Origin of the sequence: Olsenella sp. An270, assembly GCF_002159735.1 — a bacterium.
Classification (GTDB): Bacteria; Actinomycetota; Coriobacteriia; order Coriobacteriales; family Atopobiaceae; genus Thermophilibacter.
Map to the genome: position 1 here is coordinate 1 of NZ_NFJF01000008.1, position 57,367 is coordinate 57,367.

45 protein-coding genes, 6 tRNA genes and 1 pseudogene (1 of these 52 cut by a window edge) are annotated in these 57,367 nt (G+C 68.0%); 39 read left to right on the forward strand and 13 right to left on the reverse strand.

The genetic code is table 11. The features are described from left to right. The 17 genes and pseudogenes from B5F73_RS08300 to B5F73_RS08375 all read left to right on the forward strand — a co-directional run. A pseudogene (locus B5F73_RS08300) lies at positions 1-903 on the forward strand (M28 family peptidase); the annotation flags it as partial. A 493-nt stretch (positions 904-1,396) separates the two neighbouring features. Next, positions 1,397-1,471, forward strand: a tRNA-Gly gene (locus tag B5F73_RS08305). A gap of 92 nt (positions 1,472-1,563) precedes the next feature. Continuing rightward, positions 1,564-2,829, forward strand: a complete 1,266-nt coding sequence (locus B5F73_RS08310) for an aminopeptidase (protein WP_087227833.1) — start codon at positions 1,564-1,566, stop codon at positions 2,827-2,829. Between the two features lie 37 nt (positions 2,830-2,866). Then, positions 2,867-2,942, forward strand: a tRNA-Lys gene (locus B5F73_RS08315). Positions 2,943-3,323: 381 nt separating this feature from the next. Next, positions 3,324-4,553: an argininosuccinate synthase gene (locus tag B5F73_RS08320; RefSeq protein ID WP_087227783.1), complete on the forward strand. Its 1,230-nt coding sequence runs from the start codon at positions 3,324-3,326 to the stop codon at positions 4,551-4,553. A gap of 312 nt (positions 4,554-4,865) precedes the next feature. Beyond that, positions 4,866-6,257, forward strand: a complete 1,392-nt coding sequence (argH, locus tag B5F73_RS08325; RefSeq protein WP_087227784.1) for an argininosuccinate lyase — start codon at positions 4,866-4,868, stop codon at positions 6,255-6,257. A 293-nt stretch (positions 6,258-6,550) separates the two neighbouring features. Further along, positions 6,551-7,897, forward strand: a complete 1,347-nt coding sequence (purB, locus tag B5F73_RS08330) for an adenylosuccinate lyase (protein WP_087227785.1) — start codon at positions 6,551-6,553, stop codon at positions 7,895-7,897. A gap of 67 nt (positions 7,898-7,964) precedes the next feature. After that, positions 7,965-8,228, forward strand: coding sequence for a TIGR03905 family TSCPD domain-containing protein (locus tag B5F73_RS08335; RefSeq protein ID WP_087227786.1), 264 nt, complete (start codon positions 7,965-7,967; stop codon positions 8,226-8,228). Positions 8,229-8,230: 2 nt separating this feature from the next. Further along, entirely contained in the window at positions 8,231-9,436 is a 1,206-nt protein-coding gene (locus B5F73_RS08340; RefSeq protein ID WP_087227787.1) for a Tat pathway signal protein, read from the forward strand. 85 nt (positions 9,437-9,521) lie between these two features. Next, positions 9,522-10,232, forward strand: coding sequence for a response regulator transcription factor (locus B5F73_RS08345; protein ID WP_087227788.1), 711 nt, complete (start codon positions 9,522-9,524; stop codon positions 10,230-10,232). Between the two features lie 9 nt (positions 10,233-10,241). After that, complete coding sequence (locus B5F73_RS08350; protein WP_087227789.1) at positions 10,242-11,765, forward strand: HAMP domain-containing sensor histidine kinase; 1,524 nt, start codon at positions 10,242-10,244, stop codon at positions 11,763-11,765. A gap of 126 nt (positions 11,766-11,891) precedes the next feature. Beyond that, positions 11,892-13,070 carry a hypothetical protein gene (locus B5F73_RS08355; protein ID WP_087227790.1) on the forward strand — a complete coding sequence of 393 codons (1,179 nt, stop codon included), beginning with the start codon at positions 11,892-11,894 and terminating at the stop codon, positions 13,068-13,070. Positions 13,071-13,308: 238 nt separating this feature from the next. Then, on the forward strand, positions 13,309-14,364 hold the full coding sequence (locus B5F73_RS09315) for a DNA adenine methylase (RefSeq protein WP_158094790.1): 1,056 nt from the start codon (positions 13,309-13,311) through the stop codon (positions 14,362-14,364). 50 nt (positions 14,365-14,414) lie between these two features. Further along, positions 14,415-15,488 (forward strand): site-specific DNA-methyltransferase, encoded by a 1,074-nt coding sequence (locus B5F73_RS08360; protein WP_204206301.1) that lies wholly within the window; start codon positions 14,415-14,417, stop codon positions 15,486-15,488. 79 nt (positions 15,489-15,567) lie between these two features. Continuing rightward, positions 15,568-16,452, forward strand: a complete 885-nt coding sequence (locus B5F73_RS08365; RefSeq protein ID WP_204206302.1) for a phosphoribosylaminoimidazolesuccinocarboxamide synthase — start codon at positions 15,568-15,570, stop codon at positions 16,450-16,452. 32 nt (positions 16,453-16,484) lie between these two features. Then, positions 16,485-17,126 carry a hypothetical protein gene (locus B5F73_RS08370; protein WP_087227792.1) on the forward strand — a complete coding sequence of 214 codons (642 nt, stop codon included), beginning with the start codon at positions 16,485-16,487 and terminating at the stop codon, positions 17,124-17,126. A gap of 41 nt (positions 17,127-17,167) precedes the next feature. Continuing rightward, positions 17,168-17,243, forward strand: a tRNA-Arg gene (locus tag B5F73_RS08375). 345 nt (positions 17,244-17,588) lie between these two features. Here B5F73_RS08375 and pknB read toward each other — a convergent pair. Genes pknB through B5F73_RS08405 form a run of 6 tightly spaced genes read right to left on the reverse strand, consistent with a single transcriptional unit; the run spans position 17,589 to position 27,058 of the window. Beyond that, complete coding sequence (pknB, locus tag B5F73_RS08380; protein WP_087227793.1) at positions 17,589-19,562, reverse strand: Stk1 family PASTA domain-containing Ser/Thr kinase; 1,974 nt, start codon at positions 19,560-19,562, stop codon at positions 17,589-17,591. A gap of 58 nt (positions 19,563-19,620) precedes the next feature. Then, complete coding sequence (locus tag B5F73_RS08385; RefSeq protein ID WP_087227835.1) at positions 19,621-22,533, reverse strand: FtsW/RodA/SpoVE family cell cycle protein; 2,913 nt, start codon at positions 22,531-22,533, stop codon at positions 19,621-19,623. A gap of 53 nt (positions 22,534-22,586) precedes the next feature. Beyond that, positions 22,587-23,828: a Stp1/IreP family PP2C-type Ser/Thr phosphatase gene (locus B5F73_RS08390; RefSeq protein WP_087227794.1), complete on the reverse strand. Its 1,242-nt coding sequence runs from the start codon at positions 23,826-23,828 to the stop codon at positions 22,587-22,589. Then, positions 23,825-24,238: an FHA domain-containing protein gene (locus B5F73_RS08395; protein WP_087227795.1), complete on the reverse strand. Its 414-nt coding sequence runs from the start codon at positions 24,236-24,238 to the stop codon at positions 23,825-23,827. The genes B5F73_RS08390 and B5F73_RS08395 overlap by 4 nt, the downstream gene beginning before the upstream one ends. Further along, entirely contained in the window at positions 24,235-25,305 is a 1,071-nt protein-coding gene (locus tag B5F73_RS08400) for a DUF3662 and FHA domain-containing protein (protein ID WP_087227796.1), read from the reverse strand. The genes B5F73_RS08395 and B5F73_RS08400 overlap by 4 nt, the downstream gene beginning before the upstream one ends. Next, entirely contained in the window at positions 25,289-27,058 is a 1,770-nt protein-coding gene (locus B5F73_RS08405; protein ID WP_239379849.1) for a serine/threonine-protein kinase, read from the reverse strand. Before B5F73_RS08405 ends, B5F73_RS08400 begins: the two co-directional genes overlap by 17 nt. A 449-nt stretch (positions 27,059-27,507) precedes the next feature. On the opposite strand from B5F73_RS08405, the gene B5F73_RS08410 reads away from it, so the two are divergent. Continuing rightward, positions 27,508-27,594, forward strand: a tRNA-Leu gene (locus tag B5F73_RS08410). A gap of 65 nt (positions 27,595-27,659) precedes the next feature. Here the strand turns inward: B5F73_RS08410 and B5F73_RS08415 are convergent. Continuing rightward, on the reverse strand, positions 27,660-27,851 hold the full coding sequence (locus B5F73_RS08415) for a DUF6724 family protein (RefSeq protein ID WP_087227797.1): 192 nt from the start codon (positions 27,849-27,851) through the stop codon (positions 27,660-27,662). 100 nt (positions 27,852-27,951) lie between these two features. Between B5F73_RS08415 and serS the strand changes: the two genes are divergently transcribed. The 3 genes from serS (at position 27,952) to deoC (ending at position 30,408) form a co-directional block, all read left to right on the forward strand. Beyond that, complete coding sequence (gene serS / locus B5F73_RS08420) at positions 27,952-29,235, forward strand: serine--tRNA ligase (RefSeq protein ID WP_087227798.1); 1,284 nt, start codon at positions 27,952-27,954, stop codon at positions 29,233-29,235. Between the two features lie 105 nt (positions 29,236-29,340). Then, positions 29,341-29,691: a hypothetical protein gene (locus B5F73_RS08425; RefSeq protein WP_087227799.1), complete on the forward strand. Its 351-nt coding sequence runs from the start codon at positions 29,341-29,343 to the stop codon at positions 29,689-29,691. 9 nt (positions 29,692-29,700) lie between these two features. Continuing rightward, positions 29,701-30,408 (forward strand): deoxyribose-phosphate aldolase, encoded by a 708-nt coding sequence (gene deoC, locus B5F73_RS08430; protein ID WP_087227800.1) that lies wholly within the window; start codon positions 29,701-29,703, stop codon positions 30,406-30,408. 67 nt (positions 30,409-30,475) lie between these two features. Here the strand turns inward: deoC and B5F73_RS08435 are convergent. Continuing rightward, positions 30,476-30,552: transfer RNA gene (locus tag B5F73_RS08435), tRNA-Arg, on the reverse strand. 204 nt (positions 30,553-30,756) lie between these two features. Between B5F73_RS08435 and B5F73_RS08440 the strand changes: the two genes are divergently transcribed. From B5F73_RS08440 to B5F73_RS08485, 10 genes are all read left to right on the forward strand, one after another. Next, complete coding sequence (locus tag B5F73_RS08440) at positions 30,757-31,689, forward strand: aldo/keto reductase (protein ID WP_087227801.1); 933 nt, start codon at positions 30,757-30,759, stop codon at positions 31,687-31,689. Positions 31,690-31,865: 176 nt separating this feature from the next. After that, complete coding sequence (locus tag B5F73_RS08445; RefSeq protein ID WP_087227802.1) at positions 31,866-32,714, forward strand: creatininase family protein; 849 nt, start codon at positions 31,866-31,868, stop codon at positions 32,712-32,714. 39 nt (positions 32,715-32,753) lie between these two features. Beyond that, on the forward strand, positions 32,754-33,638 hold the full coding sequence (locus B5F73_RS08450; RefSeq protein WP_087227803.1) for a creatininase family protein: 885 nt from the start codon (positions 32,754-32,756) through the stop codon (positions 33,636-33,638). A 51-nt stretch (positions 33,639-33,689) separates the two neighbouring features. Beyond that, positions 33,690-34,463 carry a creatininase family protein gene (locus tag B5F73_RS08455; protein ID WP_087227804.1) on the forward strand — a complete coding sequence of 258 codons (774 nt, stop codon included), beginning with the start codon at positions 33,690-33,692 and terminating at the stop codon, positions 34,461-34,463. A gap of 84 nt (positions 34,464-34,547) precedes the next feature. Further along, the gene (locus B5F73_RS08460) at positions 34,548-35,627 is read left to right on the forward strand and encodes a M20/M25/M40 family metallo-hydrolase (RefSeq protein WP_087227805.1); all 1,080 of its coding nucleotides are present in this window, start codon (positions 34,548-34,550) and stop codon (positions 35,625-35,627) included. Positions 35,628-35,846: 219 nt separating this feature from the next. After that, the gene (locus B5F73_RS08465) at positions 35,847-37,439 is read left to right on the forward strand and encodes an ABC transporter substrate-binding protein (RefSeq protein WP_087227837.1); all 1,593 of its coding nucleotides are present in this window, start codon (positions 35,847-35,849) and stop codon (positions 37,437-37,439) included. Between the two features lie 147 nt (positions 37,440-37,586). Then, positions 37,587-38,540, forward strand: coding sequence for an ABC transporter permease (locus tag B5F73_RS08470; RefSeq protein ID WP_087227806.1), 954 nt, complete (start codon positions 37,587-37,589; stop codon positions 38,538-38,540). Then, complete coding sequence (locus B5F73_RS08475) at positions 38,537-39,418, forward strand: ABC transporter permease (protein WP_204206303.1); 882 nt, start codon at positions 38,537-38,539, stop codon at positions 39,416-39,418. Before B5F73_RS08470 ends, B5F73_RS08475 begins: the two co-directional genes overlap by 4 nt. A gap of 11 nt (positions 39,419-39,429) precedes the next feature. After that, complete coding sequence (locus tag B5F73_RS08480) at positions 39,430-40,479, forward strand: ABC transporter ATP-binding protein (protein ID WP_087227807.1); 1,050 nt, start codon at positions 39,430-39,432, stop codon at positions 40,477-40,479. Continuing rightward, entirely contained in the window at positions 40,476-41,537 is a 1,062-nt protein-coding gene (locus tag B5F73_RS08485; RefSeq protein WP_087227808.1) for an ABC transporter ATP-binding protein, read from the forward strand. Before B5F73_RS08480 ends, B5F73_RS08485 begins: the two co-directional genes overlap by 4 nt. 44 nt (positions 41,538-41,581) lie before the next feature. Here B5F73_RS08485 and B5F73_RS08490 read toward each other — a convergent pair whose 3' ends face one another. The 4 genes from B5F73_RS08490 to B5F73_RS08505 form a co-directional block, all read right to left on the reverse strand. Next, positions 41,582-41,917, reverse strand: coding sequence for a hypothetical protein (locus B5F73_RS08490; protein WP_087227809.1), 336 nt, complete (start codon positions 41,915-41,917; stop codon positions 41,582-41,584). Positions 41,918-42,081: 164 nt separating this feature from the next. Beyond that, positions 42,082-42,173, reverse strand: a tRNA-Ser gene (locus B5F73_RS08495). 49 nt (positions 42,174-42,222) lie between these two features. After that, entirely contained in the window at positions 42,223-43,173 is a 951-nt protein-coding gene (gluQRS, locus tag B5F73_RS08500) for a tRNA glutamyl-Q(34) synthetase GluQRS (protein ID WP_255376246.1), read from the reverse strand. Then, positions 43,173-43,823 (reverse strand): GNAT family N-acetyltransferase, encoded by a 651-nt coding sequence (locus B5F73_RS08505; protein WP_087227811.1) that lies wholly within the window; start codon positions 43,821-43,823, stop codon positions 43,173-43,175. Before B5F73_RS08505 ends, gluQRS begins: the two co-directional genes overlap by 1 nt. A 69-nt stretch (positions 43,824-43,892) precedes the next feature. On the opposite strand from B5F73_RS08505, the gene purH reads away from it, so the two are divergent. The 4 genes from purH to nifJ all read left to right on the forward strand — a co-directional run bounded on the left by purH (position 43,893) and on the right by nifJ (position 50,983). Further along, positions 43,893-45,530: a bifunctional phosphoribosylaminoimidazolecarboxamide formyltransferase/IMP cyclohydrolase gene (purH, locus tag B5F73_RS08510; protein ID WP_087227812.1), complete on the forward strand. Its 1,638-nt coding sequence runs from the start codon at positions 43,893-43,895 to the stop codon at positions 45,528-45,530. 322 nt (positions 45,531-45,852) lie between these two features. After that, positions 45,853-46,551: a hypothetical protein gene (locus B5F73_RS08515; protein ID WP_087227813.1), complete on the forward strand. Its 699-nt coding sequence runs from the start codon at positions 45,853-45,855 to the stop codon at positions 46,549-46,551. A 52-nt stretch (positions 46,552-46,603) separates the two neighbouring features. Then, complete coding sequence (locus B5F73_RS08520; protein ID WP_087227814.1) at positions 46,604-47,266, forward strand: hypothetical protein; 663 nt, start codon at positions 46,604-46,606, stop codon at positions 47,264-47,266. 180 nt (positions 47,267-47,446) lie between these two features. Beyond that, complete coding sequence (gene nifJ / locus B5F73_RS08525; RefSeq protein WP_087227815.1) at positions 47,447-50,983, forward strand: pyruvate:ferredoxin (flavodoxin) oxidoreductase; 3,537 nt, start codon at positions 47,447-47,449, stop codon at positions 50,981-50,983. A gap of 223 nt (positions 50,984-51,206) precedes the next feature. Here nifJ and B5F73_RS08530 read toward each other — a convergent pair whose 3' ends face one another. Next, positions 51,207-53,357, reverse strand: a complete 2,151-nt coding sequence (locus B5F73_RS08530; RefSeq protein WP_087227816.1) for a MurT ligase domain-containing protein — start codon at positions 53,355-53,357, stop codon at positions 51,207-51,209. Between the two features lie 221 nt (positions 53,358-53,578). Between B5F73_RS08530 and B5F73_RS08535 the strand changes: the two genes are divergently transcribed. The 4 genes in view from B5F73_RS08535 to B5F73_RS08550 are tightly spaced (at most 51 nt apart) and all read left to right on the forward strand, a layout consistent with a single transcriptional unit that may run on beyond the window. Continuing rightward, entirely contained in the window at positions 53,579-54,217 is a 639-nt protein-coding gene (locus tag B5F73_RS08535) for a QueT transporter family protein (RefSeq protein WP_239379851.1), read from the forward strand. A gap of 3 nt (positions 54,218-54,220) precedes the next feature. Continuing rightward, entirely contained in the window at positions 54,221-55,516 is a 1,296-nt protein-coding gene (locus tag B5F73_RS08540) for a hypothetical protein (protein WP_204206304.1), read from the forward strand. Continuing rightward, a complete protein-coding gene (locus B5F73_RS08545) occupies positions 55,516-56,871 on the forward strand; it encodes a histidine kinase (protein ID WP_087227817.1) in 1,356 nt (451 codons plus the stop codon). Before B5F73_RS08540 ends, B5F73_RS08545 begins: the two co-directional genes overlap by 1 nt. 51 nt (positions 56,872-56,922) lie before the next feature. Then, positions 56,923-57,367, forward strand: partial view of a LytTR family DNA-binding domain-containing protein gene (locus B5F73_RS08550; protein WP_087227818.1) — the 5' portion only. 272 nt of this gene lie beyond the right edge of the window; 445 of the gene's 717 nt are visible here — the first part of the coding sequence; it begins with the start codon at positions 56,923-56,925; its stop codon lies off the right edge, out of view.

Consider the following 57,367-nt stretch of genomic DNA (forward strand, 5'->3'; position numbering starts at 1 on the left):
GCCCCGAGCGACCCCGAGTGGGGCAAGACCAGCTATCGGCCGCAGCTCTCGAGCGTCGCGCGCCGCGCCTCGCTCTTCGACCTCCCCGATCCCTCGGCCAACGAGGTCGACCCGTTCGCGACCGACCCCAACGCGACGCGCGTCCAGGCTCCCGCCGCCGACGATTCCGCGGACGCCCCCGTCATGGCCGAGCCGCTCGAGACGATCGGCGCGGAGGACCTCGAGGCCGCCGGCCGCGGCGCGAAGAAGGCGGGCGGCTTCGTCAGCTCGCTCCTCGGCCGCCTTCGCGGCAAGGCCCCCGAGACACAGGACGAGCCCGAGAAGGACGAGCCCTCCGACGACGACCGCACCTGGCGCGGTGGCGCCACGACGCGCGGCGGCCTGCGCCTCGTCGAGGATGACGAGCAGCCGAGCGAGGAGGAGCTGCGCGAGGCGGCCCTCTCCCTGGGCGACGACGCCCTGGTCTCCCATGACATCTGGTTCGTCGCTCTCGGCGGCTCCGCGCTCGACCACGCCGGCATGCGCGCGTTCCTCGCGCGTCACCGCTCCGAGATCAGGGGCTGCTTCCTGGTCAACCTCGACTGCATCGGCGCCGGCCACCTCGCCACCCTCAAGAACGAGGGCCTGGAGGGGACGCGCCGCGCGGACCGCAGGATGACGCGCCTGCTCTCCGGCGCCGCGTCGGACCTGCACGTCGAGCTGGGCCAGGAGGAGCACGACTGGGCCGACACCGACGCGACCCCCGCCATGCGCTCGTCGCTGCGCGCCGTGACCATCATGGGCCTCGACGGCAACGGCCTCCCCGCGCTCTCCCGCACGCCCGATGACGTGATCGAGAACGTGAGCGGCGACCAGGCGGCCAAGGTCACCGAGGTCGTCACGGAGATGATCCGTCGCTCCTAGGCCGTATTCGGTTGTTCTCTAGAGGAGCTGCGACCTCCCGGCATGACCCACTGCCGGGGGTCTGCCCCCGCCGGGCACGTCACCTCCCCTCGGTCGCGAGCGCGGCGCGCCCGTCCTTCTCGGCCTTCTGGCCCTTGGCTGCGCGCGAGCGCCCTCGGCTCCCTCCGACGTCTTTCTCACCCTTGTGACCTCCTGTCCTCGACGATGGGAGGCCACATGCTATCCGGGCAAGCTTTCACCAGAATGTCGCTGGCGGACCCGAGGCTGCCGCCCAGCTGACCGCAGGCTGCGCCACCTGCCGGAGCACCAGCTCACGGCCCTCGCCGACGTCCTTCTCGCCCGCGCCATCCGTTCCCGGCGCCGCGCACGAGAACGACCGCGTCCACAGACCCTCCATCCCCTCGCCGCGACCCCTCCATGTGAATCGCGGCGCCTTGCCACCCCTTGCCGGGGCGGGGTATACTTCTCACTGCGCCGAACAGGCGCCACAGTCGCGGGCATCGCCAAGTGGTAAGGCATCAGCTTCCCAAGCTGACACTCGCGGGTTCGAGTCCCGTTGCCCGCTCCAGAACAAGCGGGGCCCCATCCGGGGCCCTTTTTGCTGCCGCTCGCCGCCCCCGGGCGAGCCCGATGAAAGGAACCAGGGTGGCAGACATCCCCATGACCGACGAAGAGTGCCGCGTCGCGACCGACCGCCTCTCCGAGCAGCTCGACCTCTACGCCAGCCTCCTGGTGCGCAAGGGCGTCGCGCTGCGCCCCGGCCAGGAGCTCGTGCTCCAGGCCCCCGTCGAGCGCGCCGACTTCGTCCGCCGCGTGGTGCGCGCGGCCTACCGCTGCGACGCCGGCCACGTGACCGTGATCTGGGCGGACGACGAGGTCAGCCGCCTCACCTACGAGAACTGCCCGCTCGAGTTCTTCGAGCACACCCCCTCCTGGCAGGTCGAGCAGCTCAACTCGCTCGCCGAGGCCGGCGCGGCGTTTCTGTTCCTCGAGGGCCAGGACCCCACCATCCTGCGCGGCATCGACCCGGCCAAGCCCGCCGCGGCCTCCCGCGCCCGCAACACCGAGTGTCGCTCGTTCCGCGACGGCATGGACTTTGGCCACAACGCCTGGTGCATCGCCGGCGTTCCGGTCGAGGCCTGGGCCCGTGAGGTCTTCCCCGAGCTCTCACCGGCCGAGGCCCTCTACCGCCTCTGGGTCCTCATCCTCGAGGTCTCGCGCGCCGACGGCGAGGACCCCGAGAGCGCCTGGGAGACCCACAACGCCTCGTTCGAGAAGACCAAGCGCTTCCTCAACGACCACGCCTTCGACGCCCTGCGCTACGAGGCCTCCAACGGCACCGACCTCACCGTCGGCCTGCCCGCCGGCCACGTCTGGGACGGCGGCGCGGGGCGCACGCAGGACGGCGTGACCTTCTTCCCCAACATCCCCACCGAGGAGGTCTTCACCTCCCCCGACCGCCTGCGCGCCGACGGCGTGGTGCGCTCCGCCCTGCCGCTCGTCCACGCCGGCCAGGTCGTGCGCGACTTCTGGCTGCGCTTCGAGGGCGGCCGGGTCGTGGACTTTGGCGCCGAGCAGGGCCACGAGGCGCTGCGCCACATCCTCGAGACCGACGAGGGCGCCCGTCGCCTCGGCGAGGTCGCGCTCGTCTCCAAGAACACCCCGATCCGCCAGAGCGACACCCTCTTCTACGACACCCTCTACGACGAGAACGCGAGCTGCCACCTGGCGCTGGGCATGGGGTTCCCCGAGTGCGTCGCCGGCGGAACCAAGCTCAGCAAGGACGCCCTGCTCGAGCACGGCGTCAACCAGAGTGCCACGCACGTGGACTTCATGGTGGGCACCGACGACATGAACATCTACGGCCTCGACGCCGACGGCACCGAGACGCCGATCTTCGTGAACGGCCAGTGGGCCTGGGAGTAGCCGCCCCACGCGCCCCGCGTGGTAGAATCGACCCCACGCGCCCTTAGCTCAGCTGGCAGAGCAGGGGACTTTTAATCCCAAGGCCCAGGGTTCGAACCCCTGAGGGCGCACCATCGCAGCATGTGGGCCGGACGCCTCCCCGGGCGCCCGGCCCTTCTCGTAGCCCCCAAAGGGCCGGCGGCCCCGCCCCAATGTTTCAAGACGGAGTCTCTTCTCGCCGCCTTCCGCGGACGGCCCTACACTCAGCACGTCAGACAGCCGCGGGCCAATAGCCCGCGCCCGCTCAACTACTGAGGAGGCCAACGTTGATGAACGTTCACAGCGCACCCGCGTGCGCCGCCCTCCTCGCATCCCGACGCCAGAACCGACGAATCACGCCCTAGATGTCGCGCGTCGCTCCAGCATGCAGGTTTCTATCGCCAGCCCAGCTCAAGCGCCCCGCGACGTCGGGGCTTTTCTGTGAGACGTAGACCAACCCAAGGAAGGGAATCATCATGGCAGAGAAGGAAAAGGTCGTCCTCGCGTACTCCGGCGGACTGGACACGTCCGTCATCGTCAAGTGGCTGCAGGTCGAGAAGAACCTCGACGTCATCGCCATCTGCGGCAACGTGGGACAGGACGAGAAGGACCTCTCCTGGATCAAGCAGAAGGCCCTCGACATGGGCGCCATCGCCTCCGAGGCCATCGACATGCGCGCCGAGTACGCCGACAAGATCCTCTCCAAGGCGATCTGGGCCAATGGCAAGTACGAGGGCGTCTACCCGCTGCTCTCCGCGCTGTCCCGCCCGCTGATCTCCAAGCACCTCGTGGACATCGCTCACCAGTACGGCGCCAAGTACATCGCCCACGGCTGCACCGGCAAGGGCAACGACCAGGTCCGCTTTGAGACCTGCATCCGCGCGCTCGACCCCGAGCTTGAGATCATCGCGCCCGTGCGCGTGTGGGATCTCACCACGCGCGACTCCGAGATGGAGTGGGCCGAGGCCAACGGCGTGCCCGTGCCCACCACCAAGAAGAAGCCCTACTCCATCGACGACAACCTCTGGGGCCGCGCGATCGAGTGCGGCGTGCTCGAGGACACCTGGAACAAGCCGCCCGCGGACATCTGGACGATGACCAACAACCTCGAGGACTGCCCCGCCGAGCCGGAGGAGGTCGTGATCTCCTTCGAGGAGGGCATCCCCACCGCCATCAACGGCGAGAAGATGGACCTGCTCAGCCTCATCATCAAGGCCAACGAGATCGCCGGCCGCAACGGCTTTGGCCGCATCGACATGATCGAGGACCGCGTCGTGGGCATCAAGAGCCGCGAGTGCTACGAGTGCCCCGCCGCGCTGCTGCTCATCCAGGCGCACCAGACCCTCGAGCAGCTCTGCCTCGACGCCGAGACGCTCAAGCAGAAGGCCAAGATGGACGTCGAGTGGGCCTCGACCGTGTACCGCGGCCTGTGGTTCAGCCAGAACCGCATGGCGATCGACGCCTACAACGCCTACACGCAGAAGTTCGTCACCGGCGACGTCCGCATCATCCTGTGCAAGGGCGGCCTGTTTGTCGACGGCGTGCGCTCCGCGTACAGCCTCTATGACTACAACCTGGCCACCTACGACGAGGGCGACTCGTTCGACCACACCGCCGCCCGCGGCTTCATCGAGCTCCACGGCCTGCAGTCCAAGACCTGGTCCAAGGTCCAGGGTCCCGGCTCCGGCCTCCAGCCCGTGCACTAGGCGCAGTACGTTTCACGAGAAACGGCCGGCCGGGAGAGCTCCCGGTCGGCCGTCACGCTAAGCGGGGGGCAAATCCGAGCTGACCTGCCTTGAAAACCGACTTCTGAACACTTTTGTACCGTGAAGGGCCCAAGACCACCTTTTGTGGATAGCGTTTGCGCAGGTGGCCTGAGGCACGAAAGCTCGACGGCGGTATGCGCGAGCGGAAAACTATTCATAAGTCGGTTTTCAAGGCAGGCTCTTTCGTTCTGGCCGACCCGCGATGCCGTGCGATAAGCTTTATCGAGAGAGATCTGCGAGGAAGGAGCCACGATGGCGCTGTGGGGCGGCAGGTTCGAGAAGGGCGTGGATCAGTTCACGCAGGAGTTTGGCGCGAGCCTCGAGGTCGACAAGAACATGGCGGCCCACGACATCGCCGGCAGCCGCGCGCACGCGCGCATGCTCGCCGAGCAGGGCATCATCTCCGCCGAGGACCAGGCCGCGATCGACGCGGGCCTCGCCGACATCGCCTCCCAGATCGAGGAGGGCACCTTCGCCTGGGACGTCAACGACGAGGACGTCCACATGGCGGTCGAGGGCGCCCTCACCCGCGCGATCGGCGCGGCGGGCGGCCGCCTGCACACCGGCCGTTCCCGCAACGACCAGGTCGCCACCGACATCCGCCTGCTCGCCAAGGACCTCTGCGAGGAGCTCCTCGCCGGCAACGTCGAGCTGCGCCGCGTCCTGCTCGACGCGGCCGACAAGAACCTCGACGTCGTGATGCCCGGCTACACGCACCTCCAGCACGCGCAGCCCGTGCTGCTCTCCCACCACCTGCTCGCGTACTTCTGGATGTTCACGCGCGACTTCACGCGCCTCGCTGCCGCCCGCGACGCCGCCGACGCCAACCCGCTCGGCGCGGCCGCGCTGGCAGGTACCACCTACCCGCTGAACCGCGCGCGCACCACGGAGCTCCTGGGCTTCTCGCGCGCGATCCCCAACTCGCTCGACGCCGTCTCCGACCGCGACTACCTGCTCGACCTCGAGTACGCCTGCGCCGTGAGCATGATGCACCTCTCGCGCCTCTGCGAGGAGATCGTGCTGTGGAGCTCCACCGAGTTTGGCTTCATCACGCTCTCGGACGAGTACTCCACCGGCTCCTCGATCATGCCGCAGAAGAAGAACCCCGACTTCGCCGAGCTCACGCGCGGCAAGTGCGGCCGCGTCTACGGCGACCTGATGGCGCTGCTCACCACCATGAAGTCGCTGCCGCTCGCCTACAACAAGGACCTCCAGGAGTGCAAGGAGGGCCCGCTCGACGCCGCGCGCACGCTCTCCGACTGCATGGAGATCGCCGCGGGCATGGTGGAGACCTGGACCGTCAACGCCGACGTCATGCTCGCGCGGGCGGGCACGGGCTTCTCGGCCGCTACGGACGTGGCCGACTACCTGGCCAAGAAGGGCATGCCCTTCCGCGAGGCGCACCGCGTGGTGGGCGAGCTCGTGCTCTATTGCGAGAAGCACGGCAAGGGCCTCGAGGACCTCACGGCCGAGGAGTTTGCCGCGGCGAGCCCGCTCTTCGAGGCCGACATCGCGCAGGACCTGGACCCTGCCGGCATCGCCAACGCCCGTGTGACCTACGGCGGCACCGGCCACGATGCGGTTGTCGTGCAGCTGGGCGAGGCGCGCGAGACGCTAGCCGTGGACGCCGGCTCGCTGGCTTAGACGTCGGGGCCGAGAATCGCCGCTCTTGTCGCCCGCGTCTCCGGGAATCGGGGCCCTTGTACGGAGGGCTTCTAGGAATCCCCGGGGTTGTCACGGGTTGGCGCCCGAGAGCGGTACAAGGTCGCCAAAAGTTAGAGCCATCCGGGACAAACCCGGCAAATCCTAGAAGCGTGGGCGACAAGGGCGCGGATTCCCGGATCGCCGCGGGACAAGCCCCGCGATTTCTAGACGCGGCCCGCCTGCGCTAGAATCAGACCCGAGAACAGCGCGCCGCAACCGCCGAGGAGGCCTCCATGATCGACCGCTACACCCGTCCCGAGATGGGCCACATCTTCTCCCTGGAGAACAAGTACCGCATCTGGCAGGAGATCGAGGTCCTGGCCTGCGAGGCCCACGCCGAGATGGGCAAGATCGGCATCACGCGCGAGGAGGCTGCCTGGATCCGCGCGCACGCCGACTTCAACAAGGACGAGGTCGACGCCATCGAGGCCGTGACCAACCACGACGTCATCGCCTTCCTCACCAACATGGGCGAGTACATCGACCGCGACGTCCCCGAGGGCGAGCCCAAGCCGTCGCGCTGGGTCCACTTTGGCATGACGTCCTCCGACCTCGGCGACACGGCCCTCTGCTACCAGCTCGTCCAGGCCACCGACATCCTCATCGAGGACTGCAGGAAGCTCGGCGAGATCTGCAAGCGCCGCGCCTTCGAGGAGCGCGACACCCTCTGCGTGGGCCGCACCCACGGCATCCATGCCGAGCCCATGACCTTTGGCATGAAGTTCGGCAGCTGGGCCTGGGAGCTCAAGCGCGACTACGACCGCCTCAAGGACGCCCGCGCCAACGTGGCCTTTGGCGCGATTTCCGGCGCGGTGGGCACCTACTCCTCCATCGACCCGTTCGTCGAGGAGTACGTCTGCGAGCACCTGGGCCTCGTGCACGACCCGCTGTCCACGCAGGTCATCTCCCGCGACCACCACGCCTACCTCGCCGGCGTCCTGGCCACCACCGCCGCCACCTGCGAGCGCATCGCCACGGAGATCCGCAACCTCCAGAAGACCGACACCCTCGAGGCCGAGGAGCCGTTCCGCAAGGGCCAGAAGGGCAGCTCGGCCATGCCGCACAAGCGCAACCCCATCACGGTCGAGAAGGTCTGCGGCCTCTCCCGCGTGGTGAAGGCCAACGCGCAGGTCGCCTTTGACAACGTGGCGCTCTGGCACGAGCGCGACATCTCGCACTCCTCCGCCGAGCGCGTGGCGCAGGCCGACAGCTTCATCGCGCTCGACCACATGTTCCAGTGCCTCACGCGCATCGTGGACGGCCTGATCCTCTACCCGGCGCAGATGCTCGCCAACCTCAACAAGACGCGCGGCCTGATCTACTCCTCCAAGGTGCTCCTCGCCCTCGTGGAGACGGGCATCACCCGCGAGCAGGCCTACGCCATCGTGCAGGAGAACGCCATGGCCACGTGGCGCGAGGTCCAGCAGTGCGAGGGCGGCACCACGTTCCGCGAGAAGCTCGAGGCCGACCCGCGCTGCACCGTGCCGGCTGCCGAGCTGGACAAGATCTTCGACCCGCGCGCCTTCCTCACGCGCGCCGGCGTGGTCTTCGACCGCCTGGAGCAGCTGAGCTTCGAGTAGCGGGTATAAGGGGCACGGAGGATTTTCCGGGCGAGAAGAACGTCCTTCTCGCCAGTTTGGAGGGACCATGCACTTTGACTACACCCCGCGCGGCGTCTGCGCGCGGGCCATCCACATCGACCTGTCCGAGGACGGCACGACCATCGAGCGGGTCTCGTTCGAGGGCGGCTGCAACGGCAACCTCAAGGCCGTGAGCAAGCTCGTGGCCGGGCATCCCGTTGACGAGATCGTGGGCATCCTCGCGGGCAACACCTGCGGCCCGCGCCCCACGTCCTGCGCCGACCAGCTCGCGCGCGCCCTCACGGAGGCGTCGTCGAGCGCCCGCGCCTAGCCATGCGCGCCCCCCGGCTCACACGCCGCTCCTTCTTCAAGACCGCGGCCGCAGGCTCCGTCGCGGCCGCGGCGGCGATCGGCGTGCTCTCGGGCTGCACGCACTCGGGCGACGAGGAGACGTCGGAGCCCGTCGTCGTCGACGAGGACTCGGCCGAGAACATCATCGACACGTTCGAGTCCGTCGACCTGACGCTGGCGGAGGAGGGGTCGTGGTCCCTCCCGCTCGGCAACGTGCTGCACCCGGCCGAGGGCACCTGGATCCCGGTGACCACCGCGGGCTCCTCCGCCATCCCCATGGTGAAGGCGTCCGCGCTCTCGCTCGCCTCCGGCCAGATGGTCGAGGTCGTCCCCGAGCCCGTCGGCAAGGGCGCGACCATCGTCATCTACGACGTCCGCTGCTCCGACTACGTCTTCGCCTGGGTCGAGCTCGACCTCCAGTCGCGCGCCTGGGCGCTCTATGCCGCGCCCTTCTCGGGCGGCGCCCTCAGCGGCGACGCCGTGACCCTCTGGGAGGGCGACGCCGACTACGACCCGGCCCCCTTCGCCGTTGCCGGCCGCGTGGTCGTCTGGCAGGTCCAGCCGTCGACGAGCGGCACGCGCACGACCGAGTCCTCCCACTGCTACCTCTGGCACCTCGGCGACTCCGAGGCCAAGTCGGTGCTCGAGTCGCCGGGGCGCTTTGCCACCGCCCCCACCGCTTCGGGCGACGCGGTCGTCCTCACCCCGCGCGTCCGCGCGGACGAGGGGACGTTCTACGGCGTGACGGCCTACTCGCTCTCGGACGACCTCGAGACCCGTCTCGACCAGCTGGTCATGCCCCAGAACGTGCGCCCGTTCCGGGCGACGCGCGTGGGCGAGCGCTTCATGGTCTCGGTGGAGGCGAGCTACAGCACCGGCGGCCTCCTCGGCCAGATGGGCACCTACGTGGGGACGGCCGACGGCGGCTTCTTCCGCCTCAACCGAGAGCCCTCGGAGCTGGGCTGCGGCCACGGGGACGTGGTCATCGTCAAGAGCCTGGCCTCCTACTTCGTCATCGACCTCGCCAAGCGGCAGTACGCGGTGCTCGGCTCGGCCGACCGGTCGGTCGACTACGGCGACTACCCCGCCCGCGAGGGGGAGTGCGACCTCTTCGTCACCTACGCCACCGTCAAGGACGCCGACACGGGATACCCGGCCACGGTCTCCGTACGCACCTTCCGCCTGTGAGGGCGCATTGACCCCCCTGCGGTGGGGTACACTAGTGACACTTACGGGCCGGGATTCGGCGACGCGAGAAACCAGGGAGGCCAAGATGGCTTCAGACGAGAAGAAGATCCTGCTGGTCGAGGACGAGAAGGCGATCCGCGACGCCGTCGCCGCCTATCTCGAGCGCGAGAGCTACATCGTGCGCGGCGTCGGCGACGGGCAGAGCGCGGTCGAGGAGTTCGAGAAGCACTCCTTCGACCTCGTCATCCTTGACCTCATGCTCCCCAAGCTCTCCGGCGAGCGCGTGTGCCGCGCCATCCGCGAGACCTCCAACGTGCCCATCATCATGCTCACCGCCAAGGGCGAGGTCGAGGACCGCATCATCGGCCTCGAGCTCGGCGCCGACGACTACCTGATCAAGCCCTTCTCGCCGCGCGAGCTGGTCGCCCGCGTGCGCGCCCTGCTGCGCCGCGCCCACACCGAGGCCGAGCCCGCGCTTGAGACGCTCGACTTTGGTGACCTCGTGATCGACATCTCGGGCCACAAGGTCCTCGTGGAGGGCAAGGAGGTCGACCTCACGGCGTCCGAGTTCAAGCTGCTCACCACCCTCGCGCGCTACCCGGGTCGCGTCTACACCCGCATGGAGCTCGTCGAGAAGGTCCTGGGCTACGACTTCGAGGGCTACGAGCGCACCATTGACTCCCACGTCAAGAACCTGCGCGCCAAGCTGGGCGACGACCCGCGCAACCCGCGCTGGCTCTACACCGTGCACGGCGTCGGGTACCGCTTCGAGGCTCCCGAGAAGCCGGCCGAGTAGGCCGGGCGCATGTCCGCTCGATTTGTCACCGGGGGGAGGGCGCACGCCGAGGAAAGCGGCGAGCGGCCCTCCTCCGGCTATGGCTCGTGGAACACCATCAAGCGCCGCCCCAAGCGCGGGCGCCCCTACGTGACGAGCCTCACCTTTGCCTTTGCCCTCACGGCCATCATGACGGCGCTCGTCCTGGTGGTGGTTCTCGCCATCGTGTGGGAGCGGCAGTTCATGGCCTACACCCGGCAGAACATGCAGGCGCTCGCCGACTCCACCGCGGCCGCCATCTCCGAGGCGTACGCCGTCGAGGGCGAGCTGAGCGAGGAGGTCGCGGCCGTCGCCGAGTCCGCCTCGTCGGTGTCCTCCGAGATCGTGGTGCAGGTCACCACCGCCGACGGCGAGGTCCTCTACGACGACACCTGGGCGACCTCGTCGGGTCGCGGGTCGGGCGGGCGTGTTGGGACACGCGTCCCGGCCACGGTCCCGACCGCCGAGAACGCCACCGTGAGCGCCGTCATCACCGCGCCCAGCGGGAAGGTCGTGGGTTCGGTGAGGCTCTGGGCGCTGGGGTCCGAGGCGCTGCTCACCAAGACCGACGCCGCCTTCCGGACCAACTCCTACGGCGCCATCGCCACCGCCGCGGCCATCGCGGCCATTCTCGCCTGCGTGATCGGCTACTTTGTCTCGCGCGCCATATCCCGGCCCATCCAGCGGATCACCTCCACCGCCAAGCAGATCAGGAACGGCGACCTCACGGCACGCTCCAAGGTCGCCGGCACCGACGAGGTGGGCCAGCTGGGCGAGACGTTCGACGACATGGCCAGCACGATCGAGCGCGACCTCAAGCTCGAGCACCGCCTCACCGGCGACGTCGCGCACGAGCTGCGCACGCCCCTCATGGCCATGCAGGCTACGGTCGAGGCCATGCAGGACGGCGTGCTCCCGGCCGACGACGAGCACCTCGAGGTCGTGGCGTCCGAGGTGAGGCGGCTCTCCCGGCTCATCGACGCCATGCTCAAGCTGTCGCGCCTGGAGAACGGGACGACCGAGCTCAAGACCGAGCGGACCGACCTCGTCTACCTGGTGAGGAGCCTGGTCTCCTCGCAGCACCAGCTCTTCCACGAGAGGGGCCTCCACCTGCGCTTCGTTGACGAGACGCCCCACGGCGAGCTCTACGCCGACGTCGACCCCGACCTCCTGCGCGAGGCCATCGTCAACCTCATGAGCAACGCGATGCGCTACACCAACGCCGACGGCTGGGTGAAGGTCTCGCTGCGCCAGGACCGCTCCGACGTGCTCATCGCCGTGCAGGACACGGGCATCGGCATCGCCAAGGAGGACATCCCGCAGACCTTCGCGCGCTTCTGGCGCTCCGACGTGAGCCGCGAGCGCGTCTCGGGCGGCCTGGGCGTGGGGCTGGCCATCACCAAGGAGATCGTCGACCGCCACAACGGCACGATCCTCGTTGAGTCCGAGCTCGGCCGCGGCACCACCTTCACGCTGCGCATCCCCCAGCGCGCCCCCCGCCAGCAGGACCGCTAGCCGCCTGGGGCGCGGCGTGGTGCATCGAACGCTTGAGCTGGGTATGGGATTTCTTGTCCGGTCCTGTGGATACAATCTTCGGGCTATGATGGGTCTTGGCCTATGGCCTCGCGGAAGGAGCGAGAGATGGCGAACGCCTCCATGCTGGTGATTCAAGATGATGTCTACTCTGGTTCGCTGCACTTGGATGAGGTGCTTCTCTCCGCAATCTCGGAGGCGGAGGGAGGCGCCGCCGCCTTCGCGTTTGCGACTAAGAACGGTCTGAGCGCCATTTTTGATAGCGAGGAGTTTGCTGCCTTCTGTAGGAGCGGTCATCATTTTGAGCTTTACCTGGGGATTGATGCCGTTACCAATGTTGAGACCTTGGAGTATGCGGGAGAGCTGTCCAGCAAGCACGGCGGGAGGCTCATCGTCAGGGTGTACTACGACAGTGGGCACCCAGGCATCTTTCACCCCAAGATAAGCTGGTTTAAGAATCCCGAAGGTGATGGCTGCGTGGCATTCGTCGGATCGGGAAACCTCACGGTTGCGGGCCTGCAGGGGAACATCGAGGTCTTCTCATGGATGGAACAGGATAGGGCTTCGTTTGAGGAAACCCTGAGAACATGGAATGGATGGATTGACGCAGCCAGTAAGGCGGGCAGGGTCCATGATGTGGATGACCCCGAAGTTCTCGCGCGTGCCGAAATGAACGCATGGGGCCGCTCGCGATCCGCCCTTGTGCGCGGGATTGATAGGGATGACATTTCAGCGGAGGCTATAGATAGCGTTCCGCTGAATGACGAGAACCTCATTATGATCTCCTGCGTCCCTCGCCAGCAGGGACGCGGTTGGTCACAGTTTGCGATGGCAAAGGAGTATTACACCGATTACTTCGAGTTTGAAGTCGATGAAAGTACGGGCGTTCCGAAATCGACTGGTCAGCGACGCGTGCTTCTTCAATCGGTTGGGGAGGACGGTACTCTCGGTAACCTCGAAAGCAGGGCGGGCAATATCAGCAGCACAAGTAGAAACTTCAGAATGGAGCTTGAGGCGGCGAGGGGAGTTGCTGTTCTTGATGGCGACAATCCCGTTGTTGTCTTCAGAAAAACGGGGGCTCGCTCGTATCTCTACGAGGTGTTCGGCTCGGATTCCCCGTGGTCTGCGAGACTCAAGGAGTTTGCTCGCCAGCACAACCCCGACCTTCGCGGAAATCAGCTCCCCAAGTGCCGCGCCTCAATCACAGAGTTGGCGAGCATAATGCCAGCGCTTCCCCTTCTTAAAATCGAGGGGCCTTGGGTTGAGTTGGACGGTGCCGGTGATTAAGTTGTCCGGAAACGCGGAAGCGCTCGTCTACTATCTTGGCAGCAAACGGAGAATGGCTGACTTGGTGGTTTGCGCCGCTCGTGACCTTGCGGGAGAGGGCGCCACCGCCATAGATCTATTCTCTGGCACGGGATCGACGTCTGTGGCTCTTGCCTGCAGCTTTGCTGTGACCTCTGTTGACGTTCAGGAATATTCACGTGTTATGTGCTCGGCCCTCATCGAGGAGGGCTCTCCTATCGTGGATGACAGGGTATTCCTGGACAGGTGGGCGTCGTTCAAGGAAGGCCTTCTTTGCCGCTACGGCAGGCTTGTTTCCTACGAGCAGGGGATTCTTGGCTCGCCGGATGAAAACGCAGGAGAATTGTCCAGCATTATCGAACATGGCTGCCTGCTCGCGATGGACGGGATGGCAAGCCCCGAGCTCTCCGGACTTATGCGCGAGAGCCTCGTCACCCCCCTTCCCGATGGGCTCACCGATACGATTGTTCGCTACTATGGAGGCACGTACTTCTCGTACCTTCAGGCTGTCGAGCTATCTGCGGCCTGTTCTGCCGCTCGCACCTTCGATGGATGGCAGCGCGACCGCTACCTAGCCTCGGTGATTTGCGCTGCGAGTCATTGCGGCAGCACAGTGGGCGGGCAGTTTGCTCAGCCGCTGAGAACTGTCGATCGACGGGGATTAGTCAAGACGAAGACAATACGTAAGGCGACGGCCTGTCGAGCTAAGAGTGTCTCGCGCGCGACTATGAGTGCCCTGGAAGAAATAGATGCGCTCAGAAAACCGGGTCCGCATAACACGGCCATACGAGCGGAGTGCCGCGAATGGCTCAGGGAGCAGAAGCCCCGGGCGGATGTCATATATGCCGATCCGCCCTACAGCCGCTATCACTACAGTCGCTACTATCACGTTCTCGAGACAATTGCTCGTGGTGATAGTCCGGACATCACCCCAAATCCAGCCACAGGTCGGCCGTCTCGCGGCATGTATCGAGCGGGACGCTATCAGTCTCCGTTTTCGACAAGAGGCGGCGCGTCCGGGGCATTTGAGGAGCTGTTTGTGGGGTGTTCGGCGAGCGCGCCGGCTCTTGTGCTCTCGTACTCCCCCTATCCGAGCGACCGGCCTTCGACGCCACGAATGATAACGATTGACGATTTGACCGCTTTGGCCAAGCAGAGCTATCGGCACGTTGACGTGGTGAAGGTTGATGACATCACTCACAGTAAGCTTACGAAAAAAGAGTCCTTTCTCGAGACAAGCGAAACCGCGGAGCTGATGATTCTATGCAGGAACTAAGTGGAATTCTGACGTCGGAAGCGGGTGGCCTTCTCGTTCGCGGTAACAACGTGAGGGTCCTCGACGCCTTTGGCGGACGCCTGTCTGGCAAGGCATGCTGTGTGTATATGGATCCGCCGTATCGCAACGGCGATAGCTACTCCCATTACCGAGATGAGGCCACGCACGAGGAGTGGATCAGCTACATGGCGTCGCTGTTGCCCAGAGTGTGGGACGTTGTTGCTGACGAGGGTAGCGTCTGGATTTCCATCGACGACGAGGAGATGGCCTACCTCAAAGTTCTATGTGACGTTCACTTTGGGCGTTCGTCGTACGTGGCAACGATTGTCTGGCAGCACCGCACAACAAGAGAGAATCGTGCGGCGTTCTCGCATAATCACGAGTACCTCCTTGTTTACGCAAAGAACCCCGATCTGTTCAAGCGTACGCGGAACAAGATTGCAGCCCCCGACCTTGCCGATCGGTATAAGAATCCGGATGACGACCCCAGGGGACCGTGGCAGTCGATTACAGCGACGGCCCAAGCGGGACATGCCGTCCCGACGCAGTTCTATCCAGTAATCTCCCCGACAACAGGGAAGAGGAATATGCCCCCTAAGGGTCGCTGTTGGGTATATGCAGAGGACCGCATGAACGAAGAGATTGCTGCGGGGAATATTTGGTTCGGAAGCGACGGGAATGGCGTTCCAAGAATAAAGAGGTTTCTCAGGGACAAAATGCCGGAGGTTGTTCCCAACACGCTTTGGACAGCCGATGAGGTTGGAACGACCATGAGCGCAAAAAAACAGCTGCTCAAAATGTTTCCGGATGACAAGGATGAGGTTTTTGAGACTCCAAAGCCGGAGGGACTGCTTGCTAGAATCATTGGGATTTCAACCAATCCTGGCGACATCGTCCTCGATCCGTTCCTCGGTTCGGGTACAACAGCTGCCGTTGCTCAGAAGATGGGAAGGCGTTATTTAGGAATCGATAGGAGCGAGAAGAGCTTTGAGGTCGCTCGCAGCCGGCTTGATGCGGTGATTGCGGGCGATCAGTCTGGGATTTCGGCAGACGTCTGCTGGAAGGGCGGAGGATTCTACCAAACCGCAACGCTTGTTGACGATCAGGTGCTCCTTAGCGCCTGAGGAGATGGGATGACACCACGCCGCCCTCGGGTGACGTATACTCAAGTTTTGAGTGAAACGCCTAGGAAAGGTGGCCGGAATGGCTGAGATGGAACTTCGCCCGGACTCGCACGGCAAGGTCCGCGACATCTACGACTGCGGTGACAGCCTGCTCATGGTGGCGTCCGACCGCATCAGCGCCTATGACTTCATCCTGCCCGACGAGATCCCCTACAAGGGCGAGATCCTCACGCGCATCTCCGCGTTCTGGTTCGACCGCTTCCAGGACCTCATCCCCAACCACATGATCTCCTGCGACGTGGCCGACCTCCCCGAGGAGTTCAAGCCCTACGCCGACTATCTGGCCGGCCGCTCCATGCTGGTCAAGAAGGCCCAGACCGTGCCCATCGAGTGCATCGTCCGCGGCTACCTCACCGGCTCCGGCAAGAAGACCTACGACGAGGACGGCACCGTCTGCGGCATCAAGCTGCCCGACGGGCTGACCGAGGCCTCCAAGCTCCCCGAGCCCATCTTCACCCCGTCCACCAAGGCGGAGCTCGGCGACCACGACGAGAACATCTCGTTCGAGCGCTGCTGCGAGATCGTGGGCGCCGACGTCGCCGAGCAGCTGCGCGACGCGTCGCTCTCCATCTACAAGGCCGCGGCCGACTACGCCGCCGAGCAGGGCATCATCATCGCCGACACCAAGTTCGAGTTTGGCTTCATCGACGGCAGGCTCACGCTCATCGACGAGTGCCTCACGCCCGATTCGAGCCGCTTCTGGCCCGCCGACTCCTACGAGGAGGGCAAGGTCCAGCCTAGCTACGACAAGCAGTACGTCCGCGACTGGCTGCGCGCCAACTGGGACATGACCGGCGAGCCGCCGCGCATCCCCGCCGACGTCATCAAGGGCACCTCCGACCGCTACCAGGAGGCCTTCCAGATCATCACCGGCACCGAGTTCGCGCCCGCCCGCGCCCGCTAGGCCCGCCGGGACCAGCCAAGACAAGGAGACCCATGTCACTGAGAGACACCATCGAGGGCGCCCTCCAGGAGGCCGAGGGCAACACTGTTGGCCGCCCCAAGAAGGAGGCCGAGGCCATCACCGGGGACGACGACAAGAAGGGCTTCTCGCGCAGCTCGACGGCGAAGGCCCGTCCCGCCCGCGAGGCGGCCTCCTCCGTGAAGACCTCCTCGGGCTCCTCCTCCAGGGGTGCCTTCGGGGCGACCGAGACCAAGGAGGAGAAGCGCGACCGCCGTCGTCGCGAGCGCGAGGAGGACAACCTCCGCAACCGCGCGTACGACCTCGTGCTGAGGAGCATGCCCGACTACCGTCGCACCGACCGCGTCTTCTGGGTCCTGGTGGGCGTGGGCATGGTCTTCGCGATCGTCTCGCTCGTGGCGATGTACCGCTTCGGCGAGGTCGACGACGTCACCTCCCCCGTGGGCATCGCGTCCACCGTGTCGCTGCTGCTCGCCTACGGCTGCATCATCGGCGCCATCATCTTCGACTTCGTGAAGCGCCGACCGTTCCGCAAGCAGGCTCAGGCGCGCGTGGGCACCCTCTCCGAGAAGAAGCTCGTCGAGCTCTTCGAGCAGGAGCGCGCCGCGCAGCTCGCGCGCCAGGCCGCCAAGGACGCCCGTCGCAAGAGCAAGTAGGCTTTGTCGCTGCTCGGCGCCGGTGGTAGAATGTCCACCATGCCTTCGTAGCTCAGGGGATAGAGCACCGCTCTCCTAAAGCGGGTGTCGGCCGTTCGAATCGGCCCGGGGGCACCAGACATGTCGCAGGCCGGGGTTCTTCTCGCCCCGGCCTGCTTTTTCATGCGGACAAACGCGCCGAGACAGAGAATCGGCACAGAACGGGTCCCATTCGAGCCCTGTTCTGTGCCGTTTCTCTGTCTCGGCTTTGTTGTGCGAGAAGAACCGTCGGGGCTCGGAGGGTATGCGGCATCGACTTGGGCGGATGTTCTTCTCGCCAGGCCGTTTACCAGCGGATGCGCAAAACGAGGTCGTTCGCATAACCCGAGGGATGCCGCATAACCTCCGGGGAGGAGCGGGGTGGCCTCAACGGGCACGACAAGAGAAGGGCCGCCGGGCGAGAAGCCCGACGGCCCGCTGCCGCTACTGCGTGACGGTGGCTCCCTCGCCGATCGTCTCGCCGCCCTCGGAGGGCGTGCCGGGATTCTCGGGCTCGGTGGGCTCCTGTGCCTGCTGCTCCTCGGTCGTGAGCGTGATCGTGGAGCCGTACGGGGCGGAGTCTGTCGCGGACTGCCAGACGACGATGCCGTCGCTCGGGCCGTTGATGTTGACGGTGAAGCCGCTGTTCCTGAGCGCGGTGCTCGCCTGGCTGCCCGTCCAGCCGATCACGTTGGTCACGTTGACGTACTGGACGCCAATGGAGACGGTGATGGTGACCGTGGAGCCGGCGGGCGCGCTCTCGCCCACGCCGGGGTTGACGGCGGTGACCGTGCCCTCGGGCTTGTCGGAGTGCTGCTGGCTCACCTGGACGACGAAGCCCTCGTCCTCAAGACGCTTGGTGGCGCTGGACTGGGAGTCGCCCACCACGTTGGGGATGACCTTCTGGCTGGCGCCGCTGGAGATGTGGTAGGTGATCGCCGTGCCGGCGTCGACCATCGCTCCGGGCTCGGTGTCCTGCGAGGCGACCTTGCCCTCGTCGACCTCGTCGCTCTCCTCGTCGGCGCCGCGGTTGCCGGTGAGCTTGGCGTCCTTAAGGGCCTCCTCGGCCTCCTCCTGCGTCTTGTTGCGCAGGTCGGGGACCTCGACCTGCTCGATGGGGGCGGGTCCGTTGGAGACCTTGAAGTTGATGACGCTGCCCTCGGGCATCTCGCGATAGGCCGCGGGGTCCTGCTCGCAGACGATGCCCTTGTCGACCGAGTCGTTGTAGGTGTACTCGGGCTCGCCGGGGACGAAGCCCGCCTCCTCGATTGCCTCCTCCGCCTGCTCGACGGTGAGGGTCGCGAGGTTGGGGACGGTCCTCATGGCCGTGCCGGAGCCGAGCAGCGACACGAGCGCGAAGATGACGATCGCCGCGGCCGCGATGCCGCCGACCACGCCGAGAATGACGTTGCGCCGGCGCCTGCTCTGGCGCTCCGCCTCCTCGGCGGCCGCCTGGGCGGTGGCGCTCTGCGCGTAGAAGCGCCCGGTGCGCTCGGTGCGGGGCATGGTGGCCGTGCCGCCCGCCATGGGCTTGGCGCCGCGCTCGAGCTTGTTGGTCACCTGGGCGGGCAGCATCGCCGTGGCGGTGTTGACGGCCTGCATGCGACCGGCGAGGTAGTCTCGCAGCGTGCGGTAGAGCTCGTCGGCGGTCTGGAAGCGGTCGGCGGGGCTCTTCTGCATGCACTTGAGGATGATGGCCTCGAGCTGCGGGTCCACGTTGGGGTTGAGCTGGCTGGGCGGCTTGGGCTGCTCGCTCACCTGCTTGAGGGCCACGGAGATGGCGTCGTCGCCCTGGAAGGGGACCTGGCCGGTCGCCGCCTCGTACATGACGATGCCGAGCGAGTAGATGTCGGTGGTGGGGCCGAGCTCCTTACCCTGCGTCTGCTCGGGGGAGACGTAGTGGGCGGTCCCGAGGACGGAGTTGTCCTGCGTGAGGTGGCTGTTCTTGGCGCGCGCGATGCCGAAGTCCATCACCTTGATGTTGCCGTCGGGCTGCACCATGATGTTCTGCGGCTTGATGTCGCGGTGGATGATGTCGTGGCGGTGCGCCACCGAGAGCGCCTGCGCGATCTGCGAGCCGATCTGCGCGACCTTCTTGCAGTCGAGCGCGCCGTGCTTGCGGATGCCGCTCTTGAGGTCGGTGCCGCGCAGGTACTCCATGACGATGTAGTAGGTGTCGGCGTCCTTGCCCCAGTCGTAGACGCTCACGATGTAGGGGCTCTGGAGCGCCGCGGCCGCCTGCGCCTCCTGCTTGAAGCGCGCCGCGAACGAGGGGTCGTTCGCGTACTGCGGCAGCATCGTCTTGATTGCCACCGTGCGCCCGAGCACCTCGTCGAGCCCGCGGTAGACGGTTGCCATCCCGCCCGCGCCGATCTTGTCCTGGACCTGGTAGCGTCCGCCGAGTAGCATCGCTGACATCGCATCTCCTATCCCTCGCGGGCCGCGCCCGCGCCGTGTCGTGTGGTCGTCGCCATCATCAGCTCCCCGCCCCGGAGGCCTGCGCCTGGAGGGAGGCGGCGAGGACCCTGCCGGCGAGACTCGCCGCGAGGCCCTCCACGTCGCTGCCCTGACCCTCGACGCAGACGGATATGACGAGCGTCGGCTCGTCGTACGGGGCGAACCCGATGAAGAGCGAGTTGATGTGCCCGTTCTCGACCTCGGCCGTGCCGGTCTTGCCGGCGACGCGCGTGCCCGAGACCCGGGCCGCCGTGCCCGTGCCGCTCTCGACCACGGCGAGCATGGCCTCCTTGAGCTGGGCGGCGGTGTCGGCCGAGATCGCCTGGCCGAGCGAGCGCGGCTGCGTGGAGGAGGTCTCCACCCCCTCGGGCGAGAGCACGTGGCTCACCACGTAGGGGTCCATGGCCACGCCGCCGTTGGCGATGGCCTGGGCCACCACGGCGTTCTGCATGACGGTGGTCTGCGGGCCGGCGGGGCTCTCGTGCTGGCCCACGGGCTGGCCGCAGGCCGCCCACGCCGTCTCCCACTCCGTCATCTCGGCTGGGTCGGGCATGAGGGAGGCGAGGCTTGGGAAGTCCTGGCCGATCTCCTGCCCGTAGCCGAAGGCGTTGGCGTAGCTGACGAGGGTGTTGGACCCGGTCGCGACGCCGAGCTGGGCGAACGCGGTGTTTGCCGAGACGGCGAACGCGTCTGCCACGGTGGTCTCGCCGTAGTCGGCGTCGTGGATGTTGGTGACCTCCGCGCCGCCGATCTCCATCGAGGCGGGGGCGCTCACGGTGGCGTCGAGCGAGGTGGTCCCGGAGTCGAGCGCCGCGGCGAGCGTGACGGCCTTGAACGTGGAGCCGGGAGCGTAGAGCGCCTGCGTCGCGCGGTTCACGAGCTCGCCGCTCGTGCCCGAGGAGATGACCGTCTCGAGGTCGGCCGCGTCGTAGGTGGGCGACGACGCGCTCGCGAGGACGGCGCCCGTCTTGGGGTCGAGCACCACGATTGCGCCGGTGTAGCCCTGCAGGGCGCTCTCGGCCGCGCGCTGGATCTGCGAGTTGATGGTCAGCTGCACCGTGGAGCCCGCCTGGGCCACGCCGGCGAGCGAGTAGAGGGCGCTGCGCCAGTTGGAGTAGTCCTTGCGGCCGGTGAGCGTCTCGTTCATGGTGGACTCCACGCCGGCGGAGCCGTACTGCGAGGAGATGTAGCCCACGGTGTGGCGCGCGAGCGTGCCCTGCGGGTAGCTGCGCGCGTAGGTCCCGTCGGGCTGCTGGATGCTCTCGGCGAGCGTCACGCCGTCCGAGGTGATGATCGCGCCGCGCTGCACGTAGGCGCTGCGGGCGATCGTGTGGTTGTTGGAGGGCAGGCTCTGGATGCGCTCGGCGTCGATCTGCTGGATGTAGGTGAGGTTGGCGACGAGCGCGGCAAAGAAGAGCGAGAAGACCGTGATGAGCGCGGTCAGGCGTTTGCCCAGCGCGACGCGCCCGAGCACGCCCGACTCCGCCGTGGTGAGGCCAAAGCGCCCGCGCGCGTGGCTGCCGTGCACGACGGCGGCGGCATGCGCGCCCTGGGACGGGACCTGGCTCGCGAGGGTGAGGACGGGGTCGCGTCGCTCGCTCCTGCGCTCCGTCCCGCTGCTCATCTGCGTCTCGCGCCCGGTGCCCTCGTCGCCGGCGCGCAGCAGCAGGCCAACGATCACAAAGCTGGCGAGAAGGGACGTGCCGCCCTGGCTCATGAAGGGGAGGGTCACGCCCGTGAGGGGCAGCAGCTTGGTGACGCCGCCCACGATGATGAACGCCTGGATGGAGATGGCGCAGGTGAGGCCGACGGCCGCGAACGCGGAGCAGTCGGACTTGGCACGCGCCGCCGTGGCGAGGCCGCGCACGCAGAAGAGCAGGAACGCGATCAGCACGGCCGAGCCGCCGAGAAGACCCATCTCCTCGCCGATCGCGGCAAAGATGAAGTCGCTCTGGACGAAGGGGATGGTGGTGGACAGGCCGTTGCCGATGCCCACGCCCAGCAGGCCGCCGTCGGCGAGCGAGTAGAGGCCCTGCACGATCTGGTAGCCGCCGCTCGACGCCGCGGACCACGGGTCGATCCAGATGTTGACGCGGTTGGCCACGTGGCCAAAGAGGAAGTAGCAGGCCACGCCGCCCACGGCGAGCAGAAGCAGGCTCACCACGACGTAGCTCACGCGCCCGGTGGCCACGTAGATCATGATCACGAAGAACGCGAAGAACAGCAGGGCGCTGCCCAGGTCGCGCTCAAAGACCACCACGAGCAGGCTGATGCCCCACATGACCAGCAGCGGCAGCAGCATGCGCAGGCGCGGGAGCGTGACGGGGCCAAAGCGCCGCATGGACGCCGAGAGCGCCTCGCGGTTGGAGGCGAGGTAGAACGCCAGGAAGAGCGTGATCGCGATCTTGGCGAACTCGCCGGGCTGGAAGCTGAAGTTGCCGATGTAGATCCAGAGCTTGGAGCCGTTCTGCTCGGTTCCCAGGATCATCGGCAGGACGAGAAGGACCACGCCGGCGACCCCGAGGGTGTACTTGTAGTCGGCCAGCGCGTCGAGGTCGCGCACGACCGCGAGCACCGCGACCATGGCGGCCACGGAGAGGAAGAGCCACACGACCTGGCTCACCGCGGCGTCGGGCGCGAGGCGGGTGAGGAAGGTGATGCCCGTCCCCGAGAGCGCGAAGACGATGGGCAGGATCGCCGAGTCCGCGCCGGGCGCGAGGAAGCGGATGGCCACGTGCGCGGCGGCGAAGGCCGCGAACAGCCCGATCGGCACACCGAGGGTGGCGAGGCTCAGCGGCGTGTTGGACTCGACCTGGTACATGGCGTAGAGGAGGGTGACCGGCACCGCGGCGAGGCAGAGCAGGAGGAGCTCCGTGTTGCGGCGGCCGTGGCCGTGTCGGCGCTCCTGTCCGGCTGCGGGTGGCGCGGCCATGACGGAGGCCTCGACCTCGGAGCGCGACATCGCGGGCGTGTAGCGTCTGCGCCTCACTGCTGATCGCCCCCCTCGGGGGTCGCCTGGGCGGCGTCGCCCTCGGACGAGGCGGTCTCCGCGATCTCGGCCGCACGGTCCTTCTCGGCGTTGATCTGGTCATGGTAGGAGTCGATGACCGCCCGGCCCGCCTCCTCGCTCTCCACGCGGATGCCCTGGGCCAGCTGGTCCTGGACCGAGGTGGGCAGGTCGGAGAGCTCGACGGAGCTCGTCCCCACGAGCTCGTAGGTGGGGATGCCCAGGAACTCGCCGCTGATGCCGCGGTAGAGGCCAACGGTGTCCCCGTTGGCGCCCAGGTACCACTCGCTCCTGACGAGCGCGAGGGCGAGAAGGACCGAGAGGGCGACGACCGCGACGACGGTGCCGCCCAGGATGGCGGCGCGGTGGAGCAGGCGCCTGCGGGCGGCGTCGGCGATGCCGTCGTTCAGGACGTCGACCACGACCACGGTCACGTTGTCGGCACCGCCGGCGGTGAGCGCGGCGGCCACGAGGTTGTCGGCCGCCTGCTGGGGCGTGGCGCTGGAGACGGCGAGCGACTCGATCTCTGCGTCGGAGATCATCGACGAGAGGCCGTCCGAGCACAGGATGATGCGGTCGCCATCGTTGACCTCGAGCGAGAAGTGGTCCGCGTACATGTCGGGGTCGGACCCGAGCGCGCGGGTGATGATGGAGCGCGACGGGTGCGTGCGGGCCTCGTCGGCCGTGATCTGGCCGGAGTCCACGAGCTCCTCGACATAGGAGTGGTCGTGCGTGACGCGCACGAGCGTCCCCTGGCGCAGGACGTAGGCGCGCGAGTCGCCCACGTGGGCGACGGCCATCTTGTTCTTCTCGATAAGGACCGCCGTGGCGGTGCATCCCATGCCGGGCTTGCCGATGCCCTGCTCGGACGCCTCGATGACGGCCATGTTGGCGGCCTCAACCGCGGCTCCCAGAAGGACGTCGTCGGCGGTGCCGGGGGCCTGCTCGCCCACGGTCTCGACTGCGATCGAGCTCGCGACCTCGCCGGCCGCGTGGCCGCCCATGCCGTCGGAGACCATGAAGAGCGGGGTCCTCAGGAGGAAGGAGTCCTCGTTGTGCCCGCGGACGAGGCCCACGTCGCTGCGGGCGCCCCAGGAGATGAACTCGTTCGAGCCCGACACGGCGTCCGCGCCGACACGCCCATCCACGGGGATCTCGGCGCGGCCGGGTGCGTTGGCGGGCTCCTGCGGCGGAGTCATCTGTGCCTCGAGGGACGTCATCCGCGACTCACTCGCATGATGGTGTCGCCGACCTGCACCTCGTCTCCCTCTCGCAGGGTGACGGGCTGGTCGATGGCGTGGCCGTTCACGAGGGTCCCGTTGGTGGAGCCCAGGTCCTCGAGGACGAGCGCGGGCCCCTGGAGGGTGAGCCGCGCGTGCGTGGACGAGACGTAGGGCTCGTCGATCACAACGTCGGAGGAGGGGGAGCGGCCGATGACGACCGGCCCCAGGATGTCGACGTGCAGCCCGCGGAGCGCGCGCGTGCCCTTCTCGACGTCGATCGCCCAGATCGCCGCGTCGCGGCGCTGACCGCGCACCAGGCCGACGCCGGTGCGCATGACCGCGAACAGGAACAGGTAGAGGACGACGACGAGAAGGACGCGCCCCGCAAAGAGCACGAGGTCGATCATCGCGGGTTCTCCCTGAACTCGAGGTTCGTGAGGCCGAGGGTGATGAGGTCGCCGTCGCGCAGGACGCACTCGTTGACGTCGACGTCGTTGACCAGCGTGCCGTTGGTGGAGCGGAGGTCGGCGATGTGCCAGTCGCGCCCGTCGAAGGAGAGCTCGGCGTGGGCGCGCGAGACGTTGGGGTCGCGCAGGACGACGCCCGCCTGCGAGCGCTCGCGGCCGATGACGGTGGACGGCGCGCTGGCGGTGTAGGTGCGGCCGCTCTGGCGGTCGATGAGCAGGCAGGTGACGGGCTGGGGCTCGGCGGGGGCGGCGCTCGCCGGGGCTCCGGCGGCAGCGGCATCGCCGACGCCGCGGCGCAGGTCGACGAGGGGGACGCTGCGACGCTGGGTCTGCGGGACGGGGACGGAGCCGGGGCCCTCGCCGGGCACCACGACCGGGGCGGGCCCGCCCAGCGGGACCGGCATGGGGGTCGAGGCGGACGCCGAGGCGACGGGCAGGGGCTCGACGTCGGCCGGCATCACGTCCAGGCCGGCGTCTGCGGAGAGCGGGGCGGGCGCGGGCACCGCCGCGGGCGCGACGGAGCGCGGCGTGGGCGCCTCCTGGCGACGGCCGCGCGGGTGGACCTGGGCGGCAGCGCCGCCGGCGCTCGAGTTGCCGGCGAGGAACGCACGCTCCTCCTCGCGCAGGCGGCCGAGGGTGCCCGCGTCGACGTTCTCGGCGAAGACGGCGAACTTGCCCGACTTGAGGCCGGGGTCGACCATGAAGCGCACGAGCGGGCTGCCCACGAACGCGTAGCCCCGCTTCTGGGCCTGGGCGGTCACGAAGGCCGCGGTCTCGTAGGTGATCTGCTCGTAGAGCGGGCGCATGAGGGAGTCGTCGGTGGCCGAGACGAGCACGGTGTAGAGGGCGGGCGCGGTGTCCACGCCGTCGATCTCATAGGTCTCGTTCTCCATCTCGCGCGCGGCGCGCTTGGCGAGCTTCTTGAACGAGAAGGGCTCGGTGTATCCCTGGGGGGCGGCCCCGAAGACAGAACCGATTCGGGACTCGAAGTCACTCAGAAAGCTCATCTAACTCCTCGCCTTCCGGGCCATCGTAGAGCGGGCCTCTCAGGACGGTCGCGATGCACATAAGCACACTCAAGAGTACCGCAAGGACGAGCGTCGACCAGTCGAGGGCTGCCCATATACCGCTATTCTCCACGGCGGCCGCGAGGAGGGCGGACCCTGCGAGGCACGCTAGGCCGAGGACCTGCCCAGCGATGCCGCTTGCAACCGACCCGCGCATCGCGAGTGCCGACGAGAGCGCCGCGCAGGCGAGCGACCCCGCGAGCAGGAGCCAGAACGCGGGGTCGGCCGCCTGCGCGAGCAGGGCGGAGACGAACGCGTCGGACACGAACGACGAGGACAGCGCCGCGTGGAAGACGACGCCGGCGAGGTAGCCGAGCAGCGTGGTGAGCGTCGCCGGGGCCGGGTCGAGCGCGTAGCCCGAGAGCGCGGCGCCGCAGGTCGGCGACGGGAGGCAGCAGGGCAGGAGCAGCGCGAGCGAGCTGAGCCGCTCCCGGCGCCCGACGACTGCCCACCAGACGAGGCCGCCGGCCGCCAGCACGGCGGCGACCAGGCCCGGCGCCGCCGTGCCCGACACGCTCGCGGCGAGCGCCGAGACCAGCGCCGTGACGAGGAGCGGGGCGGAGACCGGCGGCCACGCGGCGCCGGCGAGGGCGCACACGAGCGGCGCGACCACGGCGGGGACGTCGCCCGCGAGCCACGGGACGTGCGGCGTCAGGAGCCTCAGGGCCGAGAAGGTCAGAAGCGCGGTCGCGAGGCGCGCGGCGAGCCCCTCGGGGAGGCGCAGGCCACCGCCCGCCCCGCCGCGGCTGACGAGCCCGCCGCCCGCGGGGTCGTCGTCCTCCTCGGCCTGGGCGACGAGCTCGCGCAGCGACTCGGCGCCCATCGAGGGGAGGCCGAGGTGCGGGACGAGCCCCTCGGCAAAGTCGAGGGCGTCCGCGTCGCGGCCCGACGGCTCGGGGGAGAGCTCGGTCAGCAGTGACGCCTCGGCGGCCGGGTCGATTCCCGGGCAGAGCCTGGTGAGGCGCCCCGGCCCCTTGGCGATGCGCCGCCGCGACTCCTCCGCGCTCTTTGCCAGGAACGGGTTGGAGCCGGTGAGCGCCTGCCAGATCACCACGGCGAGCGAGAAGACGTCGGTGCGCTCGTCCACCATGCCGCCGTCGATCTGCTCGGGCGGCATGTAGCCCACGGTGCCGCCGCGCGCGTCGCCGTAGCCGGCGGCCGAGGCCAGCGTCGCCATGCCAAAGTCGGCGAGCTTCACCACGCCCTGGCGGTCGATCATGATGTTGGTCGGCTTGATGTCCAGGTGCAGCACGCGGTTCTCGTGCGCGAAGGCCAGGGCGCGCGCCACCCCCTGGAGCACGTGGGCGCACTCGTCGGGTGTGAGCCGGCCCCCCTCCACGCGGGCGAGCAGCTCCGCGAGGTTGAGGCCGTCGACGTACTCCATGACCAGGTAGGCGAAGGTGCCGTCGGACTCGAAGTCAAAGACGGTGACGATGTTTGGGTGCCCGAGCATGCAGGCCGTGCGCGCCTCCGCCAGCGCCTCCGCGGCGGTGGTGCCCGTCTCGGTGGCGAGCGGCATGCGCTTGATCGCCACGCGGCGCTGCAGGCGCGTGTCCCAGCAGGTGCAGACCGTGCCAAAGCCCCCGCGACCGCGCCTCTCGAGCACGCGGTAGCGGCGGAGCAGGTACTCGTCGCGTGGCAGGGTCGCCGTCTGCAGGGGGGTGTGGTGCACCCTGTTGGGCGTGTCGCTCACGGCGTCTCCTCGTTTCAGCTGCGTTGGCCGTGCGAGGATATTTTAGCGCTTGCGGGCGGGGTTCCGCGCGTCCGGAAATCGCCGCCCTTGTCCGCCGCGATTCCGGGAATGCGCGCCTTTGTCGCCCGTCGCCCTAAGAATCCCCGCCCTTGTCGCTCGCGACTCTAAGAATCCCCGCCCTTGTCGGCGGGCGTTCTAGAAAACGCCGCCCTTGCACGGGTTTCGTCGTCCCAGCCCGTACAAGGGCCGCGATTCCTAGAGTCCCCCAGGACAAGGGCGGAGATTCTAGGAAGCGCCGAGGACAAGGGCCGCGATTCCTAGAGTCCCCCAGAACAAACCCGCCGATTCCTAGAACGGCGGGCGACAAGGGCGGCGATTCCCGGGCCCCACAACAAGGGCGCAGAAAACACTTGGCAGCGCGCGACGGATGCGCTACGATAGCTCAGCACGCGGGCGTGGCGGAATTGGCAGACGCGTACGGTTCAGGTCCGTATGGGGGCAACTCCATGAAGGTTCAAGTCCTTTCGCCCGCACCATGACCTGCAGGGGCCTCGGCTTTGCCGGGGCCCTTTTTCGTGGCCGAGAAGGACGGGCGGCGCCGCTACTCCTCGTCGGCGTCGTCGAAGAGGTCCCAGTCGCCCTCGGACTTCTCGTGGTTGAAGTAGCGGCGCTTGGTCTTGCGCTCCATGAGGATGGCGATGATCAGGCAGATCACGATGCCGCCCACGATGAGGCAAAGCACGCCCGTCGTGTCGTTGAAGAGCCACGTGAAGAAATCGCCGATTGCCTGCATGCCGCCTCCCGGAACGCGTCGTTTCATCCGCACAAGTATATACTTGGGTGGCCGTCGCGCGAGCGTCGGCGGACGTAAGCGACCGAAGCAAGGAGCCAGCATGCTCGACATCAAGTTCGTCCGCGAGAACCCCGACGCAGTGGACAGGGCGTGCGAGTCGCGCCAGAACGCGCACTGGGACCGGGAGCGCTTCTTCGAGCTGGACGAGGAGCGTCGCTCCGTGATCGTTGAGGTCGAGGCGCTGCAGGCCGAGCGCAACTCCGTCTCCAAGCAGATTGGCCAGCTCATGCGCGAGGGCAAGAAGGACGAGGCCGAGGCCGCCAAGGCCAAGGTCACCGCCAACAAGGAGCGCATCGCCGAGCTGGACGACAAGCGCGCCGAGGTCGAGAAGGCCCTCTTCGACCTGGTGGCCGCCATCCCCAACATCCCGCACGAGAGCGTCCCGTACGGCAAGGACGACTCCGACAACCCCGAGGTGCGCCGCTGGGGCACCCCGCGCGAGTTTGACTTCGAGGCCAAGGCGCACTGGGACCTCGGCCCCGAGCTGGGCGTCATTGACTTCGACCGCGGCGTCAAGATCGCCGGCACGCGCTTCTACGTGCTGGGCGGCCTCGGCGCCCGCCTGGAGCGCGCGCTCATCAGCTTCATGATCGACATGCACGTCAAGGCCGGCTTCAAGGAGTGGTGGCTGCCCGTCATCACCAACCGCGAGACGCTCTTTGGCACGGGCCAGCTCCCCAAGTTCGAGGACGACCTCTACCACGTGAACCCCGACCTCTACCTCATCCCCACGGCCGAGGTCATGCTCACCAACCTGCACCGCGACGAGATCCTGGACGCGAGCCAGCTGCCGCTGTGGTACACCGCCTTCACGCCGTGCTTCCGCGAGGAGGCGGGCTCCGCCGGCCGCGACACGCGCGGCATCATCCGCGTCCACCAGTTCGACAAGGTGGAGATGGTCAAGTTTGCCAAGCCCGAGGACTCGATGAACCAGCTCGAGAGCATGGTCGCCGAGGCCGAGGCCGTGCTGCAGACGCTGGGCCTGCCCTACCACGTGGTCACGCTCTGCACCGGCGACATCGGCTTCTCCGCCACCAAGTGCTACGACATCGAGGTCTGGCTGCCCAGCTACAACGCCTACAAGGAGATCTCCTCCTGCTCCAACTGCTGGGACTTCCAGGCCCGCCGCGCCAACATCCGCTACAAGGACCCCGCCGAGTTCAAGGGCACCCGCCTCGTGCACACGCTCAACGGCTCCGGCCTTGCCGTGGGCCGCACCATGGCGGCGATCCTCGAGAACTACCAGAACCCCGACGGCAGCGTCACGGTGCCCGAGGCCCTTCGCCCGTACATGGGCGGCGTTGAGGTCATCCGCCCGGAGTAGACCGCTCGCCGAGAAGGGCGCCGCGCGAACGGTAGAACACTTGTTCTAGTCTGGCGTTCGTGCTCTACTGTATCCCCAAGAGAGATACGGGGAGAGGAGAGCGCGATGCGGGAGCATGAGGTGGCACGCTTTGAGAGCGCCGGGGACGTCCGGACGGTGTCCGTCGTCGAGGGGGACGACGGCGTGGTCGAGGTCCGCGAGCGGGTGAGCGGGCCGTCGGCCCTCGTGGCCTACGGCGAGGAGGAGCATGGGCTTCGCGTGCTGTTCTCGCCCGCGGCGGTCCCCGGGCTGCTGCGGGCCGTCGGAGAGACGGGCCACCCCTCGCTCGCGGACTATCTCGCGGACGAGAAGAACGCGCTCATCGACCTCATGGACCTCTGCGACGCTCGTGACGTCGCATACACCTTCGTCGGCGTCGGGCCCGCGAGCGGCGTCCAGTGCCGGCCGGCAATGTGAGGGGGAGACATGCGCTACACCCTGAGCGACCTCGCGCTGATGGTCGACCACACCAACCTCCACGCCGACGCGACGGAGGACGACCTGCGCCGGCTCTGCGACGAGGCCCGACGCTACGGCTTCAGGATGGTCGCCGTCAACTCGGTCCAGTCGCGGCTGTGCGCGGAGCTTCTCGCCGGCAGCGACGTCCACGTGGGGGCGGCCATCTCGTTCCCGCTCGGCCAGACCTCGGTTGCCGCAAAGGTCTTCGAGACGCGCGACGCGATCCAGAGCGGTGCCAACGAGATTGACTACGTGGTCAACCTCACCGAGGTGAAGGCCGGCAACTGGTCCTACGTCGCCGACGAGATGGCACGCATCGTGGAGGTCTGCCGCGACGCCGGCGCCCCCTCCAAGGTGATCTTTGAGAACTGCCTGCTCACGCAGGACGAGAAGATCCGTCTGTGCGAGGTCGCAAGCGAGGTGCTGCCCACGTTCGTGAAGACCTCCACCGGGTTCTCCACGGGAGGCGCCACGGTCGAGGACGTGCGTCTCATGCGCGAGCACGTGGACGCGCGCGTCAAGGTGAAGGCGGCCGGGGGCATCCGCACAGCCGACGACTTCCTCGCCATGGTTGCGGCGGGCGCCGAGCGCATAGGCTGCAGCGCCAGCGTCTCCATCATGGAGGAGCTCGCCGCTCGGATGGAGCGCGCGGGTGTGGATTACGTCGAGGTCTAGCGCCGCGGCGAGCAATGGGCAGATAAGCAAAACGGGAGGCTCCCGAGGGAGCCTCCCGTACTTTGCGTGGTGCGGCGTATAGGATTCGAACCTATGACGCCCTGATTCGTAGTCAGGTCCTCTATCCAGCTGAGGTAACGCCGCGTGCAGCTGAGTATGTTGCCACGATGCTCGCCGTCCGTCAAGCCTCACGAGAAAAAATGGCGAAGTTGTGGTGAAGGCGGGGCTCCGCGCTCGGCGGGCGCATCGCTCGCCGAGCGCGGCCGCCGCTCCCTCTCGGGGCGAGGCGTTGCGCGCGCCCCGCCGGGTACGCTCTTCTAAATCACGTCCCAAAGAGGAGGAGTGCTCATGGAATACATTGAGTTCGGCACCCAGAAGGCGCAGGTATCCAAGGTCATGCTCGGCCTCATGCGCATCGACAGCATGAGCGTCGAGGAGGTCTCCGAGCTCGTGCAGGGCGCCCGCGAGGAGGGCATCAACGCGCTCGACATCGCCGACGTCTACGGCCTCGGCAAGTGCGAGTCCATTCTCGGTGAGGTCTTCAAGGCCAACCCCGGGCTGCGCGACAAGTTCTTCCTGCAGACCAAGTTTGGCATCCGCAAGGAGGAGTCGGGCTTCACCTGGTACGACTTCTCAAAGGACTACCTCGTCGAGGCCGCCGACGCCTGCCTCGAGCGCCTTGGCGTCGACCACGTTGACTGCCTGCTGTTGCACCGTCCCGACGTCCTGATGATCGGCGAGGACGTCGCCGAGGTCATGGACGGCCTCATGGCGTCCGGCAAGATCCTCGACTGGGGCGTCAGCAACCAGAACCCGGCCACAATGAACCGCATCGCCCGCTACGCCAAGACCCCGATGGTTACCACGCAGATGCAGCTCTCCTGCGCCTTTGCCCCTGCCTTTGACGCCTTCTTCAACGTCAACATGGAGAACGACGAGGCTATCATGCGCGAGGGCGGCGTCTTCGAGTACTGCCTCGAGCACGACATGGTCATCCAGACCTGGTCTGCGTTCCAGTACGGCTACTTTGGCGGCTCGTTCCTCGGCAGCGATAAGTACCCCGAGCTCAACGCCGTTCTCGAGCGCATTGGCGCCGAGCAGGGCGTCTCGTCGGCCGCCGTGGCCCTCGCGTGGATTCTGCGCTTCCCGGCCAAGATGCAGGCCGTCATTGGCACGACCAAGCTGCACCGCGTCCAGGACTCCGCCAAGGCGTGCGACGTCACCCTCACCGAGCGCGAGTGGTACGAGATCTACCAGGCCGCCGGTAAGGTCATGCCGTAGGCGAGAAGCACGGGCAAGTTGAGAGGTGCGGTGCCCGTCACGAGCGCGTGGCGGGCACCGCGCTCTGTGTTACCAGTGTGAGAACGTCCGCAAGCGCCCACACGAGCCGCCTACAATGGCAGGCGTCAAGAGAGGGGGGCGCGCCCGGCGCCTCCTCGGCAAGGGAGGTCAACACCGTGCGCATAGAAACCTCTACCTGGCCCGCCGTCAAGCGCTTTTTTGACGAGGGCAACGACCTGGTCATTCTCGCCGTCGGATCGACCGAAGAGCACGGGCGGCACAACCCTCTGGGCGTCGACACCATCGCCCCCAACTACCTGCTCGACCTCATCGAGGCGGCCGACCCGAACATCCTCATCGCCCCGACGGTGCCCTACGGCGCCGCGGACGACCTTGTGGGCTACCCCGGCACGCTGAGCATCGGCTACCGCCTGCTCTACGAGGTGGTCGGCCGCCTGTGCAATCAGCTCTACGACTACGGCGCGCGCCGCTTCGTGCTGCTCAACGGCCACGGGCCCAACATCAAGCCGCTCTCCCAGGTGGGCGAGGAGCTCGATCGCCGCGGCTGCCGCTGCGCGCTCATGAACTGGTGGCTCATGGCCGGCGAGATCAACCCCGCTTGGAGGGGCGGCCACGGCGCGGGCGAGGAGACGAGCGCGATGCTCGCCGTCGACCCGGCGCTCGTGGACATGAGCGAGCTCGAGGGCGAGCGCGGCGAGATGGGAATTGTGAACGACGTGAGCGACGCCCTGCCGAGCGACGGCTGGAGCAACGTGCTGTACAAAGGCGTGCACGTGGGCATGCCGCGCGACGCGGTGCGCTACGCCTCCAACGGCTGGATCGGCCCCGACCACGCCAAGACGGCGAGCAAGGAGTGGGGCGATGCAATGATGCGGGGCACTGCCGACTACATCGTCGACTTTCTGCAGGAGTTTCGCCGCTGCCCGCTGCCCGAGCCGCTGCCCGTGCGCTCGGCGGGCGCCACGGGCACGTTCGCTGAAAAGCCCGGCGCGATCCGGGCGTAGGGAGCCGCACCGGGGACGGCGCGAACGACAGGGGGACCGATGTTTCTCGCACGCAGCACATGGCCGCAGGTGAGGGCCTACTTCGAGAGCCATGACACCGTGCTCATGGGCGTGGGGTCAATCGAGTGCCACGGCCGCCACAACCCGCTCGGCACCGACACGATGGCCCCGGACCATCTCGTGAGGCTGGTCGACGAGCGCATGCCGGAGGTGCTCATCGCGCCGACCCAGCCCTACGGCGCGACCGACGACCTCATGGGCTACCCCGGGACCATCTCCCTCGGCGTCCAGGGTCTCGTCGACGTGATGAGCACGATCACCGGCCAGCTCTACGACTACGGCGCGCGCCGCTTCGTGTTCGTCAACGGGCACGGCGGCAACGTCAAGTCTCTCAGCACGGTGTGCATGGACCTCAACCGCCGCGGGTGTCTCGCGGCGCTCGTGAACTGGTGGAAGGTTGCCCCGCAGCTCAACGCCGAGTGGGGCGGCGGCCACGGCGACGGCATGGAGACGAGCGCGAACCTCGCCATCGACCCCGACGCGGTCGACCTGTCCGCCTACGCGCCGGAGGGCCTGCGCAACGACCTTGGGCTCGCCGAGGGCGACGAGGCCAGCGAGGTCGCGGGTGGCCCGTTCAGGACCACCGGCTGGAGCACGGTCGAGTTCGAGGGAGTGAGCGTGGACTTCCCGCGCCGCCTCGATCGCTTCAGCTCCAACGGCTGGCTCGGCTACGGCCTGGGCGTGCCCCCCGAGACGGCAAGCGCCGAGCGTGGCCGCGCCATGCTCGAGGGCACGGCCGACTACCTCGTCCGCTTCGTGCGCGCCCTCGAGGCGACGGCGCTGCCCGGCCCGCTCGACGACGCCCGCGAGCTGCGTCGCGCCGACGCGCACATCGAGCGCCTGCGGCAGGGCGCCCAGCGCTAGCCCGCGCCCTGCTCGCCTGTCTCTCGCCAAAGCGTCAGAACGGAGAAGCCCATGCGTCTCGAGAGATCAACCTGGCCCCAGGTGAGGTCGTACTTCGCCGAGCGCGACACGGTGCTGCTGCTCTTTGGCTCCATCGAGCAGCATGGCCGCCACAATCCGCTCGGCACCGACCTGTTCGCGCCGCTCAAGCTTGCCGACCTGATCGAGGAGCGGCTGCCCGACCTGCTCATCGCGCCCGCGCTGCCGTTCGGCTCCACGCCGCGCTTTGCGGAGTTCCCCGGGACCGTCGACCTGGGCGACGAGCTGCTCCGTCAGGTCGCCCTGCGCGTCTGCGAGAGCCTCATGTCCCACGGGGCCCGCCACTTCGTGCTGCTCAACGGGCATGGCGGCAACAGCAAGGCCCTGGGCGCCGCCCAGCTCGAACTCGCGCGCCGGGGCTGCCGCTGCGCCGAGCTCGACTGGTGGAGGATGGTCCGTGACATCAGGCCTGAGTGGGCAGGGGGCCACGGCGGTGCGCAGGAGACCTCGGCCAACCTCTGCATCGATCCCTCGCTCGTGGACATGGGCGCCCTGGCGGGCGAGGGGCTCGTCGACGACTTGGGCCCGGAGCTGCCCACGACCTACTTCGACACCGTGCGCTTCAAGGGCGTTGACGTGTGCGTTCCACGCCCCACCAGCGAGTACGCCGAGAACGGCTGGATGGGCGACGACAACCCGCGCGAGGCGAGCGCCGAGTGGGGCAGGCAGATGCTCTCCGCCGTGGCGGACTGGGCGGCCGAGTTCATATCCGCGTTCGCTCGCACCCCGCTGCCCATGCCCGCGTAGAACCCGTGTCCGGGCTCGCCGCACCACCGCGCGTCCGGTACGCGAGAGTTTTGCAAGCACCCGTCCGAAGGAGGATCAAACCGTATGAACTTCAACGATTCAGAGGTCGTCTCGCTCGTCGAGAGCCTGTCCAACGCCCATGGCTGCTCGGGCTTCGAGGACGAGACGCTCGAGGCCGCCCACGCGTTCTGCGAGCCGTTCGCCACGATCGAGGAGAACTCCCTGCGCTGCGGCTTCGTCGTGCCGAAGAGCTTTGCCGGCGACAAGCCCGTCGTCATGCTCGACGCCCACGGCGACGAGGTCGGTCTCATGGTGAAGTCGATCCGCGACAACGGCTGCCTCACCTTCATCCAGCTCGGTCGCTACACCAGCGGCACCCTCGGCGGCCAGGACGTGCTCGTGCGCACCGTTGACGGCAACTGGATCCCCGGCGTGGTCGGCATTAAGCCGCCCCACTTCATGAGCGAGGCCGAGCGAGCCTCCCATGCCACCCCCGAGATGACCATCGACGTGGGCGCCACCTCCAAGCAGGACGCCGTCGAGAACTTCCGCGTGGGCATCGGCGAGCCGGTCGTCCCGGCCACCCGCTTCACCTGGGACAAGAAGAACCGCGTGATGTTCGGCAAGGCCTTCGACTGCCGCGTGGGCGTCGCCGCCATGCTGCTCGCCCTGCGCGAGCTCTCCACGCTCGACCTGCCGTTCGACGTCGTGGCCTCCATCAGCGCCCAGGAGGAAGTCGGTGAGCGCGGCGTTGCGTCGGCCGTCCGACGCTTCGAGCCCACGCTCTGCTACATGTTCGAGGGCTGCCCCGCCGACGACACCTTTGGCCCCGAGGCCGACATGCAGGCCCGCATCAAGCGCGGCCCGATGTTCCGCTACGCCGACGTGTGCATGATCACCAACCCGCGCTACCAGCGCTTCGTGCTCGGCGTCGCTGAGCGCGCCGGCATCCCCGTCCAGGCCTCCGTGCGCGAGGGCGGCGGCACCGACGGCGGCGTGGCGCACGTCATGGCCAACGGCATCCCCTGCGTGGTCTCGGGCGTGCCCTCGCGCTACGTCCACGCCGGATGCTCCATCGCGGCTCTTGACGACGTTGAGAACGCGGCGCGCCTGTGCGTCGAGGTCCTCTCGCAGCTCACGCCCGAGGACGCCTCTCGCTTCTAGGTGAGCGCCGATTGAGTCGAGTTGGTTTCGGAAGCATAGCGGCGCGGTTTCGTAGTGTAACGTGACGGCCAACAAGTCGCGCATCGCAGCTCTCCCTGCGCCTTGCTCGCCTACAGTGGCCGCGCGCAAGGTTCGAGGCGCTCTTGTGCCGAGACTAGATGTAGCGGGTCCTGCGCAGGAAGGGCGCAGGGCCAACCAATCCGGAAGGAAGGGCGGGACATGGACCATCTTCAGCTCAGTAGGCGCAACTTCCTCAAGGGCGGCGCCGGCTTCGCCGCGGCGGCCTCGCTTGCCAGCCTCGTTGGCTGCGGCGGCGAGCCGGTCACCTCGAGCGACGGCGCAGGCTCTGGCGACCAGGCTGCGAGCAAGATCGTCCTCGGGCGCCCGGTCGACTCCAACAACCTCGACCCTGTGACCTGCATCGGCAACGAGAACATCTTCATGTTCAACCTCATCGTCGAAGGCCTCGTCAAGACGGCCGACGACAGCGGCGACATCGAGCCCTGCCTCGCCGAGAAGTGGGACGTCTCTGACGACGGCCGCACCTACACGTTCCACGTCATGGAGGGCCTCAAGTTCTCCGACGGCAGCGACGTCACCGCCGAGGACTGGAAGTGGACGTTCGAGCGCGCGATGGCCGCGACGGACTCCCACTGGTACTCCTGCGTCGAGAACATCGAGAGCGTCGAGTGCCCCGACGACACGACGGTCATCGTCACCACCAAGGAGGCCGCGGCGTCCACGCTGGCCAACCTCTCGATCTTTGAGGTGGGCGTCCAGTCCAAGGCCCACTTCGACGAGGTCGGCGAGGAGGAGTACGTCAACGCCGGCCCCGTCGGCACCGGTCCCTACGTCCTCGACGAGTGGGTCAAGGGCGAGTACATGACCTTCAAGGCCAACCCCAACTACCGCGAGGAGGGGCTGCCGCTGACCGAGGAGATTGAGTTCCGCGTCGTTGCCGACGACAACTCGCGCGTCATCCAGCTGCAGGGCGGCGACATCGACGTCGCCGACAGCGTGCCCTTCGCGAGCCTCCAGCAGCTCGAGGGTGACGCCAACTGCTCGCCACAGGTCGACCCCGCAACGATGGTCTATTGGATCTCGCTGAACACGCAGAACGAGTACCTCTCCAACCCACAGGTCCGCGAGGCCCTCTACCAGGCGACCGACGCCCAGGAGATCATCGACATGACCTCCTACGGCTACGCCGAGACCGCCGGCAGCGTCATCTCCGCGACCTCCGAGTACTGCGACACTTCGATCGAGCCTCCCGTGGCCGACGTCGAGGCTGCGAAGAAGCTGCTCGAGGAGGCCGGCTACCCCGATGGCTTCGAAATCAGCCTGCTCCTGCGCGGCGGCAACGCCCTCTACGAGTCCATCGCGCAGGTCATCCTCGACCAGTGGAAGAAGATAGGCGTCACCGTCAACATTGACAGCCGCGAGTCCACGGCCTACAGCCAGGCCCGCAACGAGCTCGACCTCGACGTTGTCATCTCCGGCTGGTCCGACGACGTGCCCGACCCTACCTCGCTGATGCAGTTCATCTTTGACTACGACGCCGCCTTCGGCTACTACTCCGGCATGCAGCAGCCCGAGGAGCTGCAGGAGGTCAACAGGCAGGCCACGGTCGAGCTCGACGTGGAGAAGCGCAAGGAGCTCTACGCACAGATCCAGCAGGCCTTCCGCGAGGAGGCAATCTTCATCCCGTTCATGTCTGTGCCCTGGGCGTCGGCCATCCGCAACAACGTCACGGGCTACATTCAGACGCCGATGGGCAACTACCGCTTCCAGGAGATAGCCGTGACGGAGTAGGGAGGCGGACGCGCCCCTGGGCGCGGCGCAAGGTAACGCAAGCGGGCTGCGGCGCGGCGATGACCCGCGCCGCAGTTCCGTGCGAAAGGGTACAGGAGCTCGGGTCGAGCCGGTCGAGCCGGGCGGGAGAGAGAAAGGGGGAGGGGCGTGGAGACACTGCGCTACGTTCTCAAGCGCGTTCTGCAGATGATCCCGGTGCTGATCGTCTCGGCCATCGCGATCTTTCTGCTGATGCGCCTCCTGCCGGGCGACGCGGCCCTCGCGACGCTGGGCGACAAGATCGACCCCGAGGTGTATGCGGCCCTTCGCGAGGAGATGGGTCTCAACCAGTCGCTCTGGACGCAGTTCACCGTCTGGGTTTTCGCACTCGCCCAGGGCGACCTGGGGACCTCGGTCATCTACAAGATTCCGGTTGCCGGGCTCGTGGCGAGCCGCATGCAGGTCACCGTTCTTCTCGCCGTGGTGGCGGTCGTCATGACCGTCGTCATCGCGCTGCCGCTGGGGTACCTCGCCGGCGCGAAGAAGGGCAAGCTCCCCGACGTGGTCGTCCGTCTGCTCGCGCTGCTGGGCCTCGCGGCCCCGTCGTTCTGGGTGGGCCTGATGCTGCTGATCGTATTCGGCGTGAGGCTGGCCATCTTCCCGACCTCGGGCTGGGGCAAGACGATGGGTGAGCACTTCTGGTCGCTCATCCTGCCGGGCTTCACGCTGGCGTTCGCCTCGATTGCGGTCATCATCCGCAACGTGCGCAGCAACGTCGTCGAGGTGCGCAACGCCGACTACGTGAGCTTCGGGCGCTCCAAGGGCCTCTCGGCCTGGGCCATCTCGACCGGCTACATCCTGCGCAACGCCCTGATCCCCACCACGACGCTGCTCTCCATGCGCATCATCGGCATGCTCTCTGGCTCCGTCGTCATCGAGAACATCTTTGGCCTGCCCGGGATCGGGTCGCTGCTCGTGCAGGCGGTCACCGGCCGCGACTACGCGGTGGTGCAAGCGTGCGTGCTCGTCTTCGTGATCATCACGCTCGTCGTGAACCTGCTCACGGACATCCTTTACACGACGCTCGACCACCGCATCAAGTTGGGAGGTAACGAGGCATGAGCGCAGACGCTTCCACGGCTCCCGGTCTCAAGATGCCCGAGAAGGGGAAGGCCAAGGCCAAGGGCGTGCCCATCTGGCGCCGTAGTCCCAGCCTGGTCATAGGTGCCGTCATCGTGCTGGCGACCTGCGTCGTCGCCGCGTTCCCGAGCCTGTTCACCTCGCAGGACCCGCTGGCCCTCAACCCGAAGGAGATGCTGCTCCCGCCGAGCCCCCAGCACCTGTTTGGCACCGACAACTTCGGCTACGACGTCTTCACGCGCGTCATCTACGCCACCCGCCTCGACCTTCTCATCGGTGTCGCCTCGGCCGGCATGCCGTTCCTCGTGGGCTCGGCGCTGGGGCTGGTGTGCGGCTACTACGGGGGGAAGTTCGACGCCTTCATGATGCGCGTCCTCGATGTGTTCATGGCCTTCCCGTTCATGGTCCTGGCCATCGCCATCGTTGCCATCCTCGGAAACGGCGTGACGAACCTCATCATTGCGATGTGGGTCGTGAGCTGGCCGCCTTACACGCGCCTCGTGCGCGCCGAGGTCCTCATCGCGAAGGGCTCCGAGTACGTGCAGGCGGCGCGGACGCTGGGCTACAGCGACCTCAAGATCATGTTCCGCCACATCCTGCCGAACGTCATCAGCAGCTCCATCGTGTACCTCGCCTCCGACATCGTCATGTGCATCATGAGCGCGGCAACGCTGAGCTTCCTGGGCCTGGGCGTGCCCTCGCCCACGCCGGAGTGGGGCGCCATCATCTCGGGCGGCAAGGGCTTCATATCCACCGCCTGGTGGATCTCCGCCCTTCCGGGCCTGGTGATGGTCGTGGTCGGTCTGGGCTTCTCGCTTCTTGGCGACGGCCTGAACGACCTGCTCAGGACCAGGGACTAGGGGGTGCGACCATGACCTATCAGACGCCCGCCCAGAGCGGCGGCACCTTACTCGAGGTCAAGGACCTCAGCATGTTCTACCTCACCAAGAGCTCGTGCGTGCGCGCCGTCAACGAGGTGAGCTTCACCGTGCGCGAGGGCGAGACCTTTGGGCTCGTGGGCGAGTCGGGCTGCGGCAAGTCGACCGCGGTGCGCTCGCTGATCCGCCTCCTGCCCGAGGCGGGCAAGATCGTGAGCGGCACCATCACGTACAAGGGCCAGGACGTCACTGCGATGAGTGAGCGCGAGGTCAGGAGGCTGCGCGGCCGCGAGATCGGGATGATCTTCCAGGACCCCATGACCTCGCTCAATCCCGTGACCAAGGTGTCCAAGCAGTTCTACGAGTCCCTCAAGGCCGAGGGCCTCTCGCGAAGGGAGATGCGCGAGCGCGCGATCGAGCTCCTGCGCCTTGTCGACATTCCAGAGCCCGAGCAGCGCCTCGACAACTACGTCCACGAGATGTCCGGTGGCATGCGCCAGCGCGTGATGATTGCGATTGCCCTGGCGAGCCGCCCAAAGCTGCTTCTTGCCGACGAGCCCACCACTGCCCTTGACGTCACCATCCAGGACCAGATCATTGCGCTGCTCAACAGCCTGCGCGCCAAGCTCGGCATGAGCGTCCTTCTCGTCACGCACGACCTTGGGGTTGTCAACGAGATGTGCGACCACGTTGCCGTGATGTACGCGGGCCGCATCGTCGAGACCGCCGACACGCACGGGCTGCTGCACGACTCGCGCCACCCCTACACCTGCGGCCTGATCAACTCGCTGCCGGCCGAGCACGACACCCGCACCCGCCTCGAGCCCATCCACGGCGCGCCGCCCAATCTCGCGCAGGAGATCGTGGGGTGCCCGTTCGCGCCGCGCTGCCCCTACGCCACCGACGTGTGCCGCAGCGTCCTGCCCGAGATGTCCGAGGTGGCGCCGGGCCACCAGGTGCGCTGCCACCACGCCGACCCGACGGACCGCGCGCGCATGACCGAGCCCACCAGCTCCGTGACCCTGCAAGGAGGTGCGGCATGAGCACGACTGCCAACGCCGCGGAGGCGACCGAGAAGAACGAGGCCGTCACGGCCGTCCCGACCGAGCGCACTGACGCCGAGCTGCTCGAGGTCAACGGCCTGGTGAAGCGCTTCCCGCTCAAGCGCACAATCTTCGACGCCATGCTGCACAAGGAGCGCAAGGCCCTGACCGCCGTTGACGACGTGTCGCTCACGCTGGCGCAGGGAGAGACCCTGGGCCTGGTCGGCGAGTCTGGCTGCGGCAAGTCGACGCTCGCGAGGACGATCATCAACCTCTACCGCCCCACCGAGGGCAAGGTGGTGTTTGATGGGACGGATCTCGCGTCGCTCTCAAAGCGCGAGCTGCGAGAGCGCTGCGGTGACATCCAGATGATCTTCCAGGACCCCTACTCCTCGCTCAATCCGCGCATGACCGTGCGCCAGGTGCTTCGCGAGGTGCTGCTGCATCGCGGCGCGTGCGAGAGGGACAAGGTGGACGCCGAGGTCATGCGCCTGCTGGGACTGGTCGGGCTCTCCGAGGACCAGGCGGACCGTCTGCCGAGCGCCTTCAGCGGCGGCCAGCGCCAGCGCATCGGCATTGCCCGTGCCCTGGCCGCGCGCCCGAAGCTCATCATCGCCGACGAGCCCGTCTCTGCGCTCGACGTCTCCATCCAGGCTCAGATCATCAACCTGCTGATCGACCTCAAGGAGAGGCTCGACCTGTCGATTCTGTTCATCAGCCACGACCTGCGCGTCGTTCGCTACATCTCCGACCGCGTGGCCGTGATGTACCTCGGCTCGATCGTGGAGACCGCCACGACCGACGAGCTCTACGACCACCCGCTGCACCCCTACACGAAGACCCTGCTCGAGGCGGCGCCCTCGATGGAGGAGTCGCGCGTGAAGGAGACCAAGACGTTCGCGAAGGGCGAGCTGCCGAGCCCCATCAACATGCCGAGTGGCTGCCGCTTCCACCCGCGGTGCCCCTACGCGACCGAGCGCTGCAAGACCGAGCGCCCGTGCCTTCGCGACGCCGGGGACGGCCATCTCGTCGCATGCCATAACCCGCTCGAGGGGTAGGGCATGTCCCCAGGCTCAAATGGGGCAGCGTCGGGCGCGCGGTCCTACTGCATAACCGCTCCGCAGGTGGAGCGCTGGTAGGCGGTGTAGGTCACGGTGCCGGTCGAGGCGAAGGGGTTGTACTGGCGGTAGAGCGGCACCGTCTTAGCGTCGTCGGAGTACCAGCCAATGCCCTCGTCGCGCCAACCGGCCTTGACCAGCGTGTTCTTTTCGCCGACGTTCGTGGTGTAGAAGTGCTCGCCCGTGTACCTGTTGTAGAGACGGCACATCGCCTTGTTGACCCCCTCGGCGGCCCCGGCGGCCGCGGGCAGCGAAGCAACGGCCACAACGAGGGCAACGAGAAGCGGCGCAACGCGCCTCAGCAGTCCCTTGGCAGACATGGGTCCCCCTTCGCTTGCGTGGCCCCTAGGATAGTTCTTCTCGCCGCCGCAATCTGCGGCACGCGCTACCTGAACCTGGTTCAAACGGCGCGGCGTGGGGGCGGCACGGTACGGGGCACGAAAAAGGCCCGCCCCGCGCGCGGCGGGACGGGCCCAGCAGAATCTGGCGGAGAGCTGGGGATTCGAACCCCAGATAGGATTTGCATCCTATACTCGCTTAGCAGGCGAGCACCTTCGGCCTCTCGGTCAGCTCTCCGTAAGTAGTGCCAGAGAATGATACCCCACAACCGGCCAACTCACAACTGCTACCCCAGCAGCTTTGCGAGAAACTCCGCGTCGCAGACAACGTCGTCCCGGTGCGCCGCCACGCGCTCCCACGAGAACGTGCCCACGAGCTCGGCCGCCGGCCCCTCCCAGCCCTTCTCGGCAAGGCCAAGGGCGCCGGCCAGCACGCCCACCACGCGCTCCGGACGCACCCCGCGCTCGCGAAGGACGCCGAGGTCGAGGTCGCGGTCGCGCTTGGAGAGGCGCCGGCCGTCCGGCGCAACCAGAAGCGGTACGTGGCCGTACTCGGGCGCCTCCCAGCCGAGAAGCCCGGCGAGGTAGGTCTGCCGGGCGCACGATCCCAGAAGGTCGCGCCCGCGAACGACCTGCGTCACGCCCATGAGCGCGTCGTCAACGACCACCGCGAGCTGGTAGGCCACAACGCCGTCGCTGCGGCGCACGAGAAAGTCGCCGCACTCGCGCGCGAGCACCTCGCGCTGCGGGCCGTACGCGAGGTCGGAGAACTCGATCGTGCCGGCGGGGTCGCCCACCTCGGGCACGCGCAGCCTCGTCGCGGGCGGGCGCACGGCCGAGCGGCGCGCGACCTCCTCGGCGGAGAGTCCGCGGCACGTTCCCGCGTAGACGGGCGTGCCGTCGGAGGCGTGCGGCGCGCTCGCGGCGTGCAGCTCGGCGCGCGAGCAGAAGCAGGGGTAGGTGAGGCCGGCGGCGTCCAGGCGCGCGATCGCCTCGTCGTAGAGCGCGGCGCGCCCGCTCTGCCAGAGGGGACCCTCGTCCCAGTCGAGGCCCAGCCAGCGCAGGTCGTCGATCAGCAGCTCCGCTCGCTCGTGGCTTGCGGCCCGCGGGTCCAGGTCCTCGATGCGCAGGACCATCTCGCCGCCCTCGGCGCGCGCCGAGAGCCACGCAACCAGCGCGGCGAAGACGTTGCCCAGGTGCATCCGCCCGGAGGGCGTGGGAGCAAACCGTCCGCGCACTACAGTGCCTGCTCGTAGACGTAGACGTAGAACTCGTCCGTCTCGGGGTCCACGCCGGGCCAGTAGGCGCGCGAGCGGCGGCGCGTCGCCTGCGTGAGGCCCTTGTGCTCGTAGAAGCCAACGTCGCAGCTGTCGTCGGTGAGCAGGTGGTAGCCCTCGGCCCCGGTCTCGCGCAGGTGCTCCAGCGCGGTCGAGAAGAGCCTGCCGCCCAGGCCCAGGCCCTTGGCGTCCGGCGACACGATCAGCAGCTTCACGGCGGCGGCCCCGCCCACGGGGTTCGTCGCGGCGTACTCGCGCTCGAGCTCGGCCTCCTCGTGCACGCCGCCCATCTCGGTCCGCACGGCCTCGGCGAGCCCGGGGTCCTTCTCGGCCGCCCGCGTCAGGCGCGCCTCGAGCTCGGACCAGCCGGCCCCTTCGTCGGCCTCGCGGTCGCGCTCGGCCAAAAGGACCACGCCCAGGATCTCCCCGCCGCGCTCGGCGACGAGCGACCAGGTGGTCTGCGCCAGGTAGTGCGCGAGCTCGATCTGGCTCGCAGCGCGCTGGGCAGCCTCGTCGAACTCCGGCAGCCACGTGCGGCCGAGCAGCTCCGCCGCGCGCTCGAAGTCGTCCGGCGCGAAGGCGCGCCACGTCAACTTTTCAGTCTGCGTCATGTTGTCCTCCAGCTGCGGTATCGTAGACACGACGGTACATCATGTCGTCTTCAAACCCAAGGAGGGGCCATGGCAGACACTCCCATCAAGCGGGCGCTCGTCTCCGTCACGGACAAGACGGGCGTCGTCGCCTTCGTCAAGGCGCTCGAGGACGAGTTTGGCGTCGAGGTGATCTCCACCGGCGGCACCGCGCGCGTGCTCGAGGAGGCCGGCGTCCGTGTGGTGCCCATCGAGCAGTACACGGGCTTCCCGGAGATGATGGACGGCCGCGTGAAGACGCTGCACCCCAAGGTCCACGGCGGCCTGCTCGCCCGCCGCGACAACCCGTCCCACATGGCCGAGGCCGCCGAGCACGGCATCGGCATGATCGACCTCGTGGTCGTGAACCTCTACGAGTTCGAGAAGACCGTGGCAAATCCCGAGGTCACCTTTGACGACGCCATCGAGCACATCGACATCGGTGGCCCCTCCATGCTGCGCTCCGCGGCCAAGAACGCCGACTCCGTGACCGTGGTCTCCGACCCCGACGACTACGACGAGGTCCTGGACACCATGCGCGCCATGGGCGGCTGCACCACGCTCGAGCTGCGCCGCTACCTGCAGCTCAAGGTCTACGAGACCACGGCCTGCTACGACGCCGCCATCGCCAACTGGCTGGCTGACCGCTACGACGAGGACTTCCCCGAGGAGCTCGAGGACGCCGAGGACGCCCCCGCCACGCCGGACGAGCTGGGCGTCTACCTGGAGAAGGTCGACGACCTGCGCTACGGCGAGAACCCCCAGCAGACGGCCGCCGTCTACCGCTTCGCCGACGACTTCGCCGAGCTGGGCTCCTCCGAGTACCCGCTCGTGGGCGCCGAGCAGCTCCAGGGCAAGCCGCTCTCCTACAACAACTACCTGGACGCGGACGCCGCGTGGAACCTCGTGCGCGAGTTTGACGCCCCGGCCTGCGTGATCCTCAAGCACCAGAACCCCTGCGGCTCCGCCGTGGCCGACGACGTCACGACCGCCTACGACCGCGCCTTCGCGTGCGACCCCAAGAGCGCCTTCGGCGGGATCATCGCCTGCAACCGCGAGGTTCCCTACGAGTTGGTGGAGCACTTCGCCGACGAGAACAAGCAGTTCGTCGAGGTGATCATCGCCCCGAGCTACACGCCCGAGGCGCTCGAGCGCATGGCCAAGCGCCCCAACCTGCGCGTGCTGGCCACCGGCGGCGTGGGCGCCCACGCCGAGTACGAGCTGCGCTCCATCGACGGCGGTGTGCTGCTGCAGAACGTGGACTCCGTCTCCGAGGACCCCGAGACCTTCACCTGCCCGACGGAGCGCAAGCCCACGCCGGAGGAGATGGACGAGCTCATGTTTGCCTGGCGCGTCTGCAAGGGCGTCAAGTCCAACGCGATCCTGGTCTCCAAGGGCAAGGCCGGCATCGGCATGGGCCCGGGCCAGCCCAACCGCGTTGACTCCGCGCTTCTCGCCTGCGAGCGCGCCGACGAGGCCTGCGAGCGCATGGGCGTCGAGAAGGGCGGCTACGCCTGCGCGTCCGACGCCTTCTTCCCGTTCCGCGACAACGTGGACGTGCTCGCCGAGCACGGCGTGACCTGCATCATCCAGCCCGGAGGCTCCAAGCGCGACGACGAGTCCATCGAGGCCTGCAACGAGCACGGCATCGCGATGGTCTTCACCGGCAACCGCCACTTCCGCCACTAGCGCGCGTCCCTCTCGCCCGCTCTTGCGCCCCGGCAGGCCCCGCGCCCGCTGGGGCGTTTTTCTCGGCCGTCTAAGAATCGTGCCCCTTGTCCGGGGCGCTTCTAGAGAACGCGCCCCTTGTCCCGAGTGCGTCTGGAAATCGCCGGGATTGTCCGATTAGAGGGCCGCCAAACGGTACAAGCCCCCGGATTCTTAGACGCGACAAGGACAAGGGCGGCGATTCCCGGACACGCCCCGGACAAGGGCGGCGATTCCGGGAAGGCCCCGCCCCCGCCTCCGCGCTAGAATGTGGGCCTCACGTCATCGAGCGAGGGGAGGGCGCATGCCGGCCGAGAAGAACGACACTCCGTGGACGGAGGACTTCGCCCTGGGCACGCCCGCGCTCGTGTGCCGGTGGCGCCTGGCAGAACGCACCCTGCCGCTCGAGAACCGGCACCTGCGCGCCCTCTCCCGGCGCGTCGTCGACGACGCTCCCGTGTCCCCCCAGCTCGTCGCCTGGGCAAAGCAGCACATCGAGTGGACGCTCGGGAGCGGCGCCTCCCGCTACCCTGACGGCGTCCTCATGGTCATCGTCGACGACGCAGGTCGCGCGGCCATGACCGTGGGCCCCTACGAGCCCCTGCCGGTGACGACCGTCTCGGCGCTCGCCGAGCGCGCCCTCCGCTCCGCCGTCGAGGCGCTCGGCACGGGCGTCGCGCCCGAGTCTCTCTGGGTGGTCCGCGGCGACCGCCTCGTCTGCGGGACGTCGGGCGACCTCCCCTCGTCGGGGGCCGCGTCGCTGGTCAGGGACCTCGCCCGAACCCTGGGCGTCTCCGTCTCCAACGAGGAGGCGCTCGCCCGCTCGGTCATGGACGGCGCGGCCGACTTCGACGAGGCGTTCCTCGTGTCCGACGAGCACGGCGTCGTCCCCGCGTCCGACGCCCCCGGCCCGAGGTCGCGGCGCCTCGCCGACGGCTACGCGCGCCTGCTCGACGCCGCCCGCCACCGAGACGAGGGCGCCGACGGCATCGCCCGGGTGTAACGTGGGAGGGGGCCGAGAAGGGCCCCGCCGACCAGTCGCAAGGAGGCATGACATGGAGCAGCAGCCCCAGGGCGCCCCGCCCCGTCCGCAGTCGCCCGTCGACCAGCAGCCGCCGCGCCCGCCGCAGCCCGCCGAGAACGCCCCCGGAGACTGGGGCCGCATAGGGGGCGGGCTGCTCGCCTTCATCGTCCTGCAGGCGATCCAGACCTTCGTCCTGCTCTCCGACCTCCCCTCCGCGCTCGAGGGGGCGCTCGAGGGCGTCATGGCCCCCGGCCGCGCCGGCATTGCGGGCATGGCCGAGGCGGCCTGCGACTGGGTCACGCTCGTCACGCTCGTCGCCTACGCCGCGGTGATCATCGTCGCGCTGGTCCAGCTCATCCAGCGCCACCCGGCCTTCCTGCGCAACTTCCAGATCGCCGGCGTCATCGCCATCGCGGGCAACCTCGTCGTGTTCCTCCTCATGGAGGCGGTCCACGTCTACTACACGACAAACCCCGGGGCGCTCGGGGACGGGACGGCCTACGGCTACTCCTGGCAGGCGGGCACGCACTGGACGTTCGTGGTCCTGGCCCTCATGTGGACGATCTTCTGGACGCTGTACTTCGCGCGCTCGGTGCGCATGCGCCACTACATGAGCCCCGACAACCCCTACACCACCGCGAACGGCCTGCCCTACATGGAGCGGGCGCTCTTCGGGCGGGGGATGCGCGGGTAGCGCGCCGGAGGGCCGGACGATGTGCGCGTTCGCCGAGCGCTCGTCGTCCTTCTCGCCCGACTGGCACATTTTGGGTAGTACTATGGGTGTGAATGGGCCACGGCCTCGTTCCGTCATGCGCCTGTGACGGGCCGGACCCGCCCACGAGGGATTCGTTGGAATCGCTACGAAGGAGAGGATATGGCTCGCAAGTTTAAGTCCATGGACGGCAACGAGGCGGCATCGTACGTCTCGTATGCGTTCACCGAGGTGGCGGGCATCTACCCGATCACCCCGTCCAGCCCCATGGCCGACCACGTCGACCAGTGGGCCGCTCAGGGCATGAAGAACGTCTTTGGCACCCCGGTCAAGGTCGTCGAGATGGAGTCCGAGGCGGGCGCCGCGGGCACCGTCCACGGCTCGCTCGGCGCCGGCGCCCTCACGACCACCTACACGGCGTCGCAGGGCCTGCTCCTCATGATCCCCAACATGTACAAGATCGCCGGCGAGGGCCTTCCGGGCGTCTTCCACGTGTCCGCCCGTACCGTGGCCTCCCACGCCCTCAACATCTTTGGCGATCACTCCGACGTCATGGCCTGCCGCCAGACCGGCTTTGCCATGCTCGCCGAGGGCAACGTCCAGGAGGTCATGGACCTCGCGCCGGTGGCCCACCTCGCGGCCATCGAGGGCAAGGTGCCGTTCCTGAACTTCTTCGACGGCTTCCGCACCTCCCACGAGATCCAGAAGGTCGCGGTCTGGGACTTCGACGACCTCAAGGACATGCTCGACATGGACGCCGTCCAGGCGTTCCGCGACCACGCCCTCAACCCGGAGCACCCGCACGCCCGCGGCTCCCACGAGAACGGCGACATCTTCTTCCAGCACCGCGAGGCCTGCAACAAGGCCTACGAGGCGCTGCCCGCCGTGGTCCAGTCCTACATGGACAAGATCAACGAGAAGCTCGGCACGAGCTATCACCTCTTCGACTACTACGGCGCCGATGACGCCGACCGCGTGGTCGTCTGCATGGGCTCCTTCTGCGACACCCTCGAGGAGGTCATCGACTACCTGAACGCCCACGGCGAGAAGGTCGGCCTCGTGAAGGTGCGCCTCTACCGCCCGTGGTCCGTCGAGGACTTCGTGGCCGCGCTGCCCGCGACCGTCAAGAAGATCGCCGTCCTGGACCGCACCAAGGAGCCCGGCTCCATCGGCGAGCCCCTCTACCAGGACGTCATCACCGCCCTCTACGAGGCCGGCAAGTCCGAGATCACCGTGGTCGGCGGCCGCTACGGCCTTGGCTCCAAGGATGAGCCCCCCGCGGCTGCCTTCGCCGTCTACAAGGAGCTCGAGAAGGACGCCCCCGCCCGCGAGTTCACCATCGGCATCGTGGACGACGTCACCAACCTCTCCCTCCCCATGGACCCGGACGCCCCCAACACGGCCGACCCGTCCACGATCGAGTGCAAGTTCTGGGGTCTCGGCGGCGACGGCACCGTCGGCGCCAACAAGAACTCCATCAAGATCATCGGCGACCACACCGACAAGTACGTCCAGGCCTACTTCCAGTACGACTCCAAGAAGACCGGCGGCGTCACGATCTCGCACCTGCGCTTCGGTGACTCCCCGATCCGCTCGCCGTACTACATCAACAAGGCCAACTTCGTGGCCTGCCACAACCCGTCCTACATCGTCAAGAACTTCCCCATGGTTCGCGACGTCAAGCCGGGCGGCACGTTCCTGGTGAACTGCCAGTGGTCCGACGAGGAGTTCGCCGAGAAGCTCAGCGCCGAGGCCAAGCGCTACATCGCCAAGAACAACATCAACGTCTACCTGATCGACGCCATCGACCTCGCCGAGAAGGTCGGCATGGGCAAGCGCACCAACACGGTGCTGCAGTCCGCGTTCTTCTCGCTGGCCCAGGTCCTTCCCGCCGCGGACGCCGTCCAGTACATGAAGGACGCCGCCGAGAAGTCCTACGCCAAGAAGGGCCAGAACATCGTCGAGGCCAACTGGAAGGCCATCGACGCCGGCGCCACCGCCTACCACAAGTTTGAGGTGCCCGCCGAGTGGGCGACCGCCGAGGACGAGAAGGTCGAGCTCACGCTCGAGGGCCGCGAGGCCATCGTCAAGCAGGTCCGCGAGCTCATGGAGCCGATCAACCGCATGGACGGCGACTCGCTGCCCGTCTCCAAGTTCGTCGACGTCGTCGACGGCCAGTGGGAGCTCGGTGCCTCCGCGTACGAGAAGCGCGGCGTCGCCGTCATGGTGCCGCACTGGGACGAGTCCAAGTGCATCCAGTGCAACCAGTGCTCGTTCGTGTGCCCGCACGCCACGATCCGTCCGATTGTCATGAACGCCGACGAGCAGGCCGCCGCTCCCGAGGAGATGCGCCGCATCGACGTCATGGTTCCCAAGAACTCCGGCCTCACCTTCACCATGGCCGTGTCCCCGCTCGACTGCATGGGCTGCACCAACTGCGTCAAGGTCTGCCCGAAGGGCGCCCTCGAGATGGTGCCGCAGGAGTCCGAGCTCGACCAGGCTCCGGTGTGGGACTACGCGGTGAACAAGGTCTCCGAGAAGAAGGAGCTCGTCGCTGCCAACGTCAAGGGCAGCCAGTTCGCTAAGCCCTACCTCGAGTTCTCCGGCTCCTGCGCCGGCTGCGCCGAGACCGCCTACGCGCGCCTCGTCACGCAGGTCTGCGGTGACCGCATGTTCATCTCCAACGCCACCGGCTGCTCCTCCATCTGGGGCAACCCCGCTGCCACCTCGCCCTTCACGGTCAACGAGTGCGGCCACGGCCCGGCGTGGAACAACTCCCTCTTCGAGGACAACGCCGAGCACGGCCTGGGTCTCGCCCTCGGCTATGACGCCGTCCAGGAGAAGATCGTCGCCGAGACCGAGAAGATCCTCCAGTGCGACAAGGCCTCCGAGGCCCTGAAGGAGGCCGCGACCGCCTGGCTCGAGGCCCGCAAGGACACCGAGGCCAGCAAGACGGCTGCCGCCGCCTACGTCGCCGAGCTCGAGAAGAGCGACTGCGAGACCGCCAAGGCTGTCCTCGCCGACAAGGCCTACCTCACCAAGAAGGCCTTCTGGATCTTCGGCGGCGACGGCTGGGCGTATGACATCGGCTTCGGCGGCCTCGATCACGTCCTCGCCTCCGGCAACAACGTGAACGTCTTCGTCTTTGACACCGAGGTCTACTCCAACACCGGCGGCCAGGCCTCCAAGGCCTCCAACATCGGCCAGGTGGCCCAGTTCGCGGCCTCCGGCAAGGTGACCAAGAAGAAGAGCCTCGCCGAGATCGCCATGTCCTACGGCTACGTCTACGTGGCCCAGGTCGCCATGGGCGCCAACATGAACCAGACGCTCAAGGCCATCCACGAGGCCGTGAACTACGACGGCCCGTCGCTGATCATCGGCTACAGCCCGTGCGAGATGCACTCCATCAAGGGCGGCGGCATGCAGAACTGCCAGATGGAGATGAAGAAGGCCGTGGAGTGCGGCTACTGGAACCTCTTCCGCTTCAACCCGGCTGCCCCCACGGGCAAGAAGTTTACGCTCGACTCCAAGGAGCCGGCTGGCGGGTACCAGGACTTCCTGATGAACGAGGCCCGCTACACCTCGCTCACCCGCTCCTTCCCCGAGCGCGCCAAGGAGCTCTTCGCCCAGAACGAGGAGGCCGCCATGGCTCGCTACGCGCACCTGCTCAAGCTCAAGGACCTCTACGCCGAGGCGTAAGTTCTTCTCGCTGAGCTGATCGCGAAAGCTGCGGCCCCCGGCACTGCCGGGGGCCGCTTTGTGTTGCGGGCACGTACCACCCAGAGGTCCTTCTCGCCCCGCATGACTTTTGAGGCCGCAAAAGTCACGTGATTTTTTCCGCCAACTGGGAAAACGTCAGGACTCGACGGAGATTTGAGGCCTCAAAAGTCGCACGGGCGAGAAGAACCTCGCGCCGCTGTCCCTACCGACGCGTGGCGATGCGCATCGCCACATCGTGGGCGAGCGTCTCCAGCGCGTCGTCGAGCGGTGCGAGCTCGACCGCGTCACCGCGGCGTTCGAGCGCGCGCGAGATGAGCCAGTCGGTGACGCCGGGGTTCTTGGGCAGGATGGGGCCGTGCAGGTACGTGCCCACGACGCCGCCGTGCAGCACGCCCTCGCCGCCGTCCTCGCCGTTATTGCCGGTGCCGGTGACGAGCGCACGCCCGAGGGGCTTCTCGCCCGCGCCGAGCAGCGTCCGCCCCGCGTGGTTCTCAAAGCCCACGATCGGCGTGTCGCACACCGACGACTCGATTGCCACGTTGCCGATCAGGCGCGTGTCGCCGGCAACGGTCTCGAGGTCCAGGACGTGCAGGCCCTCGACCCGCTCGGAGCCCATCATGTAGGAGTGGCCCAGCAGTTGGTAGCCACCACAGATGGCGAGAAGGACCCCGCCGTCGGCCACGTACGCGGCGAGCTTCTCGCGCTGCTTCTGGAGCTCGTGACAGACCGCGAGCTGGTCGCGGTCTGCGCCGCCACCGAGCAGGACGACGTCAGCGTCGGAGAGGTCGAGCTCTTGGCCCATGAGGACCTGGTCCACGCGGCAGGGGATGCCGCGCCAGGCGCAGCGCTTGGCGAGCGAGGCGATGTTGCCGCCGTCGCCGTAGAGGTTGAGGGCGTCGGGATAGAGGTGGACGACGCGCAGCGGGCGCTCAAGCGCGACATCCGGGACGTCCCCTCGCTCGGCAGGCGGGGTCGCGACGGATGCCCGGGCTGCGGGCGCGGCCCCCGCCCCGGCGAGGCGCTCGAGGTCGGCGACGACGGGCGGGAAGGCGGTGTAGTTGGCGATCACGTGGAGCCTCTCGCCTTCGGGCAGCAGGGCGACGGCGCCCTCGACGTCGTCGACGAGCTCGATCGGCGCACCCAGCTCCGCGTACTTCACGCGCACGGCCATGTCCTCGCGGCGCGTGCCGCCCACGCAAACGAGCCGCAGGTCGGAGAGGTCGCGCAGTCGCTCGAGGTCGATGTCCCAGATCCAGGAGACGTCATGGCCGTCGGCGTCGTTGTCGTTCAGGAAGAGGGCGAGGTAGCGGCCGTCCTCGGCGCGCGCCTGCTGGATCATCCGGTTGAAGCCCGTCGGGTTCTTCGCCAGGTTGGAGACGACCTCGCGCCCGCCGTCGAGCGAGAACACCTTGCCGCGCCCGCTCGCGGGCTCGTAGGCGTCGAGCACCTCCTGGAAGCGCGCGGCGTCCCCGCCCGCGGCGAGGCACCCGGCCAGGGCCGCCATCACGTTGTAGACCATGTAGAGGCCGCTGTAGCGGGTCCGCACGTGGTGGCGGACCACCTCCGCCCCGCGGCGGTCCTCCACGTCGAACTCAAACCCGCCGCAGGTCAGACGCACGTTCACGGCGGCGAACGCGAGAGCGGGGCGCTCCCAGCCGCACGCGGGGCAGCGGTAGCGCCCCAGCTGGCCGTAGTGCACGTAGTCGTACTCAAGGCCCGTGTTGCAGCGTGCGCAGAAGCGGCTGTCGGAGATGCGGTCGGCCTCGAGGTCGGTGGGCTCGTCTATGCCAAAGGGCAGGCCGGGGTTGTCCACGCGGTCGGCGATCGCCGCGCACAGCGGGTCGTCGGCGTTGAACACGAGCGCGGTCTCGGGGGAGCGGCGCAGGGCCTCGGCTATCACGTCCTGGGTGTGGTCGATTTCCCCGTAGCGGTCGAGCTGGTCGCGGAAGAGGTTGAGCAGGACGAGCGCGTCCGGTCGCAGCGCCGGCAGCACGCGCACGGTGTAGAGCTCGTCGCACTCGAAGCAGCCCGCGCGCCCGCCGCTCTTCTCGCCCGCGAGCACCAGGGCCGCGGCGATGCCGGACTCCATGTTGTTGCCGGCGCGGTTGCACACGACGTTGCGCCCGGGGCCGCAGAGTGCGTCGGCGAGCAGGCCGGTCGTGGTCGTCTTCCCGTTGGTGCCCGTGACCACGAGCCGGGGGGAGAGCGAGCCGGCGAGCTCGGCGATGACGTTGGGGTCCACGCGCAGGGCCACGGCGCCCGGGACGTTGCCCCCGCCGCGATGGAGGAGCCTGGTGGTGCCCCAGTGCGCCGACGCGGCGGCGAGGCGGGCGAGGGTCACGCGCAGCTTCATGGGTCTCCTTCCGCGGGGGCGTCGGGTAGCAGCACTACTATAGCGCCCCGCGGCGGCGCCCCATGCTGCGACCACGGGGTGCAACTCTGCTAGTATCAGTCCTGTCGTGCCCACGGGGATGCTTCTTTTGGAGTGCTTTCCACCGGGATCCCGCTTGTCGTGGGTTCGTCATGCCCGCGCGCGGGCATCCAGCAAAGCCCTCCGACAGAGAAGAGAGAACCATGGAGCAGCACAACACCCTCACGCACCCCGCCGACCCGTCCGTCGCCCATGCCCGCCGCGTCGCGCGGATCGGCATGATCGCCGCGGTCTACGCCGCGCTCACCCTCGCGTCCCTGCTCTTCCTCGGCAGCCTGGCCTGGGGCCCGGTCCAGTTCCGCGTCTCCGAGGCGGTCTGCGTCCTCGCCCTGTTCACGGCCGACGCCGTCCCGGGCCTCGCGCTCGGCTGCGTCATCGCCAACCTGGCCAACATCGTGCTCTCCGGCACCGGCATGCTCGGCATGCTCGACGTGGTCTTCGGCAGCCTTGCCACGGTCCTGGGCGCCTGGTTCACCTGGCGCAACCGCCGCCGCCCCGCCCTCGCGCTCATGGGGCCCGTGATCGCCAACGCGCTCATCGTCCCCGCCTACCTCCCGCTCATGCTGCAGGGCATCGGCTTCTACACGATCCCGTTCACCACCATCGCGCTCGACGGGGCCTATCCCGCCATGTACCTGTTTGGCCTGCTCGCCACCGGCGCGGGCGAGGCCGTGGTCATGTACGCGCTGGGCATGCCGCTCTTCCGCGCCCTCTCGCGCACCCCGCTCGCGCGCGAGCTCTCCGAGGGGGACGCCGCCCCCGCGCCCGCCGGGAGGGACTAGCGCGTGAATCCCGTCGTCGTCATCCCGTCCTTCTGGGACCGCAGCGCGCGTCCCGGCGCCCTCGGCGAGCGCGGGGTGTACGACTACACCACGCCGATCGACAAGCCCCTCCCCGAGCTCGAGGTCTGCCTCTCATCGCTCGAGCAGGTGAGCGGCGTGCTGCGCGTCATCGTACTCGTGGTCGCCCCAAAGTCCTGCGAGGAGGCGGCGCGCGCCCGCGTGAACAGCATCTGCCGCGCCCATGCCGACCTCAACCCGCTCGTGATCGGAAGCCAGGAGGCGGCGCACGTCGAGCGCGCGGTGGGCCGCATGGCGCATCACGTGGCGGGGGAGACCGTGTCGCTGCGCGGCTACGGGGCCATACGCAACATGGGCCTTGCCGTCGCCGCGGCCCTGGGTCACGACGTGGTGGTCTTCCTCGACGACGACGAGGTCGCGACGGGGTCGGACTTCCTCACCAGGGCCGTCTGGGGCCTGGGCTCGCTCACGCGCCAGAACCTGCCGGTCCTCGTCAAGAGCGGCTTCTTCGTGGACGCGCTGGGCAGTCCCTACGCCGAGCCCTCCGGGGCGTGGAGCGAGAAGTACTGGACCAAGGCCGCCGACTTCAACCGCGTGATGGAGCGTGCCCAGACGAGCTCGTCGCGCATCACGCGCTCCAACCACATGTGCGGCGGGTGCTGCGCGCTGCACGCCGCGGCCTTCTCGAAGGTTCCCTTCGATCCCTACATCACGCGCGGCGAGGACCTCGACTACGTGCTCGACCTGCGCGCCAACGGCATGGACGTCTGGTTTGACAACGAGTGGTACGTCCAGGCCAACCCGCCCGAGGAGATGGCCGGCGCGCCGTCGCTGTTCATGCAGGACGTGCATCGCTGGCTCTACGGGTACCGCAAGCTCGACGCCATGAACGCCCGCCGCGACCTGCGGACGATTACCTACGAGTCGCTCATGCCCTACCCGGCGCCGTGGCTCTTCCCGGAGGTGCGCCGCCGCGTGTTCCGCACGGCGCTGCGCCGCTTCATCACCGGTCCCGACCGCCTCGCGTACCTGCGCATCCTCACCAAGGGGCGCTATGACGCGGACCGGTTCGCCCGCTCCGCGAGCTCGCGGTACCTCTCGTTCGCGATGGTCTGGCCCACGATCGTCCAGGCGCTCTGGGGCGACCGCGTGATCGCGTCCGCGATCCTGAGCACGGGGCAGGTGGCGCCCGCCGCGCCGCCCGTCGCCCCGGCACCCGCCCCCGAGGCGGACCCGTTGGCCGACACGGGGGCCTTCCCCGTCCAGGGAGGTGCGATCTGATGGGCGTGCGCAGCCGGATCACGGGCTGGGTCGCCGGAGGCGTTCTTATCGCCTGCGCGGTGGCTCTTTCCTTTGCCCTGGTCAGAAGCGTGAATGACGGAATGATGGCGGTTGCTGTGCTCGTGGGCTGCGGCTTTGCCGCGGTGATCGTCCTCGGCGGCGCCGTCAACCTCTCGCCCGAGGACACCCGCTCCGAGGCGACCGAGCGCACCCTGCGCGTCGCCACGGGCACGCTCGCCCACCTGCACGGCGGCCTCACCGAGGAGAACGCCCGCGCCCTCTGCGCGCTCCTGCTCCCCGAGACGAGCGCGATCGGCATCGCCATCACCGACACCTCCAAGGTCCTTGCGCTGGAGGGGATGGTCGACACCCCGTTCGTCCCCGGCACTCCCAACGCCAAGCCGACTCTGGAGGTGCTGGAGAGCAAGCGCATGGAGACGTTCGTCTCGGTCGACCAGGAGAGCCAGGACGTGCGGCGCTTCTCGATCGGACGCCGCCGCGACGGCCACGTCTTTGGCATGATCGTTCCGCTGCTCGTGCAGGACCGGGCGATCGGGACCGTCAAGCTCTACTACCGCCGCGACCTGGACATAGACCGCACGCAGCTCGCCATCGCCGAGGGGCTGGGGACCCTGCTCTCCACGCAGCTCTCCTCCTACGAGCTGGACCGGCAGGCCGAGCTCACGGCGCGCGCCGAGGTCAAGGCCCTTCAGGCGCAGATCAACCCGCACTTCCTCTTCAACACCCTCAACACGATCGCCTCGTTCACCCGCACCAACCCCACGAAGGCCCGCGACCTGCTCCGCGAGTTCTCGACCTTCTATCGCAGGACCCTGGAGAGCTCCGAGAAGACCCTCATCCCGCTCTCGCAGGAGCTCGAGCAGACGCGCCGCTACCTCAAGATCGAGAAGGCGCGCTTCGGCGAGGACCGCGTCGTGGAGACCGAGCACGTCGAGGAGGGCTGCGGGGAGCTGCCCGTACCCTCGTTCCTGGTTCAGCCTATCGTTGAGAACGCGGTGCGTCACGCCATGCGCGACGAGGGCCCCCTCAACATCGACATCCAGGTCGCGACCGATGGTGATGATATTCTTATCGCCGTGGTCGACGATGGCCTCGGCATGGACAAGGCGGTCGCGGACCGTCTGCTCGCCGCGGCGGCGGAGCCCCGCGAGAGCTCGGCGCCCGGTCAGGGCACGGGCATGGCGCTGCGCAACGTCGCCGAGCGCGTCGAGCGCTTCTTCGGCGTGGGGTCCGGCGTGGAGATCGTCTCCAAGCCGGGCGAGGGGACGTGCGTCACCCTGAGGCTCGTGGGTGGCAGGAACAGGCTCGTGGCGCTTCGCCGCGAGAGCGAGTAGGATGTACCTTGCCGCCAGACGCCGGCGGGACGGACACGAAGGGAACTGCACATGCGCGCGATGATTGTTGACGACGAGGCTCCGGCTCGCTCCGAGCTGCACTACCTGCTCGACGAGACGGGGAGGGTCGAGTCGGTCACGGAGGCATCCAGCGCCCGCGAGGCCGTCGAGAAGCTGATGGAGGCCAAGGCCGACGTCATGTTCCTGGACATCCAGATGCCCAAGACCTCCGGCATGCAGCTCGCCGAGGCCATCCACAAGCTCAAGAACCCGCCCGCCGTGGTCTTCGTGACGGCCTATAGCGAGTACGCGCTCGAGGCCTTCGAGGTCGACGCGATCGACTACCTGATGAAGCCGGTCGACCCCGAGCGCCTGAACCAGGCCCTCGACAAGGTGCAGGCGCGCGTGAAGCCGCAGCCCCAGAGTCACTCCTCCGTGGAGCGCATCCCGGTGGTCAAGAGCGGCCGCAAGGTGCTCGTCCCCATCGACCAGATCC

Excerpts from the sequence above, each read along its gene's own strand:
- B5F73_RS08310 (WP_087227833.1), top strand. The coding sequence starts at position 1,564 with ATGACCGACGAAGAGTGCCGCGTCGCGACCGACCGCCTCTCCGAGCAG.
- B5F73_RS08320 (WP_087227783.1), top strand. The coding sequence starts at position 3,324 with ATGGCAGAGAAGGAAAAGGTCGTCCTCGCGTACTCCGGCGGACTGGAC.
- argH (WP_087227784.1), top strand. The coding sequence starts at position 4,866 with ATGGCGCTGTGGGGCGGCAGGTTCGAGAAGGGCGTGGATCAGTTCACG.
- purB (WP_087227785.1), top strand. The coding sequence starts at position 6,551 with ATGATCGACCGCTACACCCGTCCCGAGATGGGCCACATCTTCTCCCTG.
- B5F73_RS08335 (WP_087227786.1), top strand. The coding sequence starts at position 7,965 with ATGCACTTTGACTACACCCCGCGCGGCGTCTGCGCGCGGGCCATCCAC.
- B5F73_RS08340 (WP_087227787.1), top strand. The coding sequence starts at position 8,231 with ATGCGCGCCCCCCGGCTCACACGCCGCTCCTTCTTCAAGACCGCGGCC.
- B5F73_RS08345 (WP_087227788.1), top strand. The coding sequence starts at position 9,522 with ATGGCTTCAGACGAGAAGAAGATCCTGCTGGTCGAGGACGAGAAGGCG.
- B5F73_RS08350 (WP_087227789.1), top strand. The coding sequence starts at position 10,242 with ATGTCCGCTCGATTTGTCACCGGGGGGAGGGCGCACGCCGAGGAAAGC.
- B5F73_RS08355 (WP_087227790.1), top strand. The coding sequence starts at position 11,892 with ATGGCGAACGCCTCCATGCTGGTGATTCAAGATGATGTCTACTCTGGT.
- B5F73_RS08365 (WP_204206302.1), top strand. The coding sequence starts at position 15,568 with ATGGCTGAGATGGAACTTCGCCCGGACTCGCACGGCAAGGTCCGCGAC.
- B5F73_RS08370 (WP_087227792.1), top strand. The coding sequence starts at position 16,485 with ATGTCACTGAGAGACACCATCGAGGGCGCCCTCCAGGAGGCCGAGGGC.
- pknB (WP_087227793.1), bottom strand. The coding sequence starts at position 19,562 with ATGTCAGCGATGCTACTCGGCGGACGCTACCAGGTCCAGGACAAGATC.
- B5F73_RS08385 (WP_087227835.1), bottom strand. The coding sequence starts at position 22,533 with ATGGCCGCGCCACCCGCAGCCGGACAGGAGCGCCGACACGGCCACGGC.
- B5F73_RS08390 (WP_087227794.1), bottom strand. The coding sequence starts at position 23,828 with ATGACGTCCCTCGAGGCACAGATGACTCCGCCGCAGGAGCCCGCCAAC.
- B5F73_RS08395 (WP_087227795.1), bottom strand. The coding sequence starts at position 24,238 with ATGATCGACCTCGTGCTCTTTGCGGGGCGCGTCCTTCTCGTCGTCGTC.
- B5F73_RS08400 (WP_087227796.1), bottom strand. The coding sequence starts at position 25,305 with ATGAGCTTTCTGAGTGACTTCGAGTCCCGAATCGGTTCTGTCTTCGGG.
- B5F73_RS08415 (WP_087227797.1), bottom strand. The coding sequence starts at position 27,851 with ATGCAGGCAATCGGCGATTTCTTCACGTGGCTCTTCAACGACACGACG.
- serS (WP_087227798.1), top strand. The coding sequence starts at position 27,952 with ATGCTCGACATCAAGTTCGTCCGCGAGAACCCCGACGCAGTGGACAGG.
- B5F73_RS08425 (WP_087227799.1), top strand. The coding sequence starts at position 29,341 with ATGCGGGAGCATGAGGTGGCACGCTTTGAGAGCGCCGGGGACGTCCGG.
- deoC (WP_087227800.1), top strand. The coding sequence starts at position 29,701 with ATGCGCTACACCCTGAGCGACCTCGCGCTGATGGTCGACCACACCAAC.
- B5F73_RS08440 (WP_087227801.1), top strand. The coding sequence starts at position 30,757 with ATGGAATACATTGAGTTCGGCACCCAGAAGGCGCAGGTATCCAAGGTC.
- B5F73_RS08450 (WP_087227803.1), top strand. The coding sequence starts at position 32,754 with ATGTTTCTCGCACGCAGCACATGGCCGCAGGTGAGGGCCTACTTCGAG.
- B5F73_RS08455 (WP_087227804.1), top strand. The coding sequence starts at position 33,690 with ATGCGTCTCGAGAGATCAACCTGGCCCCAGGTGAGGTCGTACTTCGCC.
- B5F73_RS08460 (WP_087227805.1), top strand. The coding sequence starts at position 34,548 with ATGAACTTCAACGATTCAGAGGTCGTCTCGCTCGTCGAGAGCCTGTCC.
- B5F73_RS08465 (WP_087227837.1), top strand. The coding sequence starts at position 35,847 with ATGGACCATCTTCAGCTCAGTAGGCGCAACTTCCTCAAGGGCGGCGCC.
- B5F73_RS08475 (WP_204206303.1), top strand. The coding sequence starts at position 38,537 with ATGAGCGCAGACGCTTCCACGGCTCCCGGTCTCAAGATGCCCGAGAAG.
- B5F73_RS08480 (WP_087227807.1), top strand. The coding sequence starts at position 39,430 with ATGACCTATCAGACGCCCGCCCAGAGCGGCGGCACCTTACTCGAGGTC.
- B5F73_RS08485 (WP_087227808.1), top strand. The coding sequence starts at position 40,476 with ATGAGCACGACTGCCAACGCCGCGGAGGCGACCGAGAAGAACGAGGCC.
- B5F73_RS08490 (WP_087227809.1), bottom strand. The coding sequence starts at position 41,917 with ATGTCTGCCAAGGGACTGCTGAGGCGCGTTGCGCCGCTTCTCGTTGCC.
- B5F73_RS08505 (WP_087227811.1), bottom strand. The coding sequence starts at position 43,823 with ATGACGCAGACTGAAAAGTTGACGTGGCGCGCCTTCGCGCCGGACGAC.
- purH (WP_087227812.1), top strand. The coding sequence starts at position 43,893 with ATGGCAGACACTCCCATCAAGCGGGCGCTCGTCTCCGTCACGGACAAG.
- B5F73_RS08515 (WP_087227813.1), top strand. The coding sequence starts at position 45,853 with ATGCCGGCCGAGAAGAACGACACTCCGTGGACGGAGGACTTCGCCCTG.
- B5F73_RS08520 (WP_087227814.1), top strand. The coding sequence starts at position 46,604 with ATGGAGCAGCAGCCCCAGGGCGCCCCGCCCCGTCCGCAGTCGCCCGTC.
- nifJ (WP_087227815.1), top strand. The coding sequence starts at position 47,447 with ATGGCTCGCAAGTTTAAGTCCATGGACGGCAACGAGGCGGCATCGTAC.
- B5F73_RS08530 (WP_087227816.1), bottom strand. The coding sequence starts at position 53,357 with ATGAAGCTGCGCGTGACCCTCGCCCGCCTCGCCGCCGCGTCGGCGCAC.
- B5F73_RS08535 (WP_239379851.1), top strand. The coding sequence starts at position 53,579 with ATGGAGCAGCACAACACCCTCACGCACCCCGCCGACCCGTCCGTCGCC.
- B5F73_RS08545 (WP_087227817.1), top strand. The coding sequence starts at position 55,516 with ATGGGCGTGCGCAGCCGGATCACGGGCTGGGTCGCCGGAGGCGTTCTT.